At 39.5% G+C, this 57671-nt stretch carries 57 protein-coding genes (1 of these 57 running past the window's edge); 16 read left to right on the top strand and 41 right to left on the bottom strand.

Annotation, left to right across the window (positions count from 1 at the left end):
• Positions 1-302 precede the first annotated feature (302 nt).
• Positions 303-1076, top strand: coding sequence for a hypothetical protein (locus ABJD71_RS18230; protein ID WP_348172951.1), 774 nt, complete (start codon positions 303-305; stop codon positions 1074-1076).
• A gap of 367 nt (positions 1077-1443) precedes the next feature.
• On the opposite strand, the gene rplQ is transcribed toward ABJD71_RS18230, so the two are convergent.
• The 27 genes from rplQ to ABJD71_RS18365 all read right to left on the bottom strand — a co-directional run bounded on the left by rplQ (position 1444) and on the right by ABJD71_RS18365 (position 21823).
• Positions 1444-1845, bottom strand: coding sequence for a 50S ribosomal protein L17 (gene rplQ, locus ABJD71_RS18235; protein WP_133471039.1), 402 nt, complete (start codon positions 1843-1845; stop codon positions 1444-1446).
• A gap of 42 nt (positions 1846-1887) precedes the next feature.
• Positions 1888-2877, bottom strand: coding sequence for a DNA-directed RNA polymerase subunit alpha (rpoA, locus tag ABJD71_RS18240; RefSeq protein WP_133471040.1), 990 nt, complete (start codon positions 2875-2877; stop codon positions 1888-1890).
• Between the two features lie 22 nt (positions 2878-2899).
• Positions 2900-3520, bottom strand: coding sequence for a 30S ribosomal protein S4 (rpsD, locus tag ABJD71_RS18245; RefSeq protein WP_133471041.1), 621 nt, complete (start codon positions 3518-3520; stop codon positions 2900-2902).
• A gap of 24 nt (positions 3521-3544) precedes the next feature.
• Positions 3545-3934 carry a 30S ribosomal protein S11 gene (rpsK, locus tag ABJD71_RS18250; RefSeq protein ID WP_133471042.1) on the bottom strand — a complete coding sequence of 130 codons (390 nt, stop codon included), beginning with the start codon at positions 3932-3934 and terminating at the stop codon, positions 3545-3547.
• An 11-nt stretch (positions 3935-3945) separates the two neighbouring features.
• Positions 3946-4302, bottom strand: a complete 357-nt coding sequence (gene rpsM, locus ABJD71_RS18255; RefSeq protein WP_348172954.1) for a 30S ribosomal protein S13 — start codon at positions 4300-4302, stop codon at positions 3946-3948.
• Positions 4303-4427: 125 nt separating this feature from the next.
• Positions 4428-4544 carry a 50S ribosomal protein L36 gene (rpmJ, locus tag ABJD71_RS18260; RefSeq protein WP_007104309.1) on the bottom strand — a complete coding sequence of 39 codons (117 nt, stop codon included), beginning with the start codon at positions 4542-4544 and terminating at the stop codon, positions 4428-4430.
• A 23-nt stretch (positions 4545-4567) separates the two neighbouring features.
• Positions 4568-5887 carry a preprotein translocase subunit SecY gene (gene secY, locus ABJD71_RS18265; RefSeq protein WP_348172957.1) on the bottom strand — a complete coding sequence of 440 codons (1320 nt, stop codon included), beginning with the start codon at positions 5885-5887 and terminating at the stop codon, positions 4568-4570.
• Positions 5888-5892: 5 nt separating this feature from the next.
• On the bottom strand, positions 5893-6327 hold the full coding sequence (gene rplO, locus ABJD71_RS18270) for a 50S ribosomal protein L15 (protein ID WP_133471045.1): 435 nt from the start codon (positions 6325-6327) through the stop codon (positions 5893-5895).
• Between the two features lie 3 nt (positions 6328-6330).
• Positions 6331-6513: a 50S ribosomal protein L30 gene (rpmD, locus tag ABJD71_RS18275; protein WP_158971301.1), complete on the bottom strand. Its 183-nt coding sequence runs from the start codon at positions 6511-6513 to the stop codon at positions 6331-6333.
• Positions 6514-6519: 6 nt separating this feature from the next.
• Entirely contained in the window at positions 6520-7023 is a 504-nt protein-coding gene (gene rpsE / locus ABJD71_RS18280; protein ID WP_133471047.1) for a 30S ribosomal protein S5, read from the bottom strand.
• 9 nt (positions 7024-7032) lie between these two features.
• Entirely contained in the window at positions 7033-7386 is a 354-nt protein-coding gene (gene rplR, locus ABJD71_RS18285) for a 50S ribosomal protein L18 (protein WP_133471048.1), read from the bottom strand.
• Positions 7387-7397: 11 nt separating this feature from the next.
• Positions 7398-7931, bottom strand: a complete 534-nt coding sequence (rplF, locus tag ABJD71_RS18290; RefSeq protein ID WP_348172962.1) for a 50S ribosomal protein L6 — start codon at positions 7929-7931, stop codon at positions 7398-7400.
• Positions 7932-7941: 10 nt separating this feature from the next.
• On the bottom strand, positions 7942-8334 hold the full coding sequence (rpsH, locus tag ABJD71_RS18295) for a 30S ribosomal protein S8 (RefSeq protein WP_133471050.1): 393 nt from the start codon (positions 8332-8334) through the stop codon (positions 7942-7944).
• 12 nt (positions 8335-8346) lie between these two features.
• Complete coding sequence (rpsN, locus tag ABJD71_RS18300; protein ID WP_133471051.1) at positions 8347-8652, bottom strand: 30S ribosomal protein S14; 306 nt, start codon at positions 8650-8652, stop codon at positions 8347-8349.
• 11 nt (positions 8653-8663) lie between these two features.
• Positions 8664-9203, bottom strand: coding sequence for a 50S ribosomal protein L5 (rplE, locus tag ABJD71_RS18305; RefSeq protein ID WP_133471052.1), 540 nt, complete (start codon positions 9201-9203; stop codon positions 8664-8666).
• A gap of 16 nt (positions 9204-9219) precedes the next feature.
• Positions 9220-9534 (bottom strand): 50S ribosomal protein L24, encoded by a 315-nt coding sequence (gene rplX / locus ABJD71_RS18310; protein ID WP_348172965.1) that lies wholly within the window; start codon positions 9532-9534, stop codon positions 9220-9222.
• 11 nt (positions 9535-9545) lie between these two features.
• Positions 9546-9911 carry a 50S ribosomal protein L14 gene (gene rplN / locus ABJD71_RS18315; protein WP_133471054.1) on the bottom strand — a complete coding sequence of 122 codons (366 nt, stop codon included), beginning with the start codon at positions 9909-9911 and terminating at the stop codon, positions 9546-9548.
• A gap of 289 nt (positions 9912-10200) precedes the next feature.
• A complete protein-coding gene (locus ABJD71_RS18320; protein WP_348172968.1) occupies positions 10201-11574 on the bottom strand; it encodes a DUF4397 domain-containing protein in 1374 nt (457 codons plus the stop codon).
• A 163-nt stretch (positions 11575-11737) separates the two neighbouring features.
• Positions 11738-13375 (bottom strand): AMP-binding protein, encoded by a 1638-nt coding sequence (locus ABJD71_RS18325; RefSeq protein ID WP_348172971.1) that lies wholly within the window; start codon positions 13373-13375, stop codon positions 11738-11740.
• A 367-nt stretch (positions 13376-13742) separates the two neighbouring features.
• The gene (rlmB, locus tag ABJD71_RS18330) at positions 13743-14480 is read right to left on the bottom strand and encodes a 23S rRNA (guanosine(2251)-2'-O)-methyltransferase RlmB (RefSeq protein ID WP_348172974.1); all 738 of its coding nucleotides are present in this window, start codon (positions 14478-14480) and stop codon (positions 13743-13745) included.
• Positions 14480-16894: a ribonuclease R gene (rnr, locus tag ABJD71_RS18335; RefSeq protein ID WP_348172977.1), complete on the bottom strand. Its 2415-nt coding sequence runs from the start codon at positions 16892-16894 to the stop codon at positions 14480-14482. The genes rlmB and rnr overlap by 1 nt, the downstream gene beginning before the upstream one ends.
• A 145-nt stretch (positions 16895-17039) precedes the next feature.
• The gene (locus ABJD71_RS18340; protein ID WP_348172980.1) at positions 17040-17669 is read right to left on the bottom strand and encodes a tetratricopeptide repeat protein; all 630 of its coding nucleotides are present in this window, start codon (positions 17667-17669) and stop codon (positions 17040-17042) included.
• Positions 17670-17781: 112 nt separating this feature from the next.
• Positions 17782-18018 carry a TIGR02647 family protein gene (locus ABJD71_RS18345; protein ID WP_348172982.1) on the bottom strand — a complete coding sequence of 79 codons (237 nt, stop codon included), beginning with the start codon at positions 18016-18018 and terminating at the stop codon, positions 17782-17784.
• Positions 18019-18197: 179 nt separating this feature from the next.
• Positions 18198-18662, bottom strand: a complete 465-nt coding sequence (gene trmL / locus ABJD71_RS18350; protein ID WP_348172985.1) for a tRNA (uridine(34)/cytosine(34)/5-carboxymethylaminomethyluridine(34)-2'-O)-methyltransferase TrmL — start codon at positions 18660-18662, stop codon at positions 18198-18200.
• Positions 18663-18728: 66 nt separating this feature from the next.
• Complete coding sequence (locus ABJD71_RS18355; protein WP_348172988.1) at positions 18729-19676, bottom strand: alpha/beta fold hydrolase; 948 nt, start codon at positions 19674-19676, stop codon at positions 18729-18731.
• A 54-nt stretch (positions 19677-19730) separates the two neighbouring features.
• Positions 19731-21131, bottom strand: coding sequence for an ATP-binding protein (locus ABJD71_RS18360; RefSeq protein ID WP_348172991.1), 1401 nt, complete (start codon positions 21129-21131; stop codon positions 19731-19733).
• Positions 21128-21823: a response regulator transcription factor gene (locus ABJD71_RS18365; protein WP_348172994.1), complete on the bottom strand. Its 696-nt coding sequence runs from the start codon at positions 21821-21823 to the stop codon at positions 21128-21130. Before ABJD71_RS18365 ends, ABJD71_RS18360 begins: the two co-directional genes overlap by 4 nt.
• A gap of 177 nt (positions 21824-22000) precedes the next feature.
• Between ABJD71_RS18365 and ABJD71_RS18370 the strand changes: the two genes are divergently transcribed.
• Together ABJD71_RS18370 and ABJD71_RS18375 are read left to right on the top strand one after the other, a co-directional pair.
• Positions 22001-22807 carry a Spy/CpxP family protein refolding chaperone gene (locus ABJD71_RS18370; protein WP_348172997.1) on the top strand — a complete coding sequence of 269 codons (807 nt, stop codon included), beginning with the start codon at positions 22001-22003 and terminating at the stop codon, positions 22805-22807.
• Between the two features lie 321 nt (positions 22808-23128).
• Positions 23129-26314 (top strand): glycoside hydrolase family 15 protein, encoded by a 3186-nt coding sequence (locus tag ABJD71_RS18375; protein ID WP_348173000.1) that lies wholly within the window; start codon positions 23129-23131, stop codon positions 26312-26314.
• Between the two features lie 94 nt (positions 26315-26408).
• On the opposite strand, the gene ABJD71_RS18380 is transcribed toward ABJD71_RS18375, so the two are convergent.
• Entirely contained in the window at positions 26409-26819 is a 411-nt protein-coding gene (locus ABJD71_RS18380; protein ID WP_348173003.1) for a methylglyoxal synthase, read from the bottom strand.
• A gap of 849 nt (positions 26820-27668) precedes the next feature.
• Between ABJD71_RS18380 and argC the strand changes: the two genes are divergently transcribed.
• From argC to ABJD71_RS18415, 7 genes are all read left to right on the top strand, one after another.
• Positions 27669-28679, top strand: coding sequence for an N-acetyl-gamma-glutamyl-phosphate reductase (gene argC, locus ABJD71_RS18385; RefSeq protein WP_348173006.1), 1011 nt, complete (start codon positions 27669-27671; stop codon positions 28677-28679).
• A 2-nt stretch (positions 28680-28681) separates the two neighbouring features.
• A complete protein-coding gene (gene argB, locus ABJD71_RS18390) occupies positions 28682-29476 on the top strand; it encodes an acetylglutamate kinase (RefSeq protein WP_348173009.1) in 795 nt (264 codons plus the stop codon).
• Positions 29477-29503: 27 nt separating this feature from the next.
• Positions 29504-30430 (top strand): ornithine carbamoyltransferase, encoded by a 927-nt coding sequence (locus tag ABJD71_RS18395; RefSeq protein ID WP_348173012.1) that lies wholly within the window; start codon positions 29504-29506, stop codon positions 30428-30430.
• Between the two features lie 130 nt (positions 30431-30560).
• Positions 30561-31808, top strand: coding sequence for an argininosuccinate synthase (locus ABJD71_RS18400; RefSeq protein ID WP_348173015.1), 1248 nt, complete (start codon positions 30561-30563; stop codon positions 31806-31808).
• Positions 31808-33181, top strand: a complete 1374-nt coding sequence (gene argH / locus ABJD71_RS18405) for an argininosuccinate lyase (protein WP_348173018.1) — start codon at positions 31808-31810, stop codon at positions 33179-33181. Before ABJD71_RS18400 ends, argH begins: the two co-directional genes overlap by 1 nt.
• Before the next feature lie 10 nt (positions 33182-33191).
• A complete protein-coding gene (argA, locus tag ABJD71_RS18410; RefSeq protein ID WP_348173021.1) occupies positions 33192-34502 on the top strand; it encodes an amino-acid N-acetyltransferase in 1311 nt (436 codons plus the stop codon).
• A gap of 26 nt (positions 34503-34528) precedes the next feature.
• Positions 34529-35191, top strand: a complete 663-nt coding sequence (locus ABJD71_RS18415; protein WP_348173024.1) for a peptidylprolyl isomerase — start codon at positions 34529-34531, stop codon at positions 35189-35191.
• A 293-nt stretch (positions 35192-35484) separates the two neighbouring features.
• On the opposite strand, the gene ABJD71_RS18420 is transcribed toward ABJD71_RS18415, so the two are convergent.
• From ABJD71_RS18420 to zwf, 5 genes are read right to left on the bottom strand one after another with little or no spacing between them, the layout of a single operon-like run.
• Positions 35485-36126: a bifunctional 4-hydroxy-2-oxoglutarate aldolase/2-dehydro-3-deoxy-phosphogluconate aldolase gene (locus tag ABJD71_RS18420; RefSeq protein WP_348144944.1), complete on the bottom strand. Its 642-nt coding sequence runs from the start codon at positions 36124-36126 to the stop codon at positions 35485-35487.
• Between the two features lie 6 nt (positions 36127-36132).
• Positions 36133-37086: a glucokinase gene (locus ABJD71_RS18425; RefSeq protein ID WP_348173027.1), complete on the bottom strand. Its 954-nt coding sequence runs from the start codon at positions 37084-37086 to the stop codon at positions 36133-36135.
• Positions 37083-38903, bottom strand: a complete 1821-nt coding sequence (edd, locus tag ABJD71_RS18430) for a phosphogluconate dehydratase (protein WP_348173030.1) — start codon at positions 38901-38903, stop codon at positions 37083-37085. The genes ABJD71_RS18425 and edd overlap by 4 nt, the downstream gene beginning before the upstream one ends.
• Before the next feature lie 42 nt (positions 38904-38945).
• Entirely contained in the window at positions 38946-39638 is a 693-nt protein-coding gene (gene pgl, locus ABJD71_RS18435; protein WP_348173033.1) for a 6-phosphogluconolactonase, read from the bottom strand.
• Positions 39638-41128, bottom strand: coding sequence for a glucose-6-phosphate dehydrogenase (gene zwf / locus ABJD71_RS18440; RefSeq protein WP_348173036.1), 1491 nt, complete (start codon positions 41126-41128; stop codon positions 39638-39640). The genes pgl and zwf overlap by 1 nt, the downstream gene beginning before the upstream one ends.
• A gap of 281 nt (positions 41129-41409) precedes the next feature.
• Between zwf and ABJD71_RS18445 the strand changes: the two genes are divergently transcribed.
• The 3 genes from ABJD71_RS18445 to ABJD71_RS18455 all read left to right on the top strand — a co-directional run bounded on the left by ABJD71_RS18445 (position 41410) and on the right by ABJD71_RS18455 (position 45315).
• A complete protein-coding gene (locus ABJD71_RS18445) occupies positions 41410-42267 on the top strand; it encodes a MurR/RpiR family transcriptional regulator (RefSeq protein WP_348173039.1) in 858 nt (285 codons plus the stop codon).
• Positions 42268-42530: 263 nt separating this feature from the next.
• Positions 42531-43964, top strand: a complete 1434-nt coding sequence (gene pyk / locus ABJD71_RS18450; RefSeq protein ID WP_348173041.1) for a pyruvate kinase — start codon at positions 42531-42533, stop codon at positions 43962-43964.
• Between the two features lie 175 nt (positions 43965-44139).
• The gene (locus tag ABJD71_RS18455; protein WP_348173044.1) at positions 44140-45315 is read left to right on the top strand and encodes a saccharopine dehydrogenase NADP-binding domain-containing protein; all 1176 of its coding nucleotides are present in this window, start codon (positions 44140-44142) and stop codon (positions 45313-45315) included.
• A gap of 72 nt (positions 45316-45387) precedes the next feature.
• Here the strand turns inward: ABJD71_RS18455 and ABJD71_RS18460 are convergent, their stop codons facing one another.
• The 8 genes from ABJD71_RS18460 to rsmI form a co-directional block, all read right to left on the bottom strand.
• Positions 45388-46344, bottom strand: coding sequence for a sterol desaturase family protein (locus ABJD71_RS18460; protein ID WP_348173128.1), 957 nt, complete (start codon positions 46342-46344; stop codon positions 45388-45390).
• A 27-nt stretch (positions 46345-46371) separates the two neighbouring features.
• Positions 46372-48576, bottom strand: coding sequence for a TonB-dependent receptor (locus ABJD71_RS18465; RefSeq protein WP_348173047.1), 2205 nt, complete (start codon positions 48574-48576; stop codon positions 46372-46374).
• Positions 48577-48638: 62 nt separating this feature from the next.
• Positions 48639-49892 (bottom strand): imelysin family protein, encoded by a 1254-nt coding sequence (locus ABJD71_RS18470; protein WP_348173050.1) that lies wholly within the window; start codon positions 49890-49892, stop codon positions 48639-48641.
• Positions 49893-49999: 107 nt separating this feature from the next.
• Positions 50000-51697, bottom strand: a complete 1698-nt coding sequence (locus ABJD71_RS18475; RefSeq protein ID WP_348173053.1) for a DUF4856 domain-containing protein — start codon at positions 51695-51697, stop codon at positions 50000-50002.
• A gap of 233 nt (positions 51698-51930) precedes the next feature.
• The gene (locus ABJD71_RS18480) at positions 51931-52581 is read right to left on the bottom strand and encodes a 2OG-Fe(II) oxygenase (protein WP_348173056.1); all 651 of its coding nucleotides are present in this window, start codon (positions 52579-52581) and stop codon (positions 51931-51933) included.
• A gap of 106 nt (positions 52582-52687) precedes the next feature.
• Complete coding sequence (locus tag ABJD71_RS18485) at positions 52688-53221, bottom strand: hypothetical protein (protein ID WP_348173059.1); 534 nt, start codon at positions 53219-53221, stop codon at positions 52688-52690.
• A 97-nt stretch (positions 53222-53318) separates the two neighbouring features.
• Positions 53319-54293: an FAD:protein FMN transferase gene (locus tag ABJD71_RS18490; RefSeq protein ID WP_348173062.1), complete on the bottom strand. Its 975-nt coding sequence runs from the start codon at positions 54291-54293 to the stop codon at positions 53319-53321.
• Positions 54294-54295: 2 nt separating this feature from the next.
• Positions 54296-55129 (bottom strand): 16S rRNA (cytidine(1402)-2'-O)-methyltransferase, encoded by an 834-nt coding sequence (gene rsmI / locus ABJD71_RS18495; RefSeq protein WP_348173065.1) that lies wholly within the window; start codon positions 55127-55129, stop codon positions 54296-54298.
• Between the two features lie 92 nt (positions 55130-55221).
• Between rsmI and ABJD71_RS18500 the strand changes: the two genes are divergently transcribed.
• The 3 genes in view from ABJD71_RS18500 to ABJD71_RS18510 are tightly spaced (at most 44 nt apart) and all read left to right on the top strand, a layout consistent with a single transcriptional unit that may run on beyond the window.
• Entirely contained in the window at positions 55222-57114 is a 1893-nt protein-coding gene (locus ABJD71_RS18500) for a penicillin-binding protein activator (RefSeq protein WP_348173068.1), read from the top strand.
• Positions 57101-57475, top strand: a complete 375-nt coding sequence (locus ABJD71_RS18505) for a YraN family protein (RefSeq protein ID WP_348173071.1) — start codon at positions 57101-57103, stop codon at positions 57473-57475. Before ABJD71_RS18500 ends, ABJD71_RS18505 begins: the two co-directional genes overlap by 14 nt.
• A 44-nt stretch (positions 57476-57519) precedes the next feature.
• Positions 57520-57671, top strand: partial view of a phosphoheptose isomerase gene (locus tag ABJD71_RS18510; RefSeq protein WP_348173074.1) — the start only. Its footprint extends 430 nt past the window's final position; only the first 152 of its 582 coding nucleotides appear in the window; the start codon lies at positions 57520-57522; the stop codon falls past the right edge of the window.

The raw sequence follows: 57671 nt of genomic DNA on the forward strand, positions 1-57671 counted from the left end.
TATAAATCAAAACTCGCCGCATCCCGCTTCAAATATACAACTTAAGTACATGCAACAAACTAAGAAATCTTAATCTATTACCGAAGACCTAAGTTGTATTAACCGGTCTCCCTTGAAGCGAGGGCGCATTATAGAGACAACACATTCCTATGCAACACTTTATTTCATTTATTTTATTGTTCGCTCAAAAACCACGCAAACTGGTTATAAAGCTGTCTATTTAAAAGAAATGTTGTTAGATTAACTTCTAAATAAGAACGGAAAATTAGAAATTCGTCTTTTCTTGAATATTGGTGTGTTATATGAAAATTGTAGTAATAAGTGTAATTATTGTAATTGGCTCTATTGGAAATCTAAACAAGGTCTCAGCGAGTCCAAGCATAATTGAAAGTAAATCCGCACAAATTACTGAAAACTTCATTCAGAACCAAGTTCAAAAGAACAACTCTGTAGGATTGACAGTAAAATCTATAGTTAACCATTATCCACAGCAGTCAGCCTCAATAGTTTCAACTGCACTAGATCTATATCCTGATAAATATAAAGAGATAATTCACTCTGCAATTTCTGCACAGCCCGCTTTGGCACAAGAAGTTGTTACTATAGCTATAAGCAAGGGGATTACGAGTTGCGGGAGTATTGTAGAGACAGCAATTAATGCTGACCCGAGCTATGTAGATTTTGTAGTAACCGCAGCCGCAAGCACAACACCTGAAGACTTAAACGAAATAGTACGTATAGCGGTAATTACTGAACCAGACTCAGCAGATTATATAGTTCAATCATTAGCTAAAGAACACCCTAGTAAAATTGTTGATATATTAAGTACTGCGATAGGTGCAGTCCCTCTGGTAGGAGAGTATGTGGTAGAAGCTTTATTAGCAGCATTTCCAAACGACGCAGAGCAAGTAATAACAACAGCTGTTCGTGAGTCGACTGCAGAAAGGGAAAATGTAATAAAGATTATAGAAGCAGCCTATAATTCAGGTGTAACTAGCGAAGACTTAGGTACTTATGCCATCAACGGCGGTGCAACACAAGAAGAAGTGGCTGAAGTACTAAGGATAAAGGATTAAAAGGGCTGCAACCTGTAAGATCTACATTCCTCCATATCATCATTAAGCTATTTAACAGCTTACTTATATCTTTTTAAAAAAATTTACACTACACACTGCTTACGGTTACTAGTTTTCTTCACAAATATCTGTGCTGGGATGGGCTTGGGTGAGTTAAACACTGTTATCACAGATTAAAATAAGTTAAATAACAAAATCTAAATAATTATCTAGACTCTATAAATAATCGCTTATTATCACCTTAGGCGATATTTCTAGCTTCACGTGGATAGCAGATAATAACTTACGGTTATCTATGGACATAAAAAAGCCCGGTATTTACCGGGCTCCTATTATTAGTATGTCGATCAATTTCGGGTTATAAACCTTACTCTTCAGTTGCTTCTTCAATCTCTTCGATTGCTTCTACTTCCGGGCGATCAACCAATTCAACGTAGGCCATAGGTGCTTTATCACCAGTACGGAATCCACATTTTAAAATGCGAATGTACCCACCTGGGCGCTCTTCATAACGAGGACCAAGTTCATTGAACAATTTACCAACAACTTCTTTATCACCAGTACGAGCCATTGCCAAACGGCGATTAGCTACACTGTCTTGCTTAGCAAGTGTGATAAGAGGCTCAAGCACACGACGCAGTTCTTTCGCCTTTGGTAAAGTTGTTTTAATCAACTCTTCTTTTACCAAAGAACCAGCCATATTTTTAAACATCGCTTGGCGATGACTGCTGTTACGATTTAACTGACGACCACTTTTACGATGGCGCATAGTTTTATCCTTCTTTACAAATCAGTTTAGTTAAAAACTAGATTAATCTTTTTCTGCGATTGACTCTGGTGGCCAGTTTTCTAGGCGCATACCCAGAGAAAGTCCACGAGAAGCAAGTACATCTTTAATCTCTGTAAGAGATTTTTTACCCAGGTTAGGAGTCTTTAACAACTCAACCTCGGTGCGCTGTACCAGGTCACCAATATATTGTATGGCTTCTGCTTTTAGACAATTAGCTGAACGTACAGTTAGCTCAAGATCATCAACAGGACGAAGGAGAATAGGATCAAATTCCGGCTTCTCTTCTTTCTCAACTGGCTCTGAAATATCACGCAGTTCAACAAATGCGTCTAATTGCTCAGCTAAAATTGTAGCTGAACGACGAATTGCTTCTTCTGGATCAATTGTGCCGTTGGTTTCCATATCAATGATTAACTTATCAAGGTCAGTTCTTTGCTCTACTCGAGCAGACTCGACATTGTAAGCAATACGCTCAACAGGACTATATGAAGCATCTACCAATAAACGACCAATAGGACGATCATCTTCTTCTGAAGAGCGGCGTGTTGACGCTGGAACATAACCACGACCCATTTCTACTTTAATACGCATGCTGAGTTCAGCTTCGCCAGTCAAAGTACAAACTACATGATCAGGGTTAACAATTTCCACATCACCATCATGCTGGATATCACCAGCTAATACTGGGCCAGCTCCCGACTTCACTAGAGTTAGTGTTGCTTCAGTTTTGCCTTCAAGACGCACGGCTAAACCTTTAAGGTTAAGCAATATTTCAATAACGTCTTCTTGTACGCCTTCCTTGGTGCTGTATTCATGTAATACACCATCAATTTCAACTTCGGTTACAGCACATCCTGGCATTGAAGACAATAATATGCGACGTAACGCGTTACCTAGCGTATGGCCAAAACCGCGTTCTAAAGGTTCAAGTGTGACCTTAGCACGGGTAGGCGAGACGTTATCAATTTCAACTAATCTTGGTTTTAAGAATTCAGTTACAGAACCCGACATTGTTTCCTCTCTTCTTTAAGCTTTACTTAGAGTAAAGTTCGACGATCAACTGTTCGTTAATTTCAGCAGACAAATCAGTTCTTTCAGGAACACGTTTAAATGTACCTTCCATCTTCTTGTTATCTACTTCAATCCAAGTTGGCTTTTCACGCTGATCTGCTAATTCAAGAGCAGCAACGATACGTGCTTGTTTCTTCGCTTTTTCACGAACAGACACAACATCATCAGCAGAAACGTTAAAAGAAGGAACGTTAACAACTTTACCGTTTACCAAAATGGCTTTATGGCTAACAAGCTGACGTGCTTCAGCACGAGTACTTGCAAAACCAATACGGTATACAACATTGTCTAAACGCTGCTCTAAAAGCTGTAGCAAGTTTTCACCTGTATTACCTTTTAAGCGTGCTGCTTCTTTGTAGTAGTTACGGAATTGCTTTTCTAATACACCGTACATACGACGTACTTTTTGCTTTTCACGTAATTGAACACCGTAATCTGATAAACGTCCGCGACGGGCGCCATGCTGACCTGGTGCATTATCTATTTTACATTTCGAGTCAATTGCTCGAACGCCACTCTTAAGGAATAAATCTGTTCCTTCGCGGCGGCTAAGTTTGAGTTTGGGACCCAAATATCTTGCCATGATCTTTCTCCAACTGTCCGTCGATTAAACGCGACGTTTTTTCGGTGGACGACAACCGTTGTGAGGTATAGGTGTCACATCGGTAATATTAGTGATTTTGTAACCAGCAGCGTTCAAAGCTCGGATCGCAGATTCTCGACCTGGACCTGGACCTTTAACAAACACTTCTATGTTTTTCAAACCGTAATCTTGAGCGGCAGTACCTGCACGTTCAGCTGCTACCTGAGCAGCAAATGGTGTAGATTTACGTGAACCACGGAAACCTGAACCACCTGACGTTGCCCAAGACAAGGCATTACCTTGACGGTCAGTAATAGTCACTATGGTGTTGTTGAAAGAGGCGTGGATATGAGCCATACCATCTGCAACTTGACGTTTTGCGCGTTTACGCGCTTTTGTTGGTGCTTTAGCCATAATATCCTCGCTTATCGTTTAATTGCTTTGCGAGGACCCTTACGGGTGCGCGCATTAGTTTTAGTGCGCTGACCACGTAGAGGAAGACTACGACGGTGGCGTATACCACGGAAGCAACCTAAGTCCATCAAACGTTTAATACTCATTGATACTTCACGGCGAAGGTCACCTTCAACTGTGAATTTAGCTACTTCATCACGTAACTTATCAATCTGTGCTTCATCAAGATCTTTAATCTTTGTTGTCTCTGCAACACCAGCTGCTGCACAAATGCTTTTAGCACGTGTGGAGCCGACGCCATAGATTGCAGATAATGCAATTACAGCATGCTTGTGCTCAGGGATGTTAATGCCAGCGATACGGGCCATTAACAGTACTCCTCTAAATTTATAGTTATTAGCCTAAAGAGCCCGATAGGATACTTACCCAATAACTAAATTGCAATTAAGGATTGAGGCGCTAGTGTATCTAGACGACCCCCAATCCCAGTTGATTAACCTTGCCTTTGCTTATGCTTAGGGTCAGAACTGCAAATCACACGCACAACACCGTTGCGCTTAATGACTTTACAGTTACGGCAAATCCGCTTGACGGATGCACGAACTTTCATTTCATCACTCCGTAATCGCTATCTTAACGGCCGTAGCCTTTAAGATTAGCTTTTTTAAGAACAGAATCATATTGATGAGACATCAAATGAGTCTGTACCTGCGCCATGAAATCCATGACAACCACTACCATAATTAGTAGTGATGTACCGCCAAAGTAGAACGGAACGTTCCAGGCGATCAACATGAACTCAGGCACTAAACATATAAAGGTTATGTAAAGCGCACCAGCCAATGTAAGGCGGGTCATTACTTTATCAACATACTTAGATGTTTGTTCACCAGGGCGTATACCAGGGATAAAAGCCCCTGACTTTTTCAAGTTATCAGCTGTTTCACGAGGGTTAAAAACCAACGCAGTATAGAAGAAACAGAAAAAGATAATCGCCGCTGCGTAAAACATCACATACAAAGGTTGTCCAGGAGACAACATCAGTGCCACATCTTGTAACCAAGACAATGACTCATTCTGACCAAACCAGTTTGCAACTGTGCCCGGAAACAAAATTATACTTGATGCAAAAATTGGCGGTATAACACCTGCCATATTTACTTTTAAAGGTAAATGCGTACTTTGTGCTGCAAAAACCTTCCGGCCCTGCTGACGTTTCGCATAGTTAACAACAATACGTCGTTGTCCACGCTCTACAAACACAACAAAGTATGTGACAGCGATCACAATAACACCTACTAATAACAAGAATAATAAGTTAATTTCACCTTGTCTCGCTTGTTCAGCAACATTACCTAATGCTGATGGCAAACCAGATACAATACCGGCGAAAATCAGAATAGAGATACCGTTACCAATACCTCTCTCTGTAATTTGTTCGCCCAGCCACATAAGGAACATAGTCCCAGTAACCAAACTCACTACTGCTGTAAAGTAAAAACCAAAACCTGGATTAATTACCAAACCTTGCATAAGGTTAGGTAAATTAGTAGCAATTCCAATTGCTTGGAACGTCGCTAACACTAAAGTAAAATACCTAGTGTATTGACTAATCTTGCGTTTTCCAGCTTCGCCTTCCTTTTTCAACTCCATCATTGGCGGATGCATGTGTGATAACAACTGCACAATAATAGATGCTGTAATATATGGCATGATGCCTAGGGCTAGAACTGATGCGCGTTCAAGGGCACCACCGGAGAACATGTTAAACATTTCTACGATAGTTCCTTTCTGTTGGTCAAATAATTCAGCCAACACCGCAGCATCAATACCAGGAATAGGTACAAAAGAACCCAACCTAAATACTATGATCGCACCAAGTACGAACAACAATCTTGATTTAAGCTCGCTCAAGCCGCCTTTGGCGCTTGAGTCCTGTCCTGGTTTAGCCATCTAGTTTATTCCTCTACTTTACCGCCAGCTGCTTGAATCGCTTCAAGTGCGCCTTTAGATACCTTTAAACCACTAACCGTTACGGCACGTGAGATGTCGCCACTTTTCATAACTTTAACGAACAACATTTCTTTTTTGATAAGACCTGCTGCTTTTAAAGTTTCAAGTGAAACAACTTCGCCTTCAACTTTAGCAATTTCACTCAACGTAACTTGGTCAGAAACCATAGATTTACGAGAAGTAAAACCAAACTTAGGAAGACGACGTTGGATAGGCATTTGACCACCTTCAAAACCAGGCTTAACAGACCCGCCAGAGCGAGACTTTTGACCTTTGTGACCACGGCCACCAGTTTTTCCAAGACCAGAGCCCATACCACGACCCACACGTTTACCAGCTTTTTTCGCTCCAGGTGCAGGAGCAAGAGTATTCAAATGCATCTTTTACTCCTCCACTACTTCAACCATGTAAAATACACGGTTTATCATGCCACGGACAGAAGGGGTATCTTCTAATTCACGAACATGACCGATGCGACGTAAACCTAAACCTGTAAGCGTTGCTTTATGCTTAGGTAGACGACCGATAGAGCTTTTTGTTTGCTTTACTTTAATCATCTTTGTCATGTTCAATTACCCCAAAATTTCTGAAACAGACAATCCACGTTTAGCGGCAACTGACTCAGGCGAATTCATTTCTGTCAACGCATTGATAGTTGCACGCACAACGTTAATTGGATTGGTAGATCCGTAACATTTTGAAAGTACGTTTTGTACACCAGACACTTCTAGTACTGCACGCATCGCACCACCGGCAATAATACCAGTACCTTCAGATGCAGGCTGCATGTAAACTTTAGAGCCTGAGTGACGACCTTTAATCGGGTGCTGTAGCGTGTTGCCATTAAGATCAACAGTCACAATGTTGCGACGTGCTTTCTCCATAGCTTTTTGAATTGCAGCAGGCACTTCACGTGCTTTACCATAACCAAAACCAACACGACCATTACCGTCTCCTACTACTGTCAAAGCAGTAAAGCTAAAGATACGACCACCTTTAACTACTTTAGAAACACGGTTTACAGCGATTAATTTTTCCAACAAGTCACCTTGTTGTTGAGCTTCTACTTTAGCCATAATTAACTCCTAGAACTGAAGACCAGCTTCGCGAGCTGCATCAGCTAATGCCTTAACTCGACCGTGATATTTGAACCCACTACGGTCAAAAGCAACAGATTTAATGCCTTTTTCAATAGCGCGTTCAGCGATGGTCTTGCCAATAGCCGCAGCTGCAGCTGAATTACCAGTGCCTTTAAGGCTACTAGCGATCTCAGTTTCAACTGTTGATGCCGACGCCAATACTTCAGAACCACTTGGAGCGATTAACTGAGCGTATATGTGACGAGGGGTACGGTTAACAACCAAGCGATGCGCTGCCAATTCACTAATTTTTTTGCGTGCACGAGTAGCGCGACGCAAACGAGCTGATTTTTTATCCATCGTACTGACTCCTACTTCTTCTTAGCTTCTTTACGACGCACAACTTCATCAGCGTAACGAACACCTTTACCTTTATAAGGCTCTGGTGGACGGTAGGCGCGGATGTTAGCTGCAACCTGACCTATCAACTGCTTATCAACGCCTTTGACGATGATTTCAGTTTGACTAGGAGTTTCAACAGAAATACCTTCAGGCATTTCGTATGCTACAGGGTGAGAGAAACCCAAAGTTAAATTTAGTTTCTTACCTTGTGCTTGAGCACGGTAACCAACGCCATTTAACAGTAATTTTTTCTCAAAACCTTCAGCTACACCTAACACCATGTTATTCAACAAAGAGCGAGCTGTACCAGCTTGAGCCCAACCATTAACCGCTCCTTCACGAGGAACAACTTTAAGCTGTGCATCTTCTTGTACAACTTCAACCGCATCGTTAAATACACGAGTTAGCGAGCCATTTTTACCTTTAACTGTAATCTCTTGACCAGCAATAGAAATTTCTACACCAGATAAGACATCTACAGGAGCTTTTGCTATACGTGACATTTTATTCCCCTTACGCTACGTAGCCGATGATCTCACCACCCATGCCCGCTTTACGCGCTGCACGGTCAGTCATCACACCTTTAGAGGTAGACACGATAGCCACACCTAAACCACCCATTACTTTTGGCAACTCATCTTTTTTCTTATAGATGCGAAGACCAGGGCGACTTACGCGCTCAATGCTTTCGATTACTTTTTTGCCTTCGAAGTATTTCAATGTTACTTCTAATACCGGCTTAACGTCACCAGAAACAGCGAAGTCTGTTACGTAACCTTCTTCTTTTAGAACGCCTGCAATAGCAACACGAACTTTAGAAGAGGGCATAGATACAGAAACCTTGCTAGCCATCTGACCGTTACGTACGCGGGTAAACATATCCGCGATAGGATCTTGCATACTCATATCAGCTACTCCTTACCAACTGGCTTTTTTCAAGCCAGGCACTTCACCGCGCATCGCTGCTTCACGCAACTTGATACGACTCATGCCAAACTTGCGTAGGAAACCATGTGGACGACCTGTAATGTTGCAGCGGTTACGCTTACGACTTACAGATGAATCACGTGGCAGTTGTTGCAGCTTAAGAACAGCATCCCAACGGTCTTCGTCAGAAGAGTTGACATCGCTGATAGTTGCTTTAAGAGCAGCGCGTTTTACCGCGTACTTAGCAGCTAGCTTGGCGCGTTTTACTTCGCGCGCTTTCATTGATTCTTTTGCCATAACCCTACACCTTACTTTTTGAACGGGAAGTTAAACGCGCTTAATAAAGCGTGTGCTTCCGCATCGTTTTGAGCGCTAGTAGTGATAGTAATATCCATACCGCGGATTTTATCAACCTTATCGAAATCAATTTCAGGGAAGATAATTTGCTCACGAACGCCCATGCTATAGTTACCACGACCATCAAATGACTTAGGATTTAAGCCACGAAAATCGCGGATACGTGGAATTGCAATAGAAACTAAACGTTCAAAGAATTCCCACATACGCTCACCACGTAGGGTTACTTTACAGCCAATCGGATAACCTTCACGGATTTTAAAACCCGCTACAGATTTACGAGCAACAGTTACAACAGGCTTTTGACCAGCAATTGCTTGCATGTCTGCCGTGGCATTTTCCAATACCTTTTTGTCTGCTACCGCTTCACCTAAACCCATGTTTAGAGTGATTTTTTCAATCCGAGGGACTTGCATGACGCTTTGATAGTTGAACTGCTTAGCAAGTTCCGCCACCACTGAGTCTTTATAGAAATCATGCAGTTTCGCCATCGTACTCTCCAATTAATTAAATTAGTTCACCGTCTGATTTGAAGAAACGAACTTTCTTCTCATCTTCAAGACGGAAACCCACACGATCTGCTTTACCCGTTTTAGAGTTGTAGATCGCTACATTTGATACGTGAATTGATGCTTCTTTCTCAACAATACCACCAGCTTCACCCAATTGAGGGTTAGGCTTTTGATGCTTCTTGATTAGATTTACACCTTCAACGATTAGACGGTTAGCCGCAGGAATAACTTTAAGCACTTTGCCTTGTTTTCCTTTGTCTTTACCAGTCAAAACGATGATTTCATCATCACGACGAATTTTATTAGCCATATCGTGACTCCTTATAGTACCTCAGGGGCTAAAGAGACTATTTTCATGTTATTAACACGAAGTTCTCTAGTAACCGGGCCAAAGATACGCGTACCAATAGGTTGCTTGTTTGCATTTAGCAAAACAGCCGCGTTGTTATCAAAACGGATAGATGAACCGTCTGGACGACGAACGCCTTTCCTAGTACGCACCACCACTGCATTTAGTACATCACCTTTTTTTACTTTACCGCGAGGAATTGCTTCTTTCACAGTAACTTTAATGATGTCACCAATATGTGCATAACGGCGATGCGAGCCACCAAGAACCTTAATACACTGAACCCTGCGAGCGCCGCTATTATCAGCAACATCCAGGTTAGTTTGCATTTGGATCATGTTAGTGCTCCGCTGTTAAAATTAAGACTCTTCAGAGTCGTTTATCTGTAAAAAAGCAGCTATTCGTTGCTTTTTTATACATACCCCAGTTAAAAGGGCGCGAAATACTAACAGAAAAGAATAGGTAGAGATAGTATAAATTAAAAATAATCCAATAAAACTATGCTTTTTGAACCTAAGACCGCATTTTAAGACGTTGATGCTCTGAAGGCTCATTGATATTAGGATGGAGGCAATATGGTCTCCATAAAAAAGGCCTCTAAAGAGGCCTTTTCTTTCTATCTAAAGCTTAATAAAGAACAGATATTTCAAATCCTGTCTGTGAATCATCTGTTTTCTCAACAGTTATGATGTAATTAACCTCTTCGTTAATACCTAATAGTTCAGTTCTATCAAGTAAAACTTGTGTATCATTACTATCATCAAACACGGCTATCAATTCATAAAAGTCACTAGGAAGCGTTATACTTCGACTTTCTTCGTAATCTAACCCTGCTACTAAATACTCTGCACTTTCAATGGTTTCATCTTTACGAACAAAGTAAAAATCTATATCAAAAAAATCAGGCGCTAAATTGACAATTTGAATTTGATGGTCGAAAACTTGAGGCAAATTACTTTCTTCAAATGAAATTGCCGTAAGTGCATCATCAGCGTCTCTGTAAAGCACAACTGCCTTACTTTCACCTTGATTTAACGTAATTAAACGATTATTAAATACAGTTGAATCATCCCCTTCAATGGCCGCAGATAAGCGATAGTCACCAAACTCAATCTCAGAAAAATCGCTCAATTCGTTAGCACTCAGATTTAATTCTTGTTCTGTATTATCGTCATTACCAGCTAAAGTTAAATTTATAGAACTACTATCATCTAGGCTGTTATAAATCCTATACTGAGCCGTTGCATCATCATCAGCGAAATTCGCCACTGAAGAAGAGTTAATTATGAGGTCGACAACTACATTATCTTGAATCGCACCTGAAGTTGTTCTTAAAGCAAGTACATACTCTGTGTCGAAAGCAAAACTAATGGTCGCACTTTCAAAGAAAGGTTCAGTTGAACCACTCTCCGTAAGATAGATAATATATTCGCCTTCATCGAAATCATCACTGTCACTGTCGCCGTCCCAATACTCATGTTCATCAAGCTCTTGATAGGTTACCGCACCTAGCAAATTAGCGGCGCTAAATGGTTCGCCTGCTTCACTCATATAAAGGTCATAGCTTTGTCCATTAGCAATGACAGAGGTTGCAAATAGTCTAAAGTGGTCTTCTAATTCTTCACGAGAATATGTGTATTCTATAAATGATGGATCTTCATAGTCACCACTAAGAATAATTAAAGACTTGTCTCCATTTTTCAAATCAACAGTCATTTCTTCTACTGTGACTTCTTGATCATCAGCATCGATGCGATAGAATTCTAACTCCAACTCACCATTGTCAAGCCCAGTAATTAAGCTTGTCGCATCACCGTAAGTAGCAGAACCCAAAATGTTACCATCGACCTCGGCCATCAATGTTGTAGCGCTATTTGCTGAACCGTTATAAAACTGAATATAAGAATCGTTAAAGGTGTTATCTCCACTGCCACCCGAACCGCCACATGCTGAAAGTAGCAAAAGTGACAAAATAGCAGGAGATAAAAAAACATTTTTCATAAAAAATTATCCATAGTTAATACATGTGTACAGCAATAGGATGTAAAACAAGTAAATAAAGTTCCACATTATTTGCACATTCTTCACAAGACACAGTCAATTGGCGTCTTTGGGGCGTTAAATTAATACTGGCACGGAGTTTACAGAGATTTTCTAGACTTTGCTATTGCTTCGCTATTTTACCTGTAAAAACACCATTTATTAGGTCTTTATATTTTTTTTCCAAGGTATGGCGTTTAATTTTAAGCGTCGGAGTCAAAAGATCATTTTCTACTGTCCATTCATCTTTTAGAATCACTAACCTTTCAAGGACCGAATGACTCTCAAGAGTTGAATTAACCTCTTCAAGAGAGGCAAGTAGACTTTCTTCTGATTCTTTGAATGGCCTTTTTAACGCATCTTCTGACAATACAACAAGGGCGATCGGCTGTTTTAAATGTGAGCCTGTAACACAGACCTGCTCAATGATAGAGTTAGCCATTAACTTGGATTCAATGGGAACAGGTGCTATGTACTTGCCTTTTGATGTTTTAAATATTTCTTTTAATCGACCGGTTATCGTGATGAATCCTTCATTATCAATGGAACCTTTGTCACCGGTTTTCAGGTATCCATCCTCCGTTAATACTTCAGCTGTTTTGTCGGGTTCAAGATAGTACTCTTTCATATTACAAGGCCCTTTAACTTGTATTTCTCCATCACTAGCTATCCTAACATCAACGCCTTCATAAGCTTTTCCAATGCAACCAATCTTGTCAGCCCTAAATGGCACACAACAGGTACCGTAAGCACTATTTTCTGTCATACCCCAACCTTCAGAAATATTTATACCAATCGTTCTAAACCATTCTAGCGTTGACGCTGGAATTGGCGCTGAGCCACTAGCACATAAACGTGTATCACTTAGCCCTAGTTTTTGCTGTATTTTTTTCTTAACAACGTTTTTTACGATTGGAATGCTCAACAGAAAATTAAGTTTCTTTTGAGGCATGTTTGCAAGCACGCCCATTTGAAACCGCGTCCATAAACGAGGAACTGAAATAAACAAAGTGGGTTGGGTGGCACAGATATCTCGGGAAAATGTATCAAGAGATTCTATAAAGCTCACTCTCTTTCTTGAGTAAAAACTAGCAACTTCTATCAAGACTCTTTCAGTAATATGGGCTAGAGGTAGATAACTCATTACTCTGTCCTTCGAACTAACTCCCAACTCTTGCAACGACGCATGAGCTGCCCAACATATTGAACGATAATTATGTACAACACCTTTTGGATTACCTGTACTTCCTGACGTATAAATAATTGTCATAACAGAGTCTAAATCTGGAATAGGGTTTTCAGCATAAGGGGCAACCTCTAGTAATTCACTCCACTGCTTATCAGCTGGAATATCAGGGTATGGGAACGCCAACTTTACTATTTCATTTTCTATTGCTGCAACTTGATTCACTGTGTCGTCAAGTTTACCAATGAAAATAACAGGACACTTAGCATGCTCAAGTACATAACGGATCGTCTTTGCGCCAGCTGTAGAGTATATAGGTACTGAGATATGACCTGCCATCATAATGGCCAAGTCGGTAATAAACCACTCGGCACAGTTTTTTGATAACAGCGCAATATGACTACCATTTGGTAAATTCATTGCAATTAGATTACTAGCGACTTTACGAACTTGTTCGCTTACATCTTTCCAAGTGAGCTCTTTAACTTCTCCTTGAATAGGTTGCTTCAAATAAACAGCATTTGGTTCAGTTAGTTCCCATTGGTAAAGCATATCTAATGGCGTTTTCAGTGTCATAATTTAATCCAATATATAAAGGTTGGTACTTTGCAGCTGCTTAACCAACAGTAGACAACATACAATATTTTAACATTAATTAAATGAATAGATATTTACTTTTTTTTTAAGTTTCATTGATAATAATGATAGTTATTCATTACAATAGCTCTGTTACATTTTAAAAAAGAAGCGAACAATAAATTGCAAACACCCTTAGTGTTTACACACTGCAGTTACTAAGGTTTATTGGGGAGTTAAGCTGGTCTAAAATGTTGAATCGGAAAAACTCAATAGAAGGTCAATGATTGGCACATTAAAAAGGCGATCTGTTAATGCACCAAACTTTAAAAAATAGAATAATATTTATAAGGTTAGTAAATAGGAATTAACCTCTCTGCCTAACTATTTCATATAGACATACACCGGTAGCCACAGACACATTTAAACTTGAAACTGATCCAGCCATTGGCAGTTTAATCAGTTCATCGCAATGCTCACGGGTTAAACGGCGCATGCCTTTCCCCTCAGCCCCCATAACCAATGCCATTGGGCCAACAAGTTTACAGTCATAAATATTATTTTCTGCTTCACCAGCAGTACCAATTATCCATACACCTGCATCCTGTAGGTCTCTTAAGGTACGAGCCAAGTTAGTTACTTGTACTAAAGGAATAACATCAGCGGCTCCACAAGCCACTTTACGAACAACTGGTGTAAGCGCTGCGGATTTATCTTTGGGTACTACAACAGCATCTACACCCGCAGCATCAGCAGTACGCAAACAGGCTCCTAAATTATGAGGATCAGTGACACCATCTAAGATTAACAAAAAAGGAGTATCAGTAGCGTCAACAATAGCCCCTAAGTCATTCTCGTTATACTGCTTTGCAGGTTTAACTTTTGCTATAACACCTTGATGTTGACCACCTTCAGATTTGTCATCTAAGGTTTTTCTCTGGCAAAACTGCACTGAGGCTCCGAACTTTCTTGCTTGACTAACTATTGCGTGAATACTCTTATCATCGCGCCCTTTCAAAACAAATAGCTCAATCAATCGTTCAGGCTCACGCTGAATAACCGACTCAAGGGCATGAATACCATATAGCCATTCTTGTTGAGCCATTATTTATTCCTCTTTCTGGATGAGCTAGCAGGTTTGTTACGAGATCCCTTTGTTTTGCTAGAACTCGTTCTTGGCTTACGGCCACTGGGTTTCTTCGCTGGCTTTTTCTGATTAGATGCCTTTGCTTGCTCTGTTTGCTTGGGTGATATTTTATCTACCTCTGCTGCTTTATCTCCTGCATTTTTCTTGCGTCGAGATGGTTTCCGTTTAGCAGAGCGTTTAATGGCTTTACCGTGATCACCGTCTAGTAAAAAGTCTATTTTGCGTTCATCTAGATTTACTGAAGCCACTTTAACTTCAACCGGATCACCTAGACGATACGTTACGGCAGAGCTTTCCCCAATCAAATATTGCTTAACCTCATCGAACCGAAAGTAATCATTATCTAAAGATGTAATATGAACTAGGCCATCGATATGAAATTCTGTTAACCGCACAAAAAAGCCAAAATTAGTAACAGAAGCAATCACACCTTCAAACACATCACCTACATGATCAAGCATAAACTCACACTTTAACCAATCCGCGACATCTCGAGTCGCATCATCCGCTCGGCGCTCTGTCATGGAACATTGCTCGCCTAAAGCTTCAACTTCATCAGCAGAATAGGACTTTCCACCAGACTTACTTTTACGTTGATTCTTCTTGTCTACAATACCTTTTAGGGCTCGGTGGACAACCAAGTCAGGGTAACGGCGAATGGGCGAAGTAAAATGCGCGTAGGCTTCTAAAGCCAACCCAAAATGGCCAATGTTTTCATGGTCATAAACAGCTTGTTTCATTGAACGCAGTAACATGGTTTGAATCAATTCTTGATCTGGACGGCCTTGAATTTTTTCTATGACATCGGTGAAATCTTGAGGTGATACTTCAGAACCAATTTTATGGGGGATACCCACTTCCGCTAAATAAGATAAAAATGCTCCAAGACGATCTGAGTCTGGTTCATCGTGGATCCTATAAAGGGCCTCAGCGTTATTTGTATCGAGTGTTTCTGCAGCAGAGACATTGGCCAAAATCATACATTCTTCAATTAGCTTATGAGCATCATTGCGAGTAACAGGAACGATATTATCTATTTTCCGTTGCGCATTAAATACAAACTTACTCTCTTGAGTTTCAAACTCAATAGCTCCGCGCTTGTTGCGGGTACGCTTAAGAACACGGTACATATCATGTAAATTTCTAAGATGTGGCACTTGCTCAGCATAACGTTTGTGGAGCTCAGGGTCACCCTGTAAAATATCCCAAACTTTCGTATAGGTAAGTCTTGCGTGAGAGTTCATAACAGCTTCATAAAATTTATGCTTTGTAAGTTCTCCAACGGCATTTATAGTCATTTCACACACCATACACAAACGATCTACTTGTGGGTTTAATGAACACAAACCATTTGATAGAACTTCTGGTAGCATAGGGATAACTTGTTCTGGAAAATAAACAGAATTACCGCGATTTTGTGCTTCACTGTCTAATGCAGTACCAGGGCGAACATAGTAGCTAACATCAGCGATAGCAACCCATAACTGCCACCCTCCTCCATCAAGAGGCTCACAGAAAACTGCATCATCAAAGTCACGTGCGTCTTCACCATCTATAGTAACAAGCGGAAGTTGCCTTAAATCAATTCGTCCTTCTTTCGCTTCTTCCGGTACTTGCTCCGTTAGTCCTTTGACCTGACGTTCAACGCCTTTTGGCCAATCATGGGGAATATCAAAGGTACGCAGAGCCATGTCTATTTCCATGCCAGGCGCCATATGTTCACCTAAGACCTCTACAATTTTGCCTATTGCATTATCTCGGCGACGTGGCCTTTGAACAATTTCAACCACCACTATATGACCTTGACGGGCACCATTGCTTTGTTCTTTGGGGATAATAATTTCATGATTTATTCGACTGTCATCTGGAATAACAACCCCCACATTATTTTCAAAAAAATAACGCCCTACTATTGGCTCCGTCCGTGGCTCTATAATTTTAGCAATACGAGCCTCTCGTCTCCCCCTATTGTCGGTACCACTTTCTTTAGCCAGTACAATATCGCCATGCAGTACTGCAGACATCTGAGCATTATGAATAAAGAGATCTTTTTCGCCATCTTCACGCTTTAAAAAACCAAAACCATCTCTATGACCAATGACACGGCCTTTAATAAGCTCTTCAATCTTTAACTTGGCGTACTTTTTATCTCGGGTAAATTCAACCTGTCCCTCTCGTTCCATTGCCCGCAAACGACGCTGAATACCTATTCGAGAGTCCTCATCTTTTGCATTCAGCAATTGACAAAATTCGAGAAAAGACAATGCCCCCTTTGCTTTATCTAAAAGTTCGAGTAAATATTCTCGGCTGGCCACAGGGTTATCGTATTTTTCTTTTTCCCGTTGATAATGGGGGTCGTCTGATTGAGACAAATGGAAAGTCCGTTGATTTATAGTATAAGTAGCTATTATAGCGAGTTAGGCAATTTAAAAACCAGTGCTTTCAAACTTAAAATATAGAAGTGTGATTTCCAATAGCTTAAAGCATAGTTAATTGGAACGGATTAACTATGCTTATTTAAGAATTTAATGGCCTTTTCGCTTTACGCACAGCTTTTGGGTGCATTAATTTTTCTAAACCAGAAATACAGCGAGCTATTTTAGAATGGGTTGGCTTATCCGAAGTAATAGCATTGTATAGCCAATGATAGGCATCTTCGTAATCGTAAGGGCTACCATAGCCATCAATGAAGAGCTCGGCTAATTGTATTTGTGCCTTTAAGTTGCCTAAGGCAGATGCCTCTCTCAAATAAACAACCGCTCGTTCTTTATCTTGCTGTACTAATTTACCTTGAGAATAATATCTACCTAGCTGCTCTAAACCTGATGCAAGCCCCTGCTCAGCAGCCTGATGCATGAACATTATGCCACGCTCTGCATCTTCTTTTACACATACGCCCCAAGCTAGCATGTCGCCCCATAAAAACTGATAGGCTGGTATTTTTAAAGTTTCTGCTCGTGCTTGTATATCTTGAACCAATTGGCAATCATCTAACACGACACGACTGAGGTGTTCGTTTCTATTGATCAGTTGAAGTAGCTCTTCTTGGGAATAAAGCTGTACTGCTTTAATATTTTCAGCAGCGGTTACATTACCAATAAACAAAAACACCGTAAAAGTGGAGCATAAGGACTTGATTATGTTCATGATTAAAATTCTATATTTAAACTAATACTTGTTTATCGGCAAAGCTGACTAATTTCTAAACTACATACTTAGCTAATACTTAGCTAATACTTAAAATAACAAAAAATCTAAATTAGGTAGGTGTCATGGCAAGCCCTAATACTTGAGCATGCTCAAATAAATCGTGCCCTAAATCAGTAAGGTAACCGCCATCAGGTTGGGTCACAATGCCCTTATCGAACAGTCTTTGAGCCGCAGAAACAACTTCTGGTTTAGCATCATGGTGAATTTTGATACCTTGCATTAAACTTTTATTGGGAAATTTAAGTAGTAAGGTTAACTCGGAAGCCATATCAGATGTAAATGTCATAGTTTTTCCTCTAATAAAAAAACAGGCGAATAGCGTAATTGAATTATCAACTATCCAGTTATTAGATGATCAGGTGTCATTCATCCGGTAAGGTTTCTATCTTTAACTACCTTAAAGCACCATATCATCTGTTGCCAAGTTAACATCAAATTTAATGAGGGGTCCACTCCTAAAGATAACTAAACAGCCCCATTAAAATTCAATTGACGCCAACTTTCATACACAAATACTGATACTGCATTAGATAAATTCATACTACGACTTTCAGGTAACATGGGGATCCGTACTCTTTGTTCAGGGGGGAGAGACTGAATTACATCGTCAGGTAAACCTCTAGTTTCTGGACCAAATAATAAAGCATCTCCTAATTGGTATTCAACCTCTGCAAAAAATGCTTTGCCTTTAGTAGTACAAGCAAAAACTCTTTTAGGGGCACGTGCTTCAATATATGCCTCTAGGCAAGGATATTTCTTTACTTGAGCAAACTCATGATAGTCTAAACCAGCTCTTCGGACTCTTTTATCATCCCATTCAAAACCTAACGGCTCAATTAGATGTAATGCGAATCCGGTATTGGCGCATAATCTAATAATATTTCCAGTATTGGGAGGAATTTCAGGTTGGTATAAAACAATATCAAGCATAAATAATCATTTTGGGAAGTTATATGGATAATATTAACAAAAACAACTGGGTTTATCTGAATACAATTAGATGTAAAAATCCAAAATAGCGTTCATGGCTTTACCTCTATATATATCCAGCTCTGCCATTAGTTCATGTTTGGCCTTTTCAATGACCATAAATCTGCAATTTGCTAATTTACTTGCAACAGAGGCTTGCCGTTTATTATCAACCACTGTATCTCCACCAGCTTGAATTACCAGTGATGGTATCGGAAAATCCAACGCATCATTTTCAATATTGTCCATTGCCTCAATTGCAGCTTTTAACCAACTACCAGTCACGCCACCAAGTTGAATGTTTGGTTGGTCGTGATATTCATTTCTAAAAACCTGATAGCGAATTTGACTATGGGTTAAATCGTTATCTTTAAAAGGCTTATTCTGATAATTTTTTTGGCCCCAAAAATATGTGGATTCAGACTTTAATGTTTTATGTAGGCCTAATAAACATTGTCCAAGCCACCTTGGTAGTATCGGTAAAATACCAAACATGGGCGAGGAGAAAGCCACTTTTTCAAATATATGAGGGTAACGCAATATTACCATTGCACCTATAGCTCCGCCCATTGAATGACATAATAGCTTAGGCTGATATTCACTGTGTTGAGTCACGACTTTATCAATGAATGTTTTAAAGTCAGTAACATAATCGGAGAAGTCAGTCACATACCCCAAATGTTTATTGCTTAACATGCGTCCAGACAGTCCTTGCCCTCTATGGTCGTGAATAAAAACAGAATATCCAGCTTGGTATAAGTCAAAAACAACCTCTTTGTACTTAACCATCGATTCAATACGTCCAGAAGAAATAACAATTGACCCTATGGGGGACGGGTGTTTCACAAATGAATAAGCAATTTTCACATCACCAAAGCCTTGAAAACTTCCAAATTTCATTTTCTTGTCCCAAAAGGGAGTAATTACATGTCCATAAGATGCTTCTAATTTATGTTCTTTGCTTAATATATTCATAGTTATTCATTTTTGTATATTCTTATACTCTAAAGACCACTTCAAAACACAACATTAAACGATTGGGATAGTCATAATTACCGCTAGCCCGCCTTGTGAGCGATTAACCGCTTTTATCGTCCCATTGTGCTTTGCAATGGCTTGGCAAGCAATTGCCAAACCCAAACCTATACCGCCGCTGTCCCTATCACGTGCGGTCGACTCTCGATAGAAGGCGTCAAATATTTTAGTGAGCTGCGTTTCAGGAATACCATTACCATCATCCAAAATAGTCCACTCTAGCATATTGTTACTTAATGATACTTTTACTTTCACAATGCCATTAGCGTAATGAATGGCATTGCGCAAAACATTTTCCACAGCACTACTTAGTAGCTGAGGCTCAGCATCAATGGTAAGTGAGCAATCACATAGGTAACTAATTGTTTTACCTTTCTGTTTGGCTTCAAACTCAGCATCGGTAATAATGGGAGTCATAAGCCCTACTATACTAACAGCTTGTAGATTTTGAATCGGTAGCTGGTTATCTAATTTAGACAGCATCAAAACTTGACTAATCATGCTTTCTATTTGCCCCGCTTCCTTTTCGATTCTTTCTAACGCCAATATCATATCAGCTGACACCTCTGACTCACTCTGTTGTTGTGCAATACCTATAGATAATTGTAAACGTGTAAGTGGAGATCGTAACTCATGGGAAATATCTGCTAATAATCGTTTCTGCCCAATCAATAAACACTCGACCTGTTCAGACATATAATTAAAATCTCGGCCAAGTTGTCCAATTTCATCAAGTCGTTCACCTACAGCTTCCACGCGAGCAGAAAGATCGCCTCGAGCCATTCTTTTAGAGGCGTTTTGCAATTGAATAATAGGTTTAAGAATTGAGTTTACAAATAGATAACAGAGTCCCCCGCTAAGAAGAATTAATAAACTAATAAACAGCCCAGGATACTGATGGCGAATGACTCTTAAGGTCCCTCCTGGTCTGGGCGTGACCAGAAACAATTGATATTCTTTTCCTGCAACTTCAATATTACTCGCTCCCCAATACGCTAAACCATCGACCCAAATAGCCAAAGACCTATAGCGCGACTCAAAAAGTTCACTAACATTAATGGAAGCTTGCATACGCTTAGGGTTGTCAAAAATTACCGTTTTATCTTTAGAGTTATATAATACCAAGCCAACTCTAGAACGTTTGCCAGCCTGATATAACATCGATTCAAGTGATTCTAGCTCGGATAGTTTATCAGCTTGCTTTTGTACTCTTCGGGTTACAATTGCTAATTCTTTTTGTTGTTCTGAGTTCAAGGGCCGGTATTTAACTTCGGAATCAAGTTGCTTTACTAACCATATAGAGCTCACAAAAACTAAAAATATCGCCAACCAGAACCATAAAAACATTTTAAAAAACAAACTAGCTGCAGGGTTAACCCGTTTCAAAAAGCTCATGCTTCTACCAAATACAAATAACCCGCGCCACGATGAGTTTTAATTTTTTCTTTGGTATTAAACTCGGCTAATTTTTTACGTAGATTACTGACATGCATATCTATACTTCTATCAAACTGTGCTAACTTTCGCCCTAGTACTTTCTCGCTAATATCTTCTTTACTCAATAAATTTCCATGGTTCAGCATCAACAAATGCAAAATAGAATACTCAGTGCCGGTGAGTTCTAATAACCTCCCCCCACAGAGAACTTGCTGTGATGAAGGAGATAACTCGACATCATCTAATTTAAGGTTTTGTTGCACACTAGTCGCTGGCAGCAATGACATACGACGCACCAATGCTTTGATACGAGCAGATAACTCGCGATGATTAAATGGTTTAGCTAGATAATCGTCAGCTCCCATTTCTAAACCCAAAATTTTATCTAAATCGTCACCCTTTGCTGTCAGCATAAGAATGGGAGTTAAATGACTCACCCTAAGCTTTTTTAAAACTTCAAAGCCATCAAACTTCGGTAACATCACATCCAATAGGATAAGATCATAATGTTTACCGGACGTAGCTTGGGCTATTCCAGCCTCACCGTCATGAACAATATCTACTTCATAACCTTGAGGCTTAAGGTACTGTGATAATAGCTCTGTAAGTTCAGTGTCATCATCAATTAATAAAAGTTGTTTGTTACTCATAAATTACCTCAACTTGTAAGTCTAACGACTCCGCATTAACATAAATTTATGATAACGCAGCCTTAAAGGCGACATCTCCTCTATTTACAAAAGCTTTACACTCCCTTTGCGTTTCTTTGCGTTGCATTAGTTACACTAAATCCACTGAAATTATTCAGCCGCATAAAGGATATACCTATGTTGAAGTTTAAAACTTTATTAACCCCAATAGCTCTTTCTCTTGCTTTGGTAGTCGCTGTTCCAGCCCTAGCTAAGAAAGAGCGTGACCATAATGGTTTGCGTCAAATACTCTCGCAACTTTCTTTAACTGATGCTCAGAAACAAGACATTAAAGAAATACTAAAGCAAAGCCGTCAAGACGCTCGCCTGTTTAAAGAAGACAGCGAAAGATTTAGATCTAATATACAAACCTTGGTGCAGTCCAATGAATGGGATCAGATTGCCATTGAAAGTGCCTTGGCGCAAAGTCAATCCGTACAAACGGATAAAATGCTACAACGAGCCACACAAAAAAACTTAGTATGGAATGCGCTAACGACAGAGCAAAAAACTATGTTCTCAAGTCTGGTTGCCGAAAAAAAAGCAGAGATTAAATCTAAAGAATCAAACAAAAAAGGTAAACACAAACGCGAAGGAGGAATGTTTAAAAAGCTAGCTTTAACCGATGAGCAAAAAACTGCAGTTAAATCAATTCGTGAGCAAGCAAGAGCAACAGATAAAGATTTAAGAGCTAAACTCAAAGAGTTTAAAGAAGCTGAACGAGCTTTAATTACCAGTGGTGATTTCAGCTCTGAAAATTGGTTAACACTTAGCGTTGAGTATCAATCTGACTTTGTAGCCATGTCAGTTTCAAAAGCTAACGTTCGTCATAATGTATGGAATATACTAACCTCAGAACAGCAACAAAAAATCACAGAGAGAATCGAAAAAATGCAAGACTGTAAAAAACACTGTAAAAAGCATAAGAAACAACGAACAGTTTAATTCTTTCTTGTACTATAAACTTAATAAATACATGGTGTTAACAGCCTGTAAAAAAAGCGCCAACTGGCGCTTTTTTTATACATTTCTTAATGACAGTACATTTCATTCAAACCGCTTTTGTTTTATGCTCGAAGGATATTACTGTCAGACATATTTCTTACTGAAATTCCAACCATACGACTAGAAAAGCACAAAGGTTATAGAACGTATGATTGGCAACTGAATAATCACAGTTAAAGATAAGTAAATATTGCAAAGAATGTATATGTAGTACACCTAAAAATTAAATTGGCTCAACAAAAAGAGCCAACTGGAGACTTTATGGAAGACATTCAGCTGCGAATTAAGCTTGATAGATATCACGATCAAGTAAAGTCCGTGATACTCGATAAACAACACCCGATTTCTGGATTGCTACCTGCCAGTACAGCCGTTACTGTCCATGGAAATTATCAAGATGCATGGGTTCGTGATAATGTTTACAGTATATTAGCGGTATGGGGCTTAGCGCTTGCGTATCGTAATTTAGATAACGATAACGGCAGAGGCTTTGAGCTACAACAGCGCACAGTAAAACTTATGCGGGCCTTACTACGTTCCATGATGGCCCAATCATCAAAAATAGAAAAATTTAAGAAAACCCGAACTCCAATCGATTCTCTGCATGCAAAATATGATACCGCTACGGGAGAGCCAGTAGTAGGTGACGACGAATGGGGGCACTTACAAATTGATGCAACTTCAGTTTTTTTGTTGACCATGACACAAATGATTGCTTCTGGTCTTGAAGTCATTTGGACAGAAGAAGAAGTTAATTTCGTACAAAACTTAGTTTACTACATAGAACGAGCTTACCGCACACCAGATTTTGGAATTTGGGAGCGTGGAGCGAAAACTAACAGTGGTCATGTAGAATTAAACGCAAGCTCCTTAGGTATGGCCAAGGCGGCATTAGAGGCTCTATCAGGCTTTAATTTATTTGGAACTAAAGGCTCTCAGTCTAGTGTTATTCATGTGGTACCCGATAACATTGCGCAATCTAACATTACCTTAACCGCGATGTTGCCTAGAGAATCGAATACCAAAGAAACGGACGCAGCTTTACTTAGTATTATCGGTTATCCCGCATTTGCAGTGAAAGACAAAGCCCTCTCTAAAAAAGTTCGTGAAGACATCATTAACAAGCTTGAGGGCAACTACGGACTGAAGCGTTTTTTACGGGATGGTCATCAAACTGCCATTGAAGACGAAGGTCGCTTACACTATGAAGAAGAAGAGCTAAAACAATTTGAGCATATAGAATCTGAATGGCCACTGTTCTATACCTACCTTTACTTAGATGCAATATTTCGAGATGACAAAGACCAAATAGCCCATTACCGGGAAAGGCTTAACGCCGTATTAGTAGAACAAAATGGACAACAGTTATTACCTGAACTCTATTTTGTTCCAGAACATCATATTGAGCAAGAACGAAAAAAACCTGGTTCACAACCCAGAGAACCAAACGATAACGTGCCTTTAGTCTGGGCTCAAAGCTTGTATCTATTAGGATCAATGCTCGAAGATGATTTATTACGCCCTGGTGATTTAGATCCGCTAGGTAGGCGTCATCATAAAACCCCAAAAAAACCAGTTGTGCAGATAGTATTTTTAGCTGAGGACCGCATTTTAAAAGAAGAGTTAGAAACCTATGGTGTCAGTACACAAACCTTAGATGATATTTCACCAGTACAAGTTTACCTCCCCGAGCATATAGCAAAGGTTCATGGCCAAATAGGATTATGTCAACCCCTTGGCTTAACAGGACGCATCGAACGTAGCTTGAAAAGCCTAACAACAAGCCGTGTTTACATGATGGGAAAACAGCAAGCCGTGTGTCTTACACCTTCATTCCTTCAACAAGCGTACTTTTTAAGTTACGACATAGACTTTTTGGTGGGGCATTTTAAATCAGAACTCAGTTATCTTCACAGAAACTGGACCGAACTAGGCCGCCCTACTGTCACCGTTTTACTGACGCATAATTTATTAGAAACAGACCGTTCAGCGTTTTATGCGTTAGTAAAACAAATCGATAGCGGCGTAGTAGATGGGATACCTGTTCGTCACGAACATATGGCTCAATTACTTAACACAGCAACAGTAGAACATGTTGAACATTTACATGATCTAAATCTACCTGAAGAGCCCTTAGCAGAGTTGCTCTATAAACCTTGTATGTTGCCATTAAATGGAAAGCATCAAACGCTCGATCCCAATGAAGAGTTAAAAATTGCCTTAAACAACGATTTGTTATCCTTAGTCGATCAATTAACCCAAGCCAACAACTTATATGAACAAATTTCATTGTTAACCCAACTAGTCTCCATGCAGTCTCTTGAGTATTGTGTTGAAATAGAAGGTTCAAATCGCAGACTATATGATTTAATTGAAGAAGTTCATGCCCATGCGGGCCGTCTAAGGCTATGGTCAGTGCTACGTCAAGCAGCTGGGTTGCAAGGCAAAGTTATCGGAGACATTGACCTCGCAGTAGGTGATTTATTGGTGGCTCAAAAATTCATACAAGTTGGCCGCTCATATCATGATGATTCACTAATTACTCGACCGCTAAGTGATGATGAACTCTTACAACGTATTACGCAATATTGTCGAGAAGACGTTCGCGATCAAATTTTAACCCAAGAGGTTTTACTTTATCTTGGGTTACTGATTAAAGCTCGTCCAGAGCTGTTTAGTGAGTTATTAACTATTCGCGCGAGTCAGTTAATCATTTTACTTACCAGTCAAATAGTAAGAGCTGAAAAAAGCACAGCAGATGAAGCCTATGAGGTGTTAATGGGCTTGTCACCCTGTGACATTCAATCTCGATTAGAAGCTGTGTTAGAAGATTTTCAAACTTTAGCAGATTTGCCACAACAAATGGAAGCTCTGCACGCTAAAGGCAATACTCAAATATTAAACTGGCAGCAGAATTTAGGGTTAGATAAATTAGCAATGCCCGAAGAAGGCTGGTTAGCATGGCGACAACATCAAGGCATAATTGATAGACGATCTAGTCAGTTTTTAGCAAAAATATGGAGAGTATTGCACCATACTAGCGGTTTAGTTATAGGCAATAAGCTAGATAAACGTAACCGACTCTGTAGCCGTTTAGTATTAAGTGACATGACGGAAGGCGAACAAGCGTTTGCTTTGCTTATTGAGCATATGTTTAACAATATTCATGCTGCAGAGTATCGCCAATTGACCATAGAGACTCTAGAAGCTTTGGCTAGCTTTTTCGAGCAAAACCCGAGTTTAATCATAGACGAAGCCATCGTAATAGACGTCACTATTGGTCACGCCGTTAATTTAGCTCATGTTGATACATTCCCAGAACACCAAGCACATTACGACGAACATAAAATACAAGCATGGGAGCAGTTTTACGCTCTGTCTCCCGCCCACAGTACAAGCTTCATTATTTCAGCTTTGAATCACCTTCTGACAATTGGTGCCAATTAAGAATTTTGATACAAGTCTTTAATTGCGAATAAAAACCAATCTGGCTAAATAGTTAGATTGGTTTCTATGCATTATTCATATCTAGTGAAAACGTCTACAAATCAGGGATATCTCGATGATAGGTCTCACCTTCAACAAAGAAGGGTGATGTAATTAGCATATCAGCCGTCGCCATATTACAAGCAACCGGTAAATTCCAAACAGAGCAAAGTCGCAATAAAGCTTTAACATCTGGATCGTGAGGCGCTGGATTTAGGGGATCCCAAAAAAAGATCAAACAATCTAATTTTTTCTCTGCGATCAAAGCCCCGATTTGCTGATCACCACCCAAAGGGCCACTTTTAAAGCAATGTACATCTAGAGATAACTCTTTTTGCAATATGCTTCCTGTGGTACCAGTGGCAACCAATTTATGTTTACTTAACTCATTTTTATGCGCTAATGACCATTTAACCAAATCTGGCTTTTTGTGATCATGGGCAACCAAAGCAACGGTTTTCTGCATGGATAACTTAACCTTGTGTTGACAATTTAAAACAGAATAACAAGATAAAAGGGTTAAACCTACTATTTTAGAAGCACACTTTACTAATCATTTACTGCAATAGATTTACAATAAGATTAACACAAACTCATATGACTGATGGACGTATTCACAAGCTTGAAGGCCCTCATATTCTGGTGTCACACCTTAGTTGATTAATGAACTATGCTCCAGTTGTATAATTCGCACTCTAAAATTATTTACCCATTGATTATTATCTCGTTGCCAAAAACGGCGCTCATCCCAACAAAGAAAGTAAATGACTAGGGATATATCTACTTTATGTTCAAACAAGTTAGATATATAGCGAATAGTTCCGCCTTGCACTTTTTGAATAATTATATGAAATTCTACTTTATCAAAACATCTCAATAACAACGTAATTAATAGCGTAACATGACTGGTTATTAATTTACTCAAAGCACTTATAAGAAGGAGCTAAAGAAAGACAAGGCATGTTCTATAAAAGACAAATTTGGCATAACAACCCCTAAAAATATTTATTCACTTTATTTGCATAATTATACTTAAAATGGCATCCTACAAAGATTGTAAAAGTGGTTTAATCTATTATTAAACGTCACTATAGCTTGTACATTAATTTATTTTGGTTACGTAACGAATATGCACATCACAATTTTTAGATCCACTTCCCTGCCTAGCTTCGCCAATATTTTGTTTCGACGATAGTTGAAATTGTGGCGTATAGCCCACTTTTTGCCTTAAAATAGCTTTTTGGGCAAAAAGTGCTTTTTCATCCCCTTTTTAAGTAAGCACACAACTCATTTTTGAGTTTATAGAGAATTTTTCATGATCAAAACATGTATTATTGGAGCCAGTGGGTACACTGGTGCAGAACTAGCCGCTATTGTTAATCAACATCCTAATTTTGAGCTAGCCGCCTTATTCGTTTCAACTAACAGTGCAGATGCTGGCAAGCCACTCGGAGATATCCATCCAAAGCTCTTTGGTCAAATTAGTCTGAAGTTACAACCTATTGACGAGAGCAAATTAACGGATTTAGCTACTAATTTCGATTTGATATTTTTAGCCACTCCCCATGAAGCCAGCCATAAATGGATGACTGATTTAACGGGTAGAAAAGCCGTTGTCATGGATCTGTCTGGCGCATTTAGAATTAAAGATAAACACGTTTTTGCAGATTACTATGGATTTGAACATACTGCTGCAGACTTATTAGATAAGGCAGTATACGGACTAGCTGACTGGCACCAAGATGAAATAAGTAAAGCAAATTTAGTAGCTGTACCTGGTTGCTACCCCACTGCATCTTTGACTGCACTTAAACCATTAGAGCAGCTAATTGACCCCGCGTATTTTCCGGTAATTAACGCCACATCTGGTGTATCAGGTGCTGGTCGTAAAGCAGCATTAACTAGTAGTTTCACCGAAGTTAGTCTTCAAGCTTACGGCGTACTTGGGCACAGGCATCAACCTGAGATTGCCGACTATTTCGGGGCTCCTGTTATTTTCACACCTCATTTGGGCAACTTCAAGCGAGGTATATTGGCAACGATATGTGTGAAAATGCACGCGGGAACCACTCAAGCTCAAATAAATGCAACGTATAAAGCAGCTTATAAAGATAGCTCAATAGTGCGACTTAGAAACAGCTGGCCAAAAATCGATGATGTCACTCATACCCCATATTGTGACTTGTTTTGGAAATATGACGAAAAAACCGGTTATTTAATCGTGAGTAGTGCGATAGACAATCTATTAAAAGGGGCTGCTTCTCAAGCAATGCAATGTGCTAATTTACGTTTCGGCTTTGAATCTCACGCGGGGTTGGTAAATTAATTATGTCAATAAAACAAAGCTTAGTCATTAAAGTAGGAGGGGCATTTATGCAAGCCCCAGAAATAGCCATTCAATTTCTTGGTACTATCGCCAAACTGCAAGATCACTATCAGGTTGTGCTAGTTCACGGTGGCGGTACTATGGTTGAAGAGTTATTACATGCCCTTAATTTGCAGAGTCAAAAAATAGATGGATTGCGAGTCACTCCTAAAGAACATATGCCCTTTATTACTGGCGCTCTTGCGGGGACGGCCAATAAACAACTTTGTGGACTAGCTATTAAAGCAGGCATAATCCCCGTAGGCTTAAGCTTAGTTGACGGTAATATGTGTACAACAACAGTTTTGCGTAAAGATTTAGGTTCCGTTGGGGCAGTCGTCGCTGCTGAAAGCACACTGCTAGATGCCTTAGCCACAACTGATATGCTGCCCATTATTAGTTCGATTGGAGCAGATTCGTCAGGTAATTTACTCAATGTGAATGCAGACCAAGCAGCCACTGTAGTGGCGCAGCTTTTAAACGCGCAATTATTGTTATTGTCTGATGTTCCTGGAGTATTAGATGCTGACAAAACACTCATTGAACAATTAGATACAGAAACCATTGAGCAACTTATCGCACAGAATGTTATTCGTGATGGCATGATTGTTAAAGTTCAAGCTGCACTTACGGCAGCGACCAGTTTAGGTCGCAGTGTTACTATTGCGAGTTGGAAAAACTCAGAAAAACTGCTTGGACTGTTGCAACAACAAGCAATTGGAAGCAAAATCTCGCCCTCAATAATTACAGCACATTAATTTCGTAGCAATAGACAAGGTATGATCATGAAAAAAGATCTTCTCTCATTTAAAGATTGGAACGCAGAGCAATTAGTAGCATTGCTTAAATTAGCAAAAACCATAAAAAGTAATCCAACAGCATATCGTACTGCATTAGATGGACTATCTATTGTGGCTTTATTTGAGAAACCTTCACTACGAACACGAGTAAGCTTTGACATAGGTATCAATAAACTGGGTGGCCACTTAGTTTACTTAGATAGCCAGTCTAATAAGTTAGCAGGTCGTGAAGATGTAAAAGACATGGGCGCAAACTTAGCATGTTGGGCTGACGCCATTGTCGCTCGAGTATTTGCTCATAGTACCTTAGAAGAACTGGCTGAATCAGCAAAGGTCCCAGTGATTAATGCATTATGCGATCTGTATCACCCTTGCCAGGCCGTGGCGGATTACCTAACGATTAGTGAGCATTATGAAGATCTTAGCAAGGTAAAATTAGCTTATATAGGTGATGGTAACAACGTTACCCATTCACTTATGCTTGTTGGTGTGGCCCTTGGTTGTGAAGTAATCGTGATTACGCCTAAAGGGTATGAGGTCGACTCTGACATTATTGCATTAACAGAAAAGCGCGCAGCAGAGTTTGGTGGTAAGTTAACGCTTAGCACTAATATTGATGCAGCTATTGGCGCTCAAGTTTTGTATACGGACACTTGGTTATCAATGGGTGACGACACCCCTCTTGCAGATATCAAAGATACATTTTCTGGATATGAAATAAACGAAGCTTTAATGGAAAAAACAGGTGCTGATTATGTATTGCATTGTCAACCGGCTCATCGAGACTTAGAAATAAGCGGTACCTTAATTGACTCAGAGCAATCGCTTTTGTTTCAACAGGCAGAAAACCGTATGCATGGTCAAAATGCAATTTTAGTCGAGCTGTTAGCTAAAGACTTTAAACCAAATTAATAAATGACAAGCTACGACTAGCTTGTAACAACAAAAATCGCATTAGGTTGACTAACCCAACCTAATAGAAAATACATTAACGCAGCTTCAACTTAGACAAGAAATGACGCTGCTATTAACAGGAACTATCATGGCAATCGCAAAAAACAAACCTATCAAGAAAGTGGTACTAGCATACTCAGGCGGATTGGATACATCTGCAATTATTCCTTGGTTAAAAGAAAACTACGACTGTGAAGTTATTGCCTTTGCAGCTGATGTTGGGCAAGGCGAAGAAGAGCTTATCGGATTACACGAGAAAGCTATCGCAACAGGTGCAAGCGAATGCTACATAGTCGATTTAAAAGAAGAGTTTGTATCAGATTACATTTATCCAACTATTACCACAGGCGCAGTATATGAAGGTGAGTACCTACTAGGCACTTCAATGGCGCGCCCAATTATTGCAAAGGCGCAAGTTGAGATTGCTCGCAAAGTAGGGGCTGATGCTTTATGTCACGGTTGTACTGGTAAAGGTAATGATCAAGTACGTTTTGAAGGAACATTCGCGGCTTTAGCACCAGAACTAACTGTTATCGCCCCATGGCGTGAGTGGGACATGGTTTCTCGTGAAGATTTACTTGATTATCTAGCAGAGCGGAATATTCCTTGCTCAGCATCTCTCACTAAAATTTATAGCCGTGATGCTAACGCTTGGCATATATCTCACGAAGGTGGCGAGCTAGAAGATCCTTGGTGTGAACCGACTAAAGGGATCTGGACTATGACAGTTGACCCAGAAGATGCGCCAGATGAAGCAGTACGTGTTCATCTTACTTTTGACCAAGGTAAATTGACAAAAGTGAATGACGAAGAGTTAACGCCTTATGCCGTATTGATGAAACTGAACGAAATCGCAGCTGCTCATGGTGTAGGTCGTATCGATATTGTTGAAAATCGTTTAGTGGGTATGAAGTCACGTGGTTGCTATGAAACCCCGGGCGGCACTGTGATGATGGCGGCGTACAAAGCACTAGAATGTTTAGTTCTGGATAAATCATCGCTTAAATACCGTGAACAGATTGGCTTAGAGTACTCTCACGTAATGTACGATGGACGCTGGTTTACCGCTTTAAATGATGCTCTGTTAGCAGGTGCAGCAAGCTTCGCTCAAAAAGTAACGGGTGAAATAGTTGTTAAACTATATAAAGGTCAAGCAACGGTTGTTCAAAGAAAATCGCCAAACAGTTTGTACTCAGAAGACTTCGCAACATTTGGTGCAGATGATGTATACGACCAAAGTCATGCTGAAGGCTTTATCCGTTTATTCAGTTTATCTAGCCGTATAGATGCCATGAACAAAAAAGGCATGGCGTTTAAAAATACAGGAATAGAATAATGAGTTTATGGGGAGGCCGTTTTCAAGACGGCAGTAGCGCCATGTTCAGAAGAGTTAATGACTCATTACCCTTTGACCGCGCGTTAGCAAGCCAAGATATTAGAGGTTCAATTGCATGGTCTAAAGCTATTTGCAAAGCAGGTGTATTAACGCCAGACGAACAACAACAGTTAGAAGATGCGTTACAAGCATTACTTGTTAAAGCTGAAGACGGTACTTTGGATTTTGATGCTAGCAGTGAAGAAGATATTCATAGCTTTGTTGAAGCTACTCTTATCGAACAGCTAGGCGATATTGCCCGTAAGTTACATACTGGCCGAAGCCGTAATGACCAAGTTGCTACCGACTTCAAATTATGGACACGTGAACACGTTGACCTACTCATTGCTGACTTAGAGAACGTAAAAGCGTCTTTAGTTGGCTCAGCTAGTAATAACAAAACTGTTATTTTACCTGGCTATACCCATTTACAACGCGCGCAGCCTGTTCGTTACTCTCATTGGTGTTTAGCTTATGTAGAAATGTTTAAGCGTGATATTAGCCGCTTAGTGGATTTAAAAGCCCGTATGAATCAATCTCCACTTGGTTGCGGTGCTTTGGCTGGCACGACTTATCCGATTGATCGTCAAGAAATTGCTGACGACCTTGGTTTTGACAGCCCATGTTTAAATAGTTTAGACGCAGTTTCAGACCGTGATTTTGTTCTAGAGTTACTTTTTGCAGCAAGTACCAGCATGATGCATATGTCTCGCATGGCTGAAGATTTAATATTCTTCAACTCTGGTGAAGCAGGGTTTATTACCCTTGGTGACGAAGTAACATCTGGCTCTTCTTTAATGCCTCAAAAGAAAAACCCTGATGCCTTAGAGCTTATGCGTGGTAAATGCGGCCGCGTTTTTGGCAGCTTACAAGGCATGTTAGTCACGATGAAAGGCCTACCTTTGGCATACAATAAAGATATGCAAGAAGACAAAGAAGGCTTATTAGATGCCGTTACTCAATGGCATATTTGCTTATGCATTGCCTGTGAGGTTATCGATAGCATTAAATTGGATTCTGAACGTTGTGCTAAGGCGGCCCGTGAAGGCTATGCGAACGCAACTGAGCTTGCAGACTACCTTGTTGCAAAAGGAATTCCATTTAGAACTGCCCACGATATTTCTGGCCAAGTTGTACTGGCCGCACTAGAGCAGAAGAAAGCCATTGAAGAGCTGAGCCTTGAAGAGCTTAAGAAATACTCTGGCTTAATTGAAGATGATGTTTACGAAATTCTACAATTAGAGTATTTAGTAGACAAACGCAGTATCTTAGGTGGAACAGGTATAAAGCCTGTCTCTGCTGCTTTAGATGCTGAATTAGCCAAAAGTAGCTAAGGACTCAATAGTGGTTGTATCTCATATCGATAGCGTAAAAATCATTCGCAACTCTGCGCCCTACATCAACGCTCATAGGGGTAAAACCTTTGTGTTGATGTTTGGTGGAGAGGCCATCGAAGAGGAAAACTTTGCCAATATTATTCACGATATAGCGCTATTAAATAGCCTAGGCGTAAGACTCGTATTAGTGCATGGAGCACGACCACAAATTGATGAACGCGCGTTACTCAGAGGTTTAACCCCTCGTTTTCATCAAGACGTGCGCATTACAAATAAGCCAACCCTTGAATGTGTGAAAGACGCCGCAGGTTCGGTAAGATCTCAGGTCGAGGCTTTACTCACGATGGGGTTAGCCAACTCCCCAATGCACGGCTCACAAATAAGAGTGTGCTCTGGAAACTTAGTAGTCGCTATGCCAATAGGTGTGCAGGATGGCGTGGACTACGAAAACACCGGCCTAGTGCGCCGTATTGATGTAGACGGTATAAATGATCACCTTAATGACGGCTCTATTGTGTTGTTACCTCCCATGGGCTATTCAGCTACTGGTGAGGTATTTAACCTTTCACACAAAGATGTTGCGACCAATGCTGCAATTGCGTTGAATGCTGACAAGCTAATCTTATTTAGAGAACAAGATGGCTTGATATCTGAAGATGGAAGACTACTTAGAAGTATAGAATTAGATCAAATCAATGAAATGCTCACCCAGCCTTTTTACGCACCTGAGAAGCAGTTATTTCAAGCAATAATCTCGAGTCTAGAAGCGGGTATTAGCCGCTGTCACTGTGTAAGTTACCGGCAAGACGGTGCGCTATTACAAGAGTTGTTTACTCGAGACGGTGCGGGGTCATTAATATCGCAACGTTCTTACGAACAGTTAAGGCATGCAAATGTTGAAGATGTGGCTGGTATTTTAAAGCTAATTAAACCTTTAGAAGAAAAAGGCATTTTAGTTACACGTTCAATAGAAAGGTTAGAGCAAGAAATCGAACAATTTATGGTACTTGAAAGAGATGGTATGACCATAGCTTGTGCTGCGCTTTATCCCTATACAGAGGATGAAATGGGTGAACTTGCTTGTGTTGCTACACATCCAGACTACCGAGGCGGCAACCGTGGAGAGCGGTTACTTGAAGCGATAAAAAACCATGCACACCAGCAAGGACTTACAAGCATCTTTGTATTGACTACTGTCACCGCACATTGGTTTCAGGAACAAGGCTTTAAACAAGCCACCCTTGAAGACCTTCCAGCAAAAAAGAAACAGCTTTACAACTTTCAACGAAATTCAAAGGTGTTTAAACTAGATATCTAGTTAATTTAAACAAGACCCCTTACATCATGAAGTCTTATCTGTCGTTAAGCTCGCCCACTGCTGTTGTTATTTTGATTATGTTAATTTTTTCAAGTTGTGACTTATTTACTGATAAAGCCATCAAACAAGTGGATCAGTTTATTGCAGAACAAGACATTGATAAATCATCTGACAACTGGAAAACCAAACTACCTAAACCACCAGTATTCACTTTTACTGAAGGCAAAACTTACCTTTGGAAATTAGCCACAAGCCATGGAGACATCACGGTTACTTTTAAGCCAGAAACCGCCCCAATGCATGTTTCTAGTACCATTTATCTCACAAAACTAGGGTTTTACGACGGATTGTTATTTCATCGAATTATTCCTGGCTTTATGGCCCAGGGAGGCGACCCTTTAGGTACAGGAAGAGGAAATCCAGGTTACGCCTATGAAGGCGAGTTTGACGAAAATATCACTCATAGCGAAGCAGGTAAGCTCAGTATGGCAAATGCAGGACCTAATACCGATGGCAGTCAATTTTTCCTGACATTCTCGGCCACACCTTGGTTAAATGGCAAACATACTATCTTTGGTGACGTGACAGAAGGTATAGAAGTATTAGCAACGATAGAGAGCCTAGGTTCAAGAAACGGACGACCCAGTGAAGAAGTATCTATTATTAACGCTAGCGTAGTAGCTCGATAAGTCGTAGTTTAAGATAACCTAAACCTTAAATTTTGCTCGTTATTAGCACTTGAGTGCGGTATGCCCCACTCCATCGAGAAAACATAAGAATAAGTTATCTGGCCTAAAAATCATGAAAAAATGAAGCAACTAGCCTGTCTAATAGGTGCACACTATATAAATTCAAATATATAGATAAAAGTAAACAGCCTAACAATTCATACTAATAATTAAGCATGCAAAAAAAACCGATGGAAATTGCCATCGGTTTTTATTTAAATAAATACTGTTTAATAAGTTTTAAAAAACTACGTTTATTTAACGCCAGCGATTGCTTCTTTAGCTAATTGGGTAATTTTATCCCACTCGCCATTTTCCATTGCGTCTTCTGGCGCTAACCAAGAACCACCACAACAAGCTACATTGGATAAAGATAGGTAGTCATTATAGTTGCTAGGGCTGATACCACCTGTTGGACAGAATGTGATTTCTGGGCAAGGCCCACCAATTGCTTTAAGCGCTTTTACGCCACCAGAAGCTTCAGCTGGGAAGAACTTAAGGTGGGTATAGCCAAGATCTTTAGCTGTCATCAATTCTGAAATCGAAGAAATACCAGGAATAAGTGCAATGCTGCCTTCATTACCAGCTTTCAATAGATCAGTTGTTAAGCCGGGGCTGATGGCGAACTTGGCGCCAGCATCAATTACTTGTTGTAATTGCTCACGATTAGTGACTGTACCCGCACCAATTACAGCTTCCGGTACTTCTTTGGCAATCTTAGCGATTACATCAATTGCTGCATCAGTTCTTAATGTTACTTCTAAAACCTTTATACCGCCCGCAATCAAAGCTTTCGCTAGAGGAACTGCATGTTCAACATTTTTGATAACTAAAACCGGCACTACTGGCCCTTGGCTGAATATTTCTTCTGATGTCATTTTCCAATTTTTTGTCATTGAATTTTAACCTTTAAAATTTTGATTTAGATAGGCCATAGCTCCAATCAAACCATGATCGGGCTCGGTAATAATGAAAGTGGGGATTCCTGAGACATAGCCTTTAAATCGGCCTTTTGCTTCAAAACGCTCACGAAAATCACTTTCTTGAATAAACTTGGTGAAACGGGGGGCAATGCCACCACCAATATACACGCCACCACGTGTTCCCATATTAAGGGCAAGATTTCCTGCAAAACTACCCAAAATTTTGCAGAATTGGTTCAAAGTAGCGGTACATAGAGCACAACTACCATTGAGAGCTTTTTCAGTTATGTCAGCAGCTTCAGTTAACTCAGCTTCCGTACTTTGATATTCTGACAATGCTTGGTAAATTTGCACTAAACCACGTCCTGACAACACTTCCTCAGCAGAGGCATGACCCAACTTCTTAGTTAAGAAACGTAAAATAGCAATATCAAGCTCATCAACCGCAGCAAAATCTACATGGCCGCCTTCTCCGTCAAGGGCCAACCAACCATCTTCTGATGGCGCTAAGTGCTTAACACCTAAACCTGTACCTGGGCCAAAAACAGCGACATTCTCATTATCTTGAATTGTTCCCAGACCAACTTGATACTTTTGGTCATCATTCAAAACAGGAACGGCATGAGCTACCGCGGTAAAATCGTTAATCACACCTAACCAGTTAAGATTCAATTGCTGTTTGAGTTCAGCTATAGAAAAGTCCCAATGACTATTGGTCATAGCGATGCGGTCACTCGTTACCGGACAAGCAACTCCCAAACATCCAGCATTAAAGGTTACTTCTGGAAACTCAGCGAAATAAGTATTAATAGCATCTGTAATAGTGGCAAAGTCTGCGCACAGGTACTTTTTAATGTTCCCTATCTGATTCCTATCTACCTGAGCAATACGAATATTTGTGCCACCAACATCTGCAACAAACTTCATAATCATTCCTGACCTAGAAACAAAGAACAGGCACCTTGCTCAGCACCGGTAAGGGTAGTTCGAATAGCTGCAAACATTTCCCTCCCCATACCAACTTGATGATTTGCTACATCAGTTACTTTGGCTTCACGGCTTTCTAACTCATCATCGCTAACTAAAACAGACATAACACCCGTAGCAGTGTCTAACTCAATCATATCGCCAGTATTCACTTTGGCTAACAAACCGCCTTTAAGTGCCTCTGGTGTCACATGGATGGCAGCTGGTACTTTTCCAGATGCACCTGACATTCTGCCATCTGTAACCAATGCCACGTTATAGCCTCGGTCCTGCAGTACAGCAAGAGGAGGAGTTAAACTATGTAGCTCTGGCATGCCTATGGCAGAAGGTCCTTGGAATCTGACAACAACAATACAGTCTTTATTCAATTCATCCGCTTTAAACGCAGCGTGGAGTTCAAATTGGTCTTCAAATACAACGGCTGGTGCTGTAATTTTACAGTGAGGTTCACGTAACGCAGATGTCTTCATCACTGCTCTGCCTAAGTTACCAGACAGTACTGATAAACCACCATCTACTTTGAAAGGCTTATCTACAGTGGCGACAACCTCTTTATCAAAGGATTCTTTAGGACCGTCTTGCCAAATCAACTCACCATCTTTAATCACGGGCTCTTGAGTGTATTGTTCAAGACCATCACCACATATGGTTTTAACATCATTATGAAGTAAGCCTGCGTTTAACAGCTCTCTAAACAATAAAGCCATACCGCCTGCTGCGGTGAAATGGTTAATATCTGCAGATCCATTTGGATAGATTCGAGTAAGTAAGGGAACAACACTAGAAATATCAGCAAAGTCATCCCAGTTAATAATGTAACCAGCAGAGCGCGCAACGGCAACTAAGTGCATAGTGTGGTTAGTTGAACCACCCGTTGCCAATAATGCAACCAATCCATTCACTATGGCTTTTGCATCAACGATGTGGCCCATAGGACGATAATTATCACCTAAGTCGGTAATACGTGTAATTTGTTTTGCTGCTGCATCGGTTAAAGCATCACGTAACGGAGTACCTGGATTAACAAAAGATGAACCAGGTAAATGTAAGCCCATTGTTTCAACCACTAGTTGATTACTATTGGCAGTACCATAGAAAGTACAGGTGCCGGCAGAATGGTAAGACTTAGATTCAGCATCTAATAATTCTTCTCTTGTCGCTTTACCTTCAGCGTAGGCTTGACGAACACGGGCTTTTTCTTTGTTCGGTATACCAGAAGGCATAGGGCCTGCAGGTACAAAAATACTTGGTAAATGTCCAAAACTAAGTGCACCCATCAATAAACCAGGGACAATTTTGTCACATATTCCCAACAATAAATTGCCATCAAACATGTTGTGAGACAATGAAATGGCTGTAGCTTGAGCAATAATATCTCGGCTCATTAAGCTAAGGTCCATACCAGGCGTTCCCTGTGTCACTCCATCACACATAGCGGGTACACCACCAGCAAATTGAGCAACACTACCCACTTCACTTACTGCTTTTTTTAGCAATGCTGGATAATCTTCATAGGGCTGATGAGCCGATAACATATCATTGTATGAAGACACAATGGCTATATTAGCTTTAGTCATGCTGCGTAAATCAGCTTTTTCTTCTGTACCACAAGCTGCAAAGCCATGGGCTAAGTTACCACAAGACAACACACCACGATGAGGCCCTTCTAAACGAGCAGCTTCAATTTTGTCTAAATATGCTTTACGAGTCAGTTTGCTTCGCTCGATAATTCGTGCAGTGACTTCCTGAATGGCAGTGTTCACAGTTTTCTCCAAAAATTTAAAATTTGTTATATACCTATCAGGCTATGGTGCCCAAAGTAACTCAACATCAGCATTATTTAATACTGCGCGAATAGGCATTTCCATTTCGTTGTCACCAGATAAGGCAATATCTAGTACTTCTTTTTTACTGTCGCCTGTCAAATGTAAAAAGATTTGCTGACTATTTAATAAAGCAGGCAAGGTCAATGAGATTCTTTGATTAGGTGCCGTAGTGGGCTGCACAGCAATATAGGACTGACCAGATTCTAGATCTAGACCTTCTGAAATTTGCTCTGAGCATGGAAATAAAGAAGCGGTGTGCCCGTCTTCACCCATACCAAGAATTACCACATCGAAAGGTTTGTGTATGTCTTGCAAATTACTAGCACACTGCTGAACTGCTTCAGTAGCGTCAGCATGGTGTGTTTTAAGTGGGAAAAAATTAGCATTAACTGCATTATTAATGAGAAGTTTTTCACGTAACATTTTTTCATTTGACGCCTCATTGGCGTTATCAACCCAGCGTTCATCAGCTAAACTAATGTCCACTAAATCCCAAGCTAAACTAATTTTAGATAATGCTTCAAATAATGCAGCAGGGGTTCTGCCACCAGAGACGATTAAACTAGCTCGACCGTTTTCTTCAATTCCATCTCTTAACAATTTAGATATTTTACGTGTGAATGCTAAATTAAGTTGTTCAGGAGTTCTAAATTTTGATTTCGTTAATGCCATTATTTTTTCCCTATTTTACTTTCATACCAAGCTCTATCTTCTCGAGCTAATAATGCAATAGAAGACACTGGCCCCCAAGTACCCGCTTGATACGGTTCTGGAGCTTCGTTACTAGAATTCCATGCGGCAAGTATACTATCAACCCAAGTCCAAGCGGCTTCGACTTCATCTCGACGTACAAACAGTGACTGATTACCTAACATAACTTCTAACAATAGCTTCTCGTATGCATCAGCAATACGCTCATCTTTAAATGTGTCAGAAAAGCTCAAGTTAAGCTTAGATTTTTGTAGGTTCATCGCACCAGAGCTCGTTAATCCTGGCACTTTGTTCATAACGGTAACTTCTACACCTTCATCAGGCTGAAGTCTAATCGTTAACTTATTGGGTGGTAGCTGAGTAAAACTATCTTTAAATAAATTGTGAGGCTGACGTTTAAAGAAAATATTCACTTCACTGGTCTTGTTTGGTAGACGCTTACCCGTTCTCAAATAAAATGGTACACCAGCCCAGCGCCAGTTATCTATTTCTACTTTTAAGGCAATAAAGGTTTCAGTTGTACTCTGCTGGTTCGCATCAGGTTCATCTAAGTAACCTGGAACTTCTTGCCCTTTAATAAAGCCTTCTACATACTGTCCACGAACGGTATTTTGGCGAACATTAGATGCATCAATTGGTCGTAACGCCTTAAGCACTTTCAGCTTTTCGTTACGAATATTAGTTGCGTCAAGTGTAGCTGGCGGCTCCATAGCAATCAGCGTCAATATTTGTAGTAAATGGTTTTGCACCATATCTCGCATTTGACCAGCATCGTCAAAATACCCCCAACGACCTTCAATACCAACCGACTCAGCAACACTAATTTGCACGTGATCGATACAATTATGATCCCAGTTGGTTGCAAATATAGAGTTTGCAAAGCGCAAAGCCACTAAATTTAATACAGTCTCTTTACCTAGGTAATGGTCAATACGGTAAATTTGTCTTTCTTCAAAAAATTCTGCAACTTGGTCGTTAATAACTTTTGACGACTCTAAGTCATGACCTAGAGGTTTCTCTAGCACTACTCGCATACTTTTGTCGATGATGTTAGCCGCTTTCAAACCTCTGCAAATGTCACCAAAAATTGAAGGAGGAGTCGCAAAGTAACAAACCATAGTTCGTTTTGCATCAACATGCTCTTTGAACACTTTGTAACTGTCTGCGTCCTTCATATCGACACGAACGTAATCTAGTTTTTCTTTAAACCTGTTCCAAGTTTCTAAACATAGATCTTCCTTAGTAAAATTTTCTATATTTTCTTTTACTAAAGTTACGTATTCTTCGAGACTAATATCTTGACGTGCCACACCAATTACCTTGGTTTCAGCATGCATGAGATTAGCTTTTTCAAGTTGATATAGAGAGGGTAAAAGTTTACGTCTGGCCAAGTCACCAATGGTACCAAACAAAACAAAGTCACAAGGTTCGAATGAATTTTCCAAAACCATTTTTTTTGCCTACTTAAATATTGAGAGAAAATGTTGCATTAAGAGAACTGTATCTAACTTATGAGATCCCCTAGATTATGGTGCAATATTTAACATTAAATGTAGTAAATTTACAACTTATCATCGCAAATTCACCATATTTATTGCCCACTTGGGCGATGAAACTAACATTTTTTGTAAATTTTCACGTTAAAAAATTACAACAATAGTACCCATAAGGATCGTTACAGGGTAATCTTACCAACAAGGTAAAACAATTATAATGAAGTTTTCTGTTTAATATGAATATTCTGGAAAAAATAACACAACACGACGCTTTATTTAGTAAATCAGAACGCAAAGTTGCAGAAGTTATCCTCGAAAACCCTCAAATGGCAATTCACAGCAGTATAGCAACACTAGCTAAAATGTCAGGAGTAAGTGAGCCCACTGTTAACCGTTTTTGTAGGAGATTAGATACCAAAGGCTACCCTGATTTTAAGCTACACCTAGCGCAAAGTCTTGCCAATGGTACTCCCTATGTTAATAGGCATGTAGAAGAAAATGACGGACCTGACGAATATACTAATAAAATATTTGAATCTACCATGGCATCTCTAGAGGTTGCGCGTTCGTCTGTTGACATTAATACAATTAATCGAGCGGTAGATTTATTAACTCAAGCCCAAAAAATATCATTTTTTGGGCTGGGCGCCTCAGCTTCAGTGGCTCATGATGCATTAAATAAATTTTTTAGATTTAACGTTCCAGTAGTGTATTTTGAAGATATTTTAATGCAGCGAATGAGTTGTATGAATTGCAGCGAAGAAGACGTTGTGGTTTTAATTTCTCATACGGGCAGAACTAAAAGCCTAGTAGAAATAGCACAAATCGCTCGAGGCAATGACGCAACAGTAATGGGGATAACCTCAAAGGATAGCCCACTAGCTAAAGAATGCAGTTTAGTATTATCTTTAGAAGTACCTGAAGATACAGATATGTACATGCCAATGGCTTCTCGTATTGCACAATTAATCTTAATTGACATTCTAGCAACAGGCTTCACCCTCAGGCGCGGTAATAAGTTTAGAGAGAACTTAAAACGCGTTAAAGATACCCTTAGGGGTTCTAGATTTGATAAAAGAGACGGTTATCAATAAAAGGTATAAAAAAAGAGCGCTTAAGCTCTTTTTTTTGAGAATAGATTCACTTTTTGACGAATTTGCACTACCATTTTCGTAATAAAATTACAGATTTGTCAATTTACGACGATTTAGAGTTTGTTTAAATGTAATCGTCATAAATAGTTAAAAGAAGTATTGCCTAAAGATAGCTATGCTGATGAATATAATATTTTATGTATCAAACACCTATCGAGTAAAGATAGATTAATAATGCGCGACAACTACAGAGCACTATAACAATGTTAAGACGAACAAAAATACTGGCGACCTTAGGTCCATCTACAGATACCGTTGAGCAAATTGAGGGAATTCTAAAGGCGGGTGCCAATGTGGTAAGGATGAATTTTTCTCACGGTACAGCACAAGACCATATAGATCGCGCGGATAAAGTTCGAGTTGCCGCTAAAAAGTTAGGTAAATATGTTGCAATTTTAGGTGATTTACAAGGCCCTAAAATTCGTGTTGCTAAGTTTGCCGAAGGGTCAATTATTTTAAAAATAGGCGATCACTTTATTCTTGATGCTGATTTAGACCGTGATGCAGGGAATCAAGAATCCGTAGGAATCGATTACAAAGAGCTGCCTCAAGACGTTTCAACAGGCGACGTATTGTTATTAGATGACGGGCGCATCCAACTTAAAGTGGATCGTGTTGAAGGAAACAAAGTACATACAAAAGTAACTGTTGCAGGAAAACTTTCAAATAATAAAGGTATCAACCGCCAAGGTGGTGGACTATCTGCAGAAGCGTTAACTGAAAAAGATAAGCAAGACATAGTGACGGCTGCAAAAATCGGCGTTGACTATCTTGCAGTATCTTTTCCTCGCTCAGGAGACGATTTGCGTTACGCACGTCAACTGGCAGAAAAAGCGGGTTGCAGTGCAATGATTTGTTCTAAAGTTGAGCGTGCAGAAACCGTCGCGACTGACGAAGCGATTGATGACATTATTGAAGCGTCTGACGCTGTTATGGTTGCACGTGGTGATTTAGGAGTTGAAATTGGTGATGCAGAACTTGTAGGGGTTCAGAAAAAGCTTATTTCTCGCTCTAGACAACTCAATAAAGTGGTTATCACTGCAACGCAGATGATGGAATCAATGATAACAAGTCCAATGCCAACTCGTGCTGAAGTGATGGACGTCGCAAACGCGGTATTAGATGGAACAGATGCCGTAATGTTATCAGCCGAAACAGCAGCAGGTGAGTTTCCTGTTGAAACAGTAGCTGCTATGTCTAGAGTTTGTGTTGGTGCAGAGACTCACCCTAGCGTGACTATTTCTAAACACCGAGTTGACGAGTCATTCAACTCAATTGGTGAAACAGTTGCATTGAGTGCCGTATATTCTGCTAATCATTTAAAAACAATTAAAGCTATTGTTACTTTAACCGAAAGTGGTAGTACGCCATTACTAATGTCACGTATAACAACCTCTCTGCCTATTTATGCTCTTTCAAGACATGATGCAACCTTGAATAAGATGGCGCTTTACCGTGGTGTTAAACCTGTGTTTTTTGACTCTAGAGGCAGTAACCCTGGTCAATTGAAAACTGACGTGATCGCGACTTTGAAAGAGAAAGGCGTAGTAGAGTCAGGCGATCAATTTATTCTGACTTATGGCGATGAAATGGAAACAATTGGTGGAACTAACGCTTGTAAAATCGTTACAGCTTAAGTAAAGAGTATGTGAAAAATTCCACGTTCAATCAAAACGAGCATTTATGCTCGTTTTTTGTATCTAAAGAAAACTATACATTAGCAACACCTATAGTTTTTAATTATTTAAATAAAGTAAACTTATATTACAAGCCCATTACACTCATTTTACTAGCTGATAGGTTGAGGGTGTGATGAGTACTAATAAAGAATTTGATATTGTTGTTTACGGAGCAACTGGATTTACTGGTAGATTAGTCGCAAAGTATTTGGCTACCCAATACTCAAACGATAAATCCTTAAAGTGGGCCATGGCAGGTCGAAGCGCAGCAAAATTAGCGCAAGTGAGAGATGAGATAGGTGTACCGGAGACTATCCCTCTAGTGGCCGCTGATGTTCAAGATCCAACCTCATTACAAGCTATGGTTAATCGCACCAAGTTAATGCTTACAACTGTTGGACCATACCAAATTTATGGTTCTGAGCTTATAGCTATGTGTGCGAAGTCCGGTGTTGATTATGTAGATTTATGTGGCGAACCGGTATGGATGAGCGAAATGATACCAACCCATGAAAAAGCTGCGCAACAAAGCGGGGCACGTATTGTCTTTTCCTGTGGGTTCGACTCAATCCCTTCTGACATGGGTGTTTATCACTTACAGAAGCTAGCCAAGCAACAATTTGGCAAAGTGATGCCAACTGTGCGATGTCGCGTGAGAAAAATGAAAGGCACATTTTCTGGTGGAACCTCTGCTAGCTTCAAAGAAACAATCGCAGCAGCCAAAAAAGATCCTCTAAAAATGAAAGCTTTACTCAACCCATTTTCTTTAACTCCAAAGTATCAAGGAGTAAACCAGCCATTTGGCAATAGACCTTTCTTTGAAGCAGACTTAAATAGCTGGGTCGCACCATTTGTGATGGCCGTTATTAATACTCGAAATGTCCAGCGTTCAAACTTTCTATTAGGAAAGGCCTACGGAGAAGACTTTATTTACGACGAGATGTTCATGACTGGCCCAGGAGAAAAAGGAGAAGCCATTGCAAACTCCATGACAAATGACAAAAGTATGGGTGGCGAAAATGGTCCAAAACCAGGGGAAGGGCCTAACAAAGAAGAGCGTGAGTCAGGGTTTTATGATTTACTATATATAGGTTCTGATTCAGACGGAAACGAGATCAAAATTTCAGTTAAAGGTGACAAAGATCCAGGGTATGGCTCTACTTCAAAACTCATTGCAGAAGCTGCAATATGCTTAGTGAAAGATACAACGAAAACAAAAGGTGGCATATGGACGACTGCACCTGCAATGGGCGATAACTTAATTAAACGTCTAGAAAACAATGCAGGAATAACATTTACTCAAGAATAATAATTTTTCTAACCGCTTATAGAGAATCAATGCTACTAGTTTACACTTACGAAAAGAAGAAAAGCCATTCGTTTAGTAGTCACTATCTGCTTTTCTTCGTTTCCAAATATCCTTAAAAGGACTTATATAAGCCTCGAGCAGTGACTTATGTCCACTCTCTTGATTTCCGATACCAAATCTTATTTTACCGGTTTCAGATGACTTTATTAGCGTTCCACATCCCCTATCCCAAATAGCTAAAGCCGATCCAAGATTGCGGTCAAAATGCTCTGTTTTATCACTGTGATGTATTTGATGTTGTGCTGGGCTTATAAACCACGCTTCAACTTTATCTCCCCACGACCACCAAATATGAGAGTGTCGTAAATTAGATCCCATCAAGTTGAACACAAACACAAACACATTAGCACCAAGTACATCAAACATACTTAATGTAGGACCAAATAAATAGTAACCAATTCCTACGGCAAGACCTTGTGAAAGCGCCATTCTGCAAGCATATAAGTAACTTTCAAAAGGATGACTGCGATAAATTGTCATAGGGGTCATAACTATTGCTGAATGATGCACTTTATGAAAATCCCAAAGAATAGGAACTTTGTGTAACAAAAAGTGTAATAAGAAACGAGTAAAGTCATCGAATATAAATAAAATAAAAGTAAAAACACTCACTATTACTACCTGATTATTTGTAATCGGCTTTATTTCTCCAAAGACATTTTCTATTGCACCTGAGAAACCTATAGCTATAGGCACCATTGTCAGAACAATAGGTGCCCAGAGTATCAATTTTAGAAAACGGTTTACAATAAACAGGGAGTAATCCAAACGAGCCGAAGGGTGTAACCATATTTTTTTATTAAACACGTACCCCGTAAAAGCCATAAACTTGAAAGGTCTATTTTTTAATAGGAAAACAGGCACAGCAAAAAACAAAGTAGAGAGCAAATATAGACCAAATATTCGTTTATTTGCATCCACTAAATATCCTGGTAATAACAAGATACTTTCACTTAATAGCTCAACTATCTGCAATGTAAGCCCCAATTAACAAATTTAAAATCTATATTTATACCCAATAGAAACTTGACGGGGCTTGGATGGCCTAGCGCCAAAAGGACGCCTGCTTACTATATCTGTGCTATCCAAAAGGTTGTCTAGTTTCATATAGAATTGACTATTGTGGTTTAGCTCATAACTTGCAGATATATCAACCACTAAGGTCGATTCGGTATGTAAACCTGCTAGAGTTGAATCACGAATATCACCTGTTAACGCAGTTTGCGCGACTTCTGGCATTTCATCTGTATAATTGACTAACATAGCGACTTGCCAATTCTCAGCAGTTAAGCCAAGACTAATAGACAGCATGTTTTTGGCTAAATAAGGTAGCGAATCACCAGCAGTTACAAACCCCCATTGTTCAAAATCAGAATAAAACGTCTCTTTGAAAGACGATTGCGTATGAGTGTAAACAATAGCTAAAGGAACAGAGTACTGCTTGTTAATCTCGAAATTATCACTGAAGCTAGCTTCAATCCCATATATATCTACTGCACCAGCATTAAATTCAACATCAGTATCACATCCAGCAGAAATTGAGCAGCTTTCCTTTAAATTGCTGTAATCACTGAAAAAGCCAACCACTTCAGCTTTATTACCATTAGCCTCATAACGCCAACCTAGCTCATAATTTATGCTTTTCTCAATTTTTATGTCTACTGACTGTATGGGACTAGTTGGCACAAACCCTTGATGTATTCCACCAAAAACGCCTGAATTATCATTTATTCCGTAATAAGCACTTATACTTGGCAACCATAATCTGGTGGTTTTATATTGAAAATCCTGTTCTCGTTGCGGCGCTCTATTTTTAAAATAACTATCAATTAATTCGCCTCGTATACCAGCTGTGACTGTTAGGTCATCCAACGTCAATGTATCTTGCAGGTAAACTGAAATAGCCTCGGTTTGCTCTGTATTGGTCGCCGTCGCAACGGTCGCTTCACCAGTTGATTGTAAGAGTCCAGAACGCATTAGAAAGTTGTCTTCAATATGATTACGCTCAATTTCATCTTCATGATAACGAATACCACTAGCCAATTGGTGAGAAAAGCCAAACAAAGACATGTCCCACGTCATATCTATTTGCAAGCCTTGAGAATAGTATTCTCGGTCATTGGTCCCTAAAACTATAATCTCGCGTAATGTGCTATCAGCTTGCCCAGTCAAAACCTGATAATAAACTTGGTTCAGTTCATCAGTAGGGTTAGTTAAAATTTGCTGGAGGGTAGGAATACTCCCACCTTGCGAACTGCCAAATCCATTAAGCTTGAACCAAGCCCGTTCAAAGTCATTTCGGTACACTTTAGTAGTAGCATTGAAATTTTCAAACTCAATATGATGACTAAACTGTACCTGTTGATGCTCCCATTCCATAACATCCAACTGACTGGCCGCATATCTTCTGTAAGGGTTTTTATCAAAATCTTCATCTGTTAAGCCTAAATAAGTTTCATCAGATGTTTCTGACGCATGAGACAACTTTAACTCTAAAACCTGCTGATAATCATCTCCATCTAATTGGTAATTAAACTTAGCCATAACATCAGACTTATCAAACCCAGTATTCCCGCCGCCATCAAGTTCTTTAAACCCATCAGCACGTAAATGGATGCCTTCAACTAAATACCCAAAGTCATCTATATTATCTCCAAAATATCCATGAGCTTTACCATAACCGTCAGAGCCTAAGCTTACGTCTAAACCTGCTTCCCTACCCACCGGAACTTGCCTCGTGACTAAGTTAATGGCGCCAGCTACAGTGTTAGGACCATACTTAATAGTGGATGGGCCTTTTGTTACTTCAACAGCTGTCATACGGCTTGTCATTGGAAAATAATAAGCAGCCGGAGCTGAATAAGGAGCGGGGCTAATTAGAACTCCATCTTCCATGATATTAATTTTTTTGCTGCGCTCAGGGGTAACACCACGAAACCCAATGTTTGGGCGTAGGCCATAGCCATCTTCTTGTCTCACATTCACGCCGGGGATAGTTGCTAGTATTCTGGCGATATCATCGTATTCAAATTTTTCTAGTTCAGTTTCACTAATAAATGTAACAGAACCTGCTGATTTACTTAATTCTTGTTTATTACCGAGAATACTAAAACGCTCAAATGAGTTATTTTTTTCTTCAGCAATAGCTACCTGACTCAATAATATACTTGTGATTAATATTGCTAATGGTGGTTTCTTCATTAAATGCTCTTACTTAGATGAAATTAAATACTATGAGAAAATGATAATTATATAAGGTTGATTTAATCATTATCACCAGCAGATGTTGCTGGTAACTCTAATGCAAGCCCCTGAATAAAGTCAGTTTTTAGCGTATCTGTTACCTTTTTAAGTTCATCATGAACGTGTTGCACTTGTTCTGGGTTTTGCTCCAAAAGCTCCGTAAGAGTTTGTTGAATATCTTCTATAAATTGTGTGACGTTCGTTAAATCATCACGCATTTTTTGAGCAGTATCATCCGCACCTACATCGATAAGATAATCTTCAAACCCTATCCCAACGTCATCATCACCACCCAAAAAAATCATGTTAATAGCGCGAATATTATTAAGAATATTATCCAGAGAGTTGAATGCAAATTGTGATTCAACATTTTCACCACAAGGTACTAACCCGCAATCATTGACAAATATACCTAAGGGGGTCGCTAATTTTGCATCTTTGGTTAAAGTATCGACATAAAACAAAGCGTCTGATACATCATTTACCGCATCATGAACATCAGCGAACGCACTTTCGATTTGCCCAGCATCTTTTAGGGTATCAGCATACCCTTCCTCGCTTGATGTGCCATTCCACTCAGTGACCAGTGACTGACTATTAGCTATTAATTCTATTGCCGCTACTTTTGCAAAATTGCACCTAGCTATAGCTCTGTCTTCATCAATACGGTTATTCCACCCCTGTGGATCTGTACCAAAAACAGTACAACTGTGGTCTAAATTTTGATTAAACAAAAGGTACTCTATTGCATCTAAACCTTTTCTGCTTGGAGTACGAGTACTAATGTCGTAGCCACCTTGCTCCGATAACACTACGTCTTGATCAACAGCGCATTGGCTAACATTTGGCCAAGAATAAATCTTATTTCGCAAGCTATTATTGTTCTCAACTAGAGGCCCAATTTGCATCACTTCAGCCATTTGCCAAACAGCCATAAGCTCTCTCCAACTTTGTTGGGCGGTTATTTGCATTTCTGAAATATTACTAGCCTGATCCGTTAGAGCATCGCAATAATTACTAATTGCGCTCTCTTGCAAGATAGTCAATTCAGCAAACTTCTCATATGTTGGCACAATTACATTGTCTGTAAGGCTTTCTAAGAGCAAGGTCTGATTAAAATCGTCAGTGGCAGGTTGGCTTGACGAATTTTGAGAAAACTGAATACCTTGGGTGCTACTCGAGCTTTCACCACAAGCCGTTAAACTAAAAAAAACAATAGTAACTACGATGTTAAGTACTAGCTTATCTCGCTTTAAATGAAAAAGTTTAACCACACTCTTAACTCCAATACCATATGATTTTAAACGCAAAAAGAGGCTACCCTGTTAAGGTAACCTCTTAAGAGTATCAATCAAGATACTCCAATTTTATAAAAGTAGTTTTACCAGTTAGCAACGTTATCAGCGTCAAAACTATAACTTGACTCTAACAAGGCTCTCGCTGCCAATAAATCTACAATGTATGCAGCTACTTCATCGTCACCAACTAACACTGGTACATCACCCAACAAGCTATGGATTTCTGTGAAATCTGCGTCACTTAATAATGAATGTCTATTAAATTGCAAACCTAAAGCGAACCCTTTCATTTCAGACCAATGCTTCGCTACATCGGAGTAATTAAAATCATCGGTACCAATAGCAGTTAAATCAGCACTCGTATCATTAATGTAATGAATAACTGTAGCTGCGATCGCTTTTTCCCACGTACTAAGTGCTGTATCTCGATAACCATACAACTCCGTTTTTTGCGCATCAGTCAAAGCTACACCAGCTGTATCGTTTAATAACTTACGCCCTTGAAGAAATGCATTCATTGCATCAGCACTAAAATCAATAGCTACAACTGCGCCTCTGTCACGTTTCGAAGCATTCGTTGACTGACCAAAATTATACTCAGAATTAAAATCAATGACGCCATCACCGTCAGTATCATGATAGAGCTGCCAATCATCGCGGCCACCTTTAACAGCGACCTCATCATCTGTATAGCTCAAATAATCTCTAGCTGCACCGAAGTATCCAAAACCTTCATCAAATTGATGCTCAAGAGAGGTATAAGCATTATCTACGTCTGTGTGGTCAGATAATAAACCTTTACCTTCTATATCATTATCTAAGTAATCATCAGCACCTTGCGAGAAAGTAACGGCCATTAACAGAAACTTTTGTATCAGTTGTTTTAAGTCACGACCATCATCAGTGAGTGAAATAGATGTAATATCGTCACCGAATGGGTCCTGACGAACAACACCATCAAGTTGAGTTTGTGCATTATCTGCAAGCATATCAAAAAATGTACGAACTAAGCCTTCTGGGGTAGTAGAGCCTTTTTCTCCCCACCCTTCAAAATCACCGTTGTTCCAATCTTTATGCTGCCCTGTAGCATCATTACCAGCAATTTTTCCAACCAAATCTTTAGATGACTCAGAAATGTCAAATAAAGTTGTTTGACCAGCTGGAGAAGTTTCGGTGAGCAAATTACGCTGTGATGCAACATCATAATCGGCAACATCAAAATAAGAATTTAAGGCATCGATGACAGATGCGCGATTGGTAAATATACCGTTTGTATCAAATGATGTGACATCACTTAATTCATTACTTATTAGCGTAGTTAAATCATTGATTAGAAGTTGACGTGCGATTTGTCCACTATAGCTAACAGCTGATTCACCAATAATATTAGCGCTTTCGAAACCATAGTAATCAAGCTCGTCTTCGATACTAATTGTAAAAGGTTTGGTAAACGTATTGCTAGCGCTATCTGTCACAGTTACATTCAAGGTAACTGTTTCTTCCAATTCGAAATCAATTGAGTGTTCAGAAGTAAGTTGCAACGTCGCACCATCCACTTCAAAACGAATATCATCAACAGTAAAAGTGAAAGTATCATTTGCATTAGTATCAGTGGCAGTCAATGAACCTACTACTACACCTGCTGCATTTTCGTCTACAGTTGAGGCAGATAAAGCAATATCAGAAGGTGCTGAGTTCTTAGAGCTTCCACCACATCCAGCGAGGCCTAATGTAACAGCCACGATAGCAACTGATAACTTGTGCTTTTTAGTTTTTAACATGTATATCTCAATGATTATATGAAAAGTTATCGTAACTATAAACAAAACACAAATGAGAATCAATACCATCCACAAATGCGTTTAGATTACTTTTCATACTAAGATATTCAATTAAAATTACTTTCACCGCTATGAATAAATAATTCCTTACAATAAACTTAATGGGAATTTTAAATTGAATGCTACTCCCACGTTTTAGCCGATGCTATTTTATTAAGAACATGGCTGTTCGCCTAATAGTCGACATTTACTGGCATGTTGTTATTCAAGCTATACCAACCTGCTATGCTATAGCGATCACTGCTACTGGTGAGCACTTCGTGGGGGAAAACTTCACTTAGGAAAATAACGCACCGATTAAAATCAGGGGAAACTTTAGACAGTGGCTCTAAGTCTTGAGGATTAGCATAAAGAACTAGCTCACCGCCTTGATTACTTTTCCAGTTTTTATTTAAATAGCATATTGTACTTAACAGTCTATTGCTTCGGCCTTTAAATGCGTCGAGGTGTCGTCTATAAAAGTCGCCTCTTCTATAATGTGAAAAATGGCATTCAAAGTCTGATAACCCCAAAAACAGTCTTTGATTTACTCCCTGTTTGAGATACTCCATCAAAGTAATATAAGTCGATTGCGGATGCATTTTTTTCGTAAGCCACAGGGTACTATCTGTTCGAATATCATTATTTAATTGTTTGTCTTCATTTCGCCCAATACCTGCCGTTTTAAATTTAGTCTTAGATAAAGTTTCAGCATCGATTGAAAGCTCCAACGCCAAATCGGTTGGTAAAAAGTCCTCTAACAGCACGTAGCCTTGAGCAGTAATAGAGTCAGCAACGAAATCTAAAACTTGGTCAGTCAAAAATGTTTTACTTAGCTTGCTCATTCTGTTCCTTCAAAGAAATTTGAATGAGTATATCTAAATTACGTAACCAGAATACGAGTTAACCTTAAAAAGGGGAATATTTAACGTTTGTGACGGATGGGTAGATCTAATATGAGTTTAACTGCACATTACTGTTTGTAGTTGATATTTGCCGAGTTGTAACAAACGTATTTTGAATAAGGGCGGCGTCACTACTGGCCCGATGTCGCTGTACTTGCATTTCTTTAAGTAGTTTGTCTTTTGTAACATGCCATAATGACATTTGTGGTTCGTTTAAGATCATTTCTAATGAGCTCACTTGAAACTGCATCATTACTCCTGCTGCATGGAATAACTTGATTAACCAAGTATCATCAACAACCCAACCGTCAGAGTATACTACTTGTCCATGAAGAAATTGATTAAGTTGCCGACACACAGACTGAACGGTCTCACCTTTTTCACTCAAAAGGTGCCGGCTAATACCATGTAGAGATTCAGCTTTCTTATCCCAGTGAACCCAGTCATTTTGAGGTTTAATTAAACAACAGAAACGCTCACCAGCATCATTAATTACCCCAACTTCTATGGGATAACTTGCGGCACCAAAACCACTTGCTTCAATATCTATAATTGTCGGAACCAATATCTTTTCTCTCACAATGTCTCTAACAAGCTTTCACAAAGGATAAATTATTACTCTATATTCAATATTGAATATTGCAAATAAAAAACGTAACTAAATGATTATTACGTACTTACTCAATGAGGGCACTTGAATAATGCAGTTTACGAGAATTGTCTACAACAATTCCATCATACCCTGGTGTTCTATTTAATAAGTCCATTCCTTTTTGAACACCTAGTACAAAAACAGCTGTAGACAAAGCATCATTTAAGGTGCTTTTGGGCCCAATAATTGACACGCTTTGCACCTCATGAGCCGAAGCGCCCGTTTTCGGTGATAAAATATGGTGATATCGTTTACCATTTTCTTCAAAATATCTTTCATAATCACCGGATGTAGATAAAGCGATATCAACCAGAGGCAGCACAACTGCTTGTTTCTGCTTATTTCTGGGATCTCGTATTCCTACCATCCAAGGCTTACCTAATCGATTTCCAAGTAAACGGGTATCCCCACCTGCAGTGACTAAAGCATGTTTTATGCCCATTTTTTGTAAAATATCAATCGAATTATCTATAGCATGACCTTTTGCTATTCCTCCTAAATCTATTTTCACATTTTCGTGTGCGAAAAAAATACTATGCGTCAACTCTGTAAGCTGTATGTGTCTATAATCAATAGCTGAGAGTAATTTTCTAATACTAGATTGTGTAGGCTTTTTGTTTTCACGATAGTTATACAAAAAGCCCACACTCGCAAAAGTAATATCGAATGCACCTTGGGTTTCTTTCGACAATTCTATGGATAAACTAATTAAATCAAATAATTCTTTAGATACAACGACTGGACCAAATGCTGCTTCAGCATTCAACTTACTAAGTTCACTCGTAGGTTTATAGGGGCTCATTAGGCGGTCTATACGTCTCATTTCGTCCATGACGGCTTCAGTAGCGGCTTCACCCGTAGCCCTAGATTCACTCCATAATTCAACATGAATATTGGTCCCCATGATCCCCTGTTTACTCTCAAACCACTGTCCAAAGCTACTTGTAGTAAAGAACACACACACAAGAAGTAGATAAAATCCACGAAACACGTTTCTCATAATTACAAATCTAACCCCAATTGATATAATTTATTTTTCTTTAAACCATATTGCTCAGCTGTAACTGCCGCAGCCTTTTTTAGCGGAAGCTCGTTCATTAATAGCTTTAGCAGATTAAGTGCCTCGGATGACACATCCGTTTGGCTAGGCTTCTCACCCGCCACCATTAACACAAACTCCCCTCTTTGATGATTTACATCCGCCTCTAGCCAGTCTAAGCATGCTTCTGCAGTTCCAGAGTAGAAGGTTTCAAAGGTTTTAGTTAGTTCTTTTGCTATAACCATTTCACGCTGAGGTCCAAGTTCAGCAATAGTTTGCTTAATCGTGTCCACCACCCTTCTTGGCGACTCATAGAAGACTGTAGTCATGGTTTCCGTCAATAACTTCTGTAACGTTTGTTGTTTAGCCATGGTTTTAACAGGTAAAAACCCTTCAAATTTAAATTTATCTGTCGCTAACCCAGCCGCACATAAAGCAGTAATTGCGGCGCATGGGCCAGGTAAAGGCACAACGTTAATTCCTGCTAATCTGCACTGATTAACAAATCCATACCCTGGGTCACTAATCAAGGGAGTACCCGCATCTGAAATCAAGGCGATACGTTCTCCTTGATTTAACTTTTCTATAAGCTGCTTTGAACGTTGTATTTCATTATGGTCATGAAGTGAAATTAATCTTGTAGAAATGGAGTAATGCTGCAATAACTTCTGACTATGGCGTGTATCTTCAGCAGCAACTAAGTCAACCTCTTTGAGCGTCCGTAATGCTCTATGTGTAATGTCTTCTAAGTTACCAATTGGTGTAGCCACTATAAATAACGTGCCTGATTCAATCAAAGATAATTCTCCACTGTAAAGTTCTGGTTGTCGCTAGATATTTATTCCCGATACTATAAACTATTCAACACTTTCTTTTATGGATATCAGCGATGAGTTTTCGAAGTTTTGGGGTAATTAGCGTCGCGGTTTTAATATTATTTTCTTGTTCTAGTACTGTAGAGCAAAAGCCGCAAGTTTCAGAAAAATTACCATTAGTAAAAGAAATCGAAATTGTTGAAGATGCCAACTATTATCTTCAAAAAGCTAAACAAAGTTACGCAAACAACAAAGGCTCATTTCAACGAAACGCACTTCTTCTAGCAGCAGCAGAGGCTTTTCAAAGAGAAAACCGCTGCGATAAAAGTATAAAAATGCTGCAAGTTGTACAAAAGGAACTGCAAAACGAACAACAAATTCGTCAAAGTAATTTAATTATTGCAGAGTGCTATATATCCCTTGAAATGAGCAATATTAGAAACGTTGAGACTTTATTAGCTAATCTACCCAGCGAAACTAAGTACACATCAAGGATCAATGTCTTAGAATCTGAATTCTATGTGAGAAGAAAGCAATGGATAAACGCTGCAGGCTCACTACTAAATACAACATTACCAGAGGTTCAAAAAAGCCAACAAGTTTGGTCACTTATAAAAAACCTCAACTTACCTGAATTGGAACAAGCAAGTTTGCAACAACCTGATTTACAACCTTGGTTGCAACTGGCAATTATAAATATACGATTTGCGCTAAGCCCAATTGAATACAAACAACAGCTTCTAAACTGGCAAAGCAGAAACTTAACTCAAACAGTTGCAAATAACCTTCCCCAAGAAGTAATAGAAATGCTGCAATTGGAGCCTGTTGAGCCGTCAAAAATAGCAATATTAATCCCCTTGAGTGGGCGTTTAGCGAGTCAAGGTATAGCCATCAAGAAAGGGGTGCTTGCTTCTTATTATCACGATTTAGAAAGTGCTCAAACTAAGGATAGTCAAGTAATTAAAGAGTTACATTTTTTTGATTCAGCTTTGAAAACACCTGAAGAATTAAATGCTTCAGTGAAAAATTTTGATGTGGTGATTGGACCATTAATTAAAGAAAAAGTGGCTGGTCTTCATGAAATTTTACCGTCAAACAAAGTCATGTTGGGTCTTAATAGACTTGAAACGACAAGTGCTAACTCTATTAGTACACGACCAAATGGTTCACTAGAAATTGAACCTTCACAACCTGTGGAGCACTACTTTTTTTCTTTAGCCCCAGAAGACGAAGCCCAGCAACTTGCGAAACATGTGTTTAAACATAAATTTGTTCACCCAGTCATATTTGCTGCTGAGGGTTCTTCAACACAACGAATGGCTCAAGCCTTTACCAATGAATGGAAGAAGCAAACAGGCCGCAGCCCTGAACTGACTACCTTTACATCAAATAAAGATATGCGAACTCAAGTTTCAAGTGTTTTGGATGTTGCACAAAGTAGGTCACGAATACAACAAATAGAATACTTATCAAATAAAGAAGTGATTGGCGTAGAAAGGAATAGAAGAGACATAGATGCGATTATTTTATTTGCTAATCCAGAACAAACAGAACTATTAAATCCAATAATTGAAGCGAGTTTAAGCCCCTTTGCCAGAAAGTCACTCTCTGTATTCGCCTCCTCACGCAGTTACAGTATAGACGTTAACCAGAATAGTCTAAGAGACTTACGTAGTTTGACCTTTACTGACATGCCTTGGATGTTACCAGACCATAAGTGGCAAGAGTTATCAGCTGAAGTAAATAAATTATGGCCTCAAGAAAAAGACAGCCTATTAAGACTATTTGCAATGGGTGTAGATGCTTACAATTTAATCCCTCAGTTACGTACGTTAAAACTACTTTCGAATGTAAATAGTCATGGTTTAACAGGAGATATTAATATTGACTCTCTGGGTGTCATTCATAGAATTTTACCCCTTGCACAAGTGAAGCAAGATGAGGTGACTCTACTTGGACTGGATTAAACAAGCAATATCACCACTAATTGGTAAAGAGGCTGAAGAGCTAGCAAGAACCTTCTTACAGAAAAAGGGCCTTATATTTATTGCAAAAAACTATAGTTGTCGTACAGGTGAGATAGATCTCATTATGCAAGATGGAGAACAACTTGTATTTGTTGAAGTAAAATACCGAACTCGTAATCAATTTGGTTCTGCAATGGAGTATTTTCATCCCTCTAAACGTAGAAAGTTTGTGTCAGCACTTATGTACTATATGCAAGAGAAATCCTTAAACCCAAGTATTGTACCTCATAGAATTGACTTAGTAGCAATAGACAGTAATAAATCTAGCCAAGATGATATTAATTGGTTAAAAAACATTTAACTTACGCATAAATCGTTAGTTTAAAAATTATCAACAGGAGTGTCATGCTAGAAGAAATAAAGGCAAGTTTTACTGAAAGTATTCAGACAAAAATAGCCTCCATAGAATTGCTGCCTGAGCATATTGCCAACGGAGCTTACATGATCGTCAATGCCCTCATTAACGATAACAAAGTGTTGTGTTGTGGTAATGGTGG

The sequence above is a fragment of the Paraglaciecola sp. genome (assembly GCF_039943935.1).
Lineage (GTDB): Bacteria > Pseudomonadota > Gammaproteobacteria > Enterobacterales > Alteromonadaceae > Paraglaciecola.

Bases quoted from the DNA above. Each gene is read 5' to 3' on its own strand.
- ABJD71_RS18230 (WP_348172951.1), top strand. From the start codon at position 303: ATGAAAATTGTAGTAATAAGTGTAATTATTGTAATTGGCTCTATTGGA.
- rplQ (WP_133471039.1), bottom strand. From the start codon at position 1,845: ATGCGCCATCGTAAAAGTGGTCGTCAGTTAAATCGTAACAGCAGTCAT.
- rpoA (WP_133471040.1), bottom strand. From the start codon at position 2,877: ATGTCGGGTTCTGTAACTGAATTCTTAAAACCAAGATTAGTTGAAATT.
- rpsD (WP_133471041.1), bottom strand. From the start codon at position 3,520: ATGGCAAGATATTTGGGTCCCAAACTCAAACTTAGCCGCCGCGAAGGA.
- rpsK (WP_133471042.1), bottom strand. From the start codon at position 3,934: ATGGCTAAAGCACCAACAAAAGCGCGTAAACGCGCAAAACGTCAAGTT.
- rpsM (WP_348172954.1), bottom strand. From the start codon at position 4,302: ATGGCCCGTATCGCTGGCATTAACATCCCTGAGCACAAGCATGCTGTA.
- rpmJ (WP_007104309.1), bottom strand. From the start codon at position 4,544: ATGAAAGTTCGTGCATCCGTCAAGCGGATTTGCCGTAACTGTAAAGTC.
- secY (WP_348172957.1), bottom strand. From the start codon at position 5,887: ATGGCTAAACCAGGACAGGACTCAAGCGCCAAAGGCGGCTTGAGCGAG.
- rplO (WP_133471045.1), bottom strand. From the start codon at position 6,327: ATGCATTTGAATACTCTTGCTCCTGCACCTGGAGCGAAAAAAGCTGGT.
- rpmD (WP_158971301.1), bottom strand. From the start codon at position 6,513: ATGACAAAGATGATTAAAGTAAAGCAAACAAAAAGCTCTATCGGTCGT.
- rpsE (WP_133471047.1), bottom strand. From the start codon at position 7,023: ATGGCTAAAGTAGAAGCTCAACAACAAGGTGACTTGTTGGAAAAATTA.
- rplR (WP_133471048.1), bottom strand. From the start codon at position 7,386: ATGGATAAAAAATCAGCTCGTTTGCGTCGCGCTACTCGTGCACGCAAA.
- rplF (WP_348172962.1), bottom strand. From the start codon at position 7,931: ATGTCACGTATAGCAAAAGCTCCTGTAGATGTCTTATCTGGTGTAGAA.
- rpsH (WP_133471050.1), bottom strand. From the start codon at position 8,334: ATGAGTATGCAAGATCCTATCGCGGATATGTTTACCCGCGTACGTAAC.
- rpsN (WP_133471051.1), bottom strand. From the start codon at position 8,652: ATGGCAAAAGAATCAATGAAAGCGCGCGAAGTAAAACGCGCCAAGCTA.
- rplE (WP_133471052.1), bottom strand. From the start codon at position 9,203: ATGGCGAAACTGCATGATTTCTATAAAGACTCAGTGGTGGCGGAACTT.
- rplX (WP_348172965.1), bottom strand. From the start codon at position 9,534: ATGGCTAATAAAATTCGTCGTGATGATGAAATCATCGTTTTGACTGGT.
- rplN (WP_133471054.1), bottom strand. From the start codon at position 9,911: ATGATCCAAATGCAAACTAACCTGGATGTTGCTGATAATAGCGGCGCT.
- ABJD71_RS18320 (WP_348172968.1), bottom strand. From the start codon at position 11,574: ATGAAAAATGTTTTTTTATCTCCTGCTATTTTGTCACTTTTGCTACTT.
- ABJD71_RS18325 (WP_348172971.1), bottom strand. From the start codon at position 13,375: ATGACACTGAAAACGCCATTAGATATGCTTTACCAATGGGAACTAACT.
- rlmB (WP_348172974.1), bottom strand. From the start codon at position 14,480: ATGGCTCAACAAGAATGGCTATATGGTATTCATGCCCTTGAGTCGGTT.
- ABJD71_RS18340 (WP_348172980.1), bottom strand. From the start codon at position 17,669: ATGAACATAATCAAGTCCTTATGCTCCACTTTTACGGTGTTTTTGTTT.
- ABJD71_RS18345 (WP_348172982.1), bottom strand. From the start codon at position 18,018: ATGACATTTACATCTGATATGGCTTCCGAGTTAACCTTACTACTTAAA.
- trmL (WP_348172985.1), bottom strand. From the start codon at position 18,662: ATGCTTGATATTGTTTTATACCAACCTGAAATTCCTCCCAATACTGGA.
- ABJD71_RS18355 (WP_348172988.1), bottom strand. From the start codon at position 19,676: ATGAATATATTAAGCAAAGAACATAAATTAGAAGCATCTTATGGACAT.
- ABJD71_RS18360 (WP_348172991.1), bottom strand. From the start codon at position 21,131: ATGAGCTTTTTGAAACGGGTTAACCCTGCAGCTAGTTTGTTTTTTAAA.
- ABJD71_RS18365 (WP_348172994.1), bottom strand. From the start codon at position 21,823: ATGAGTAACAAACAACTTTTATTAATTGATGATGACACTGAACTTACA.
- ABJD71_RS18370 (WP_348172997.1), top strand. From the start codon at position 22,001: ATGTTGAAGTTTAAAACTTTATTAACCCCAATAGCTCTTTCTCTTGCT.
- ABJD71_RS18375 (WP_348173000.1), top strand. From the start codon at position 23,129: ATGGAAGACATTCAGCTGCGAATTAAGCTTGATAGATATCACGATCAA.
- ABJD71_RS18380 (WP_348173003.1), bottom strand. From the start codon at position 26,819: ATGCAGAAAACCGTTGCTTTGGTTGCCCATGATCACAAAAAGCCAGAT.
- argC (WP_348173006.1), top strand. From the start codon at position 27,669: ATGATCAAAACATGTATTATTGGAGCCAGTGGGTACACTGGTGCAGAA.
- argB (WP_348173009.1), top strand. From the start codon at position 28,682: ATGTCAATAAAACAAAGCTTAGTCATTAAAGTAGGAGGGGCATTTATG.
- ABJD71_RS18395 (WP_348173012.1), top strand. From the start codon at position 29,504: ATGAAAAAAGATCTTCTCTCATTTAAAGATTGGAACGCAGAGCAATTA.
- ABJD71_RS18400 (WP_348173015.1), top strand. From the start codon at position 30,561: ATGGCAATCGCAAAAAACAAACCTATCAAGAAAGTGGTACTAGCATAC.
- argH (WP_348173018.1), top strand. From the start codon at position 31,808: ATGAGTTTATGGGGAGGCCGTTTTCAAGACGGCAGTAGCGCCATGTTC.
- ABJD71_RS18415 (WP_348173024.1), top strand. From the start codon at position 34,529: ATGAAGTCTTATCTGTCGTTAAGCTCGCCCACTGCTGTTGTTATTTTG.
- ABJD71_RS18420 (WP_348144944.1), bottom strand. From the start codon at position 36,126: ATGACAAAAAATTGGAAAATGACATCAGAAGAAATATTCAGCCAAGGG.
- ABJD71_RS18425 (WP_348173027.1), bottom strand. From the start codon at position 37,086: ATGATTATGAAGTTTGTTGCAGATGTTGGTGGCACAAATATTCGTATT.
- pgl (WP_348173033.1), bottom strand. From the start codon at position 39,638: ATGGCATTAACGAAATCAAAATTTAGAACTCCTGAACAACTTAATTTA.
- zwf (WP_348173036.1), bottom strand. From the start codon at position 41,128: ATGGTTTTGGAAAATTCATTCGAACCTTGTGACTTTGTTTTGTTTGGT.
- ABJD71_RS18445 (WP_348173039.1), top strand. From the start codon at position 41,410: ATGAATATTCTGGAAAAAATAACACAACACGACGCTTTATTTAGTAAA.
- pyk (WP_348173041.1), top strand. From the start codon at position 42,531: ATGTTAAGACGAACAAAAATACTGGCGACCTTAGGTCCATCTACAGAT.
- ABJD71_RS18455 (WP_348173044.1), top strand. From the start codon at position 44,140: ATGAGTACTAATAAAGAATTTGATATTGTTGTTTACGGAGCAACTGGA.
- ABJD71_RS18465 (WP_348173047.1), bottom strand. From the start codon at position 48,576: ATGAAGAAACCACCATTAGCAATATTAATCACAAGTATATTATTGAGT.
- ABJD71_RS18475 (WP_348173053.1), bottom strand. From the start codon at position 51,697: ATGTTAAAAACTAAAAAGCACAAGTTATCAGTTGCTATCGTGGCTGTT.
- ABJD71_RS18480 (WP_348173056.1), bottom strand. From the start codon at position 52,581: ATGAGCAAGCTAAGTAAAACATTTTTGACTGACCAAGTTTTAGATTTC.
- ABJD71_RS18490 (WP_348173062.1), bottom strand. From the start codon at position 54,293: ATGAGAAACGTGTTTCGTGGATTTTATCTACTTCTTGTGTGTGTGTTC.
- ABJD71_RS18500 (WP_348173068.1), top strand. From the start codon at position 55,222: ATGAGTTTTCGAAGTTTTGGGGTAATTAGCGTCGCGGTTTTAATATTA.